Raw genomic sequence first — 57671 nt, forward strand, 5'->3', positions numbered from 1 at the left:
AATTTGAATTAATACTATTTAATTAATGACATTCTAACTACTTGTTTTTACATGTACCTGCGCTGGATGGTACGCCAGGATACCAAAGGTGTTGACTTAGGTATTTGGAAAACCATTTCACCTTCATTATTGTCGTGTCCGCTCGATGTACATTCCGGTAATGTAGCCCGTAAATTAGGGATACTAACCCGAAAACAAAATGATGGAAAGGCCTTAACAGAACTCGATCTTAAACTCCGAAAAATGGACCCTCAAGATCCGGTAAAATATGACTTTGCTCTTTTCGGATTGGGCGTTTTTGAGGGATTTTAATCCCCAGGGAGTGACCTTTCATTAGTTTTATTGCGTTTTTTTTCGTAATTTCACTCTATAAAGCAATATTTATGGAGCATTTTATAGGTTATATAAAACACTACGCCATCCCATTATTTGTATTTACAAGTTTAGCTTTAGCACTTGCATTAATACTCAAAAGAATTCATTATCAATACACTCTTCCTTACCGGCATCACATTGTACGAAAGTCCGAAATTTTCCTTACAGAAATCACACTCTCAAAACCGGAGGAAAGCATTCTGAAATACAAAATTGCCAAATTCAGATCTGAAATTCCCATCCATAAAACCTGGTGTAAAGAAATGCTTATCGACGATATGATTCGGATGAAAAGCAATTTAAAAGGTAAAACCGCCAAAAACATTCTTATTATATACAAACAACTGGGTTTAAACCATTATTCAGCAAGTTTACTTCGGGATTTTAGAAAATATAAAAAATGTGATGGCATTTATCATTTTCAAGCCTTGGGATATAAACCCGGAATTGCTCTAATCAAAAAATATTTGTTTCATCCCAATAAAATTATCCGGTCAAACGCCAATATTGCTTACCTGATTTTAACCAAAGGAGACTGGCAGGCCGTTAATAAAATTCCGGTAAAAGTATCCATCAGTACCACCATAAAAATAATGGATGTATTGCATTCGCAAAACATACCAATTCCACCTGATATCGAACTTTGGATAGAATCTGATAATCCTACTACTCTGAAATTAGCCGTAATGACTATGGTTTTTTACAATTACAGAAACAGATCACAGGATATTATCAAATTGCTCAAACACGAAAATAAAAACCTTAGAACCGATGTGATTATTGCCATTCGCGACTTGTACCTGTATGAGGCCGAAGAGGATTTATTACTGCAATTTAAGCAAGAGAGTATCGAACTTCAATTGGAAATTCTGAATGCCCTTGCCATTGTAGGCTCAGAAAAAACAATCTCATTTTTAAACCATCAAATTCCGAGAGAAGAAATCAAAGATCTTAAATTAAAAATGGTAGCTGCTTTAAACGGTCTCGATTCTGTATGTATAGATGTATTGGGAAGACAGGATTCCGATACGCAAAAAATGATTAATCACATTAGAGAATTACAACTATGATAACTGATTTTCTACATTATATTATTCACTGTTACAATCTCTTTGTGATCCATTTTTCAATCGGGTATATTCTGTTCTACATCTTCCTGTCTGTCCTTTCTTACTGGGCGATCGTAAAACATTTAAAATATCAAAAATACCTGGAAGAAGAGGTTTTAATTCGTTCGAACCATATACTGGGCGTTTCCATTGTGGCTCCCGCTTTTAATGAGGGGGTAAATATCGTTTACAATGTTAAATCCCTACTCTCTCTTACCTATCCGAAATACGAAATCATTATTGTCAATGATGGAAGTTCTGACGATACACTGGAAAAACTAATTGTCGAATTTGATCTGGTTAAAATTGACTTTTATTATCAGGAGAAAATAGCTACGCAGCCCGTTCGGGGGCATTATAAATCAAAGAATCCTGTTTATTCGAAATTACTGATTGTCGACAAAATAAACGGAAAAAGCAAAGCTGATGCCGCAAATGCCGGGATAAACTCGTCGCAATATCCCCTTTTTTTATGCACTGATGTAGATTGTATTTTAAAAAGAGATACTATTTTGAAACTGGCCAAACCCTTTATGGAAAATGAAACTCGTGTCATTGCTTGTGGAGCCGGAATCAGGATTTCAAACTCCTGCGATATCAAGGAAGGCTTTTTGTTTAAAGTTCATTATCCTAAAGAATGGTATCCGCGTTTTCAGGAATTAGAATACGTACGCTCTTTTTTATTTGGAAGAATGGCATGGAGTCAGCTAAACGGTCTGCTTTTGGTTTCCGGAGGTCTCGGTATGTTTGATAAAGACATTGTGATTAAAGCGGGTGGATACTGGCATCAGTCCTTAGGTGAAGATATGGAACTGGTGACGCGCATGCGAAAATACATGCACGATACTAAAGAAAAATACTTAATCAAATACATTCCCGAATCACTCTGTTGGACAGAAGTTCCCAGTACGCGAAAAATATTCTTAAGACAACGTATTCGATGGGCTCGTGGACTGGTTCAAACCTTGTATTTACATCGAAAAATGTTTTTAAATCCAAAATACGGACGAACAGCCTTTCTGGTATTACCTTTCTTTTTCAGTTTTGAGTTTTTAGTTCCTATTATAGAATTTTTTGGTATACTGACTCTAATTTTCAGTTTTATATTTGGAATGATCGACTACCAGTATTTACTGATTATAAGCTTATTAGTCTATCTATTCTATCTCTCCATAACCATAATATCCATATTGATAGATGAAATACTATATAAAAGTTATGCCAATTATAAAGAATTAATGGTTCTTATCGGGATGGCCGCACTTGAGCCGTTTGTGTACCATCCGATAACGATTTACGCCTCACTGAAAGGCTATTGGTTCTTCTTTCGAAGAAAAGAACAAAACTGGGGTGTAATGGTCCGTAAAGGATATGAAAGTCCAACTAAAAAATAAGCTGATCATGAAACATAACAGAACTATAGCTCTAATAAGACTGCTTTTTTGTTTATTTCTATTGACTTGCCAAACTACAAAAGGTCAAAGAAAAATAGACACTGACAGCCTTTTGACTGTTGTGCTTCATGACATGAAAAATGCCCGTCCGGACTACAAAGCAAATATTCAGAGAGCTCAGTTAGGAAAAAAACTGGCTCCGGACTACCTGGATTTCTATTTGGTATTGGGGCGAAATTATGACCTGACAAAAGCAAAAGACAGTGCCCGATTTTACTATAACTATGTCATTGATAAAAACCCGGCCTATGAGGATGCCTATCTCTATCTGATCAACATGAATTTAGAGGCGAAAAATTACGATGAAGCTCTGGTCTTAACCAATAAAGCAATTGACCAGTTTCCCGACAACAAAACCTTCAGGCTAAAAAGAATTGCAATTTATTCTCTGCAGAATGACACTAAAAATGAAGAAAAAAATCTCAAATCGATAAGAACAAAATACCCCAATGATGCCGACATCGAACAGCGTCTTTTTGCCTTGTACTCCAGAACTAATATGGATCGGGCGGGTGTTTATTACAACTTCACCACAATTGATCGCGACGGTGTTGGCCCGTGGCATCTGGCAAGTGCCGATTATACGCATCAACGTACCTGGGGAAGTTTAATTGGAAGAGTTAGCCATGCTGAAAGACGATCTTCCAGTCAGGTCATGGCCAGCGGACTTCAATTTGAAGTCGAATCTTACCTCTCGGGAAAGAAGAACAACTATTCCTATATTGATGTCGCCTACAGCAGTGACATCGCTTTTCCTGAATGGAGATTAGGGTATTCCTATTTCTACAATTTCGCCAAAGGCTGGGAGGCAGATTTAGGCTTCCGCTACATCGAAATGCAGGACAACAGCAATTTAAAAACTTTAAATGTAGGATTAGGAAAATACTTCGGGGCATACTGGGTCAATTTAAGATCTTACATTCAAAAAGACGCACCGTCCTTTACCCTTACCTCCCGCTACTATTACGGAACTAAGTTTGATTATCTTACCCTAATTGCAGGTTATGGAACTTCACCGGACGATCAGACCAGAGCAGCGGAATATGAAAACAGAGCTTCTTTAAGTTCGTACAGACTGAGTGCCGGCTTTTATAAATTAATCAGAACCCATTATATTTTTGGAATATTAATCACCAACAACCAACAGGAATACACCCCTAAAAAGTTTCAAAACGAACTTGATTTTGCTTTTTTACTGCAATATAAATTTTAAATCGTATGAAAAAAAAGCGTCTTCAATATTTGCAAATATTTATTCTCACCCTGCTTAGTTTTAAGATGATGGCACAATCTGAAATTACAATATCCGATAAAACCAAAATTATTGCTACCGCTGAAAGTACTCAGGCTGCGGCAGGAATACTAAAATTATATCTGGAGAAATCCGTGTCGAAACCATTTGAAATTACTACAAAAAGTCAAAAAGAGAGTGATGCTTCCGAAATCATACTGGAAATTTCCAATGATAAAAAACTCAAAGCAAATGAATTCAATGTCAAAAGCGATTCAAAATCAATTTATATAACGGCTCCAAATCAGAAATACCTGCGCTATGCCGTTTATACTTTACTCGAAATCTGGGAATTTAGGAAATTTACCGCAACAGAAACTTATATACCAAAAGTAACTCAGTTTACTTTTGCAAAAAACACAAGTAAAATCTATCAGCCCTCTTTTGATTACAGAGCTTTGTTTTTCCCTGATTGTTATGACGAAGATTTCAGGGACTGGCACAAACTCGACTGGCACATTGACGATTTTGGTCTTTGGGGACATTCTTTTAGCATGCTTGTTCCGCCAAAAGAATATTTTAAAACTAATCCTAAACTTTTTGCTTTGTACGAAGGAGAACGAAATACAGAATCTTTGTGCATGACCAATGACACTGTTGTGAATCTGGTAGAGGAAAAAATGACTGAAATTATCGCAAAAACACCCCATGCGCAATTCTATTCTGTCAGCCAGAATGATGATGTCGTGTATTGCGAATGTACGCAATGCAAAGCCATGAACACTAAATATGGTGGTCCGCAAGGTTCGTTTTATTATTTTCTGAATAAAATCGCCGCTCACTTTCCTAAAACCAAAATTACAACCCTAGCCTATCTTCATACCTTCAAACCTCCTGTAAATCTGAAAATAGCTCCAAACATTTATACGATCTTATGCCCTATTGAACTGGATCGCGGCAAACCCATTACCAATCAGAACAATCCATCATTTGTCAAAAACCTTGAGAACTGGAGCACAACTTTACCACAACTATTTTTATGGGATTACACCGTTCAATTCTCTAATTTCATGTCTCCCTTTCCTAACTTTGAATCTTTTCAAAACAACTATAAACTCTTTCAAAAAAACAAAGTAAAGGGATTATTTGTACAGGGATATGCTGATGTTCCGGGAGATCTTTCGGAATTGCGACAATATCTCCTGGCAAAATTAATGTGGAATACTGATATTGACATTAAAGCTGTTACTGCTGATTTCCTCAGAGGTTTTTATGGAAAAGCAGCGCCCTATGTCGCAAAATATCTTGACCTCATAGAAGCCAATCAAAGCAAAAGTAAAGCTTATTTAGATATTTATTCTGGTCCTGTACAGACGCGAAATACGTTCTTGACGCCTGAAGCTATGGATCAATACGATCATTTTCTGGAACAGGCCAATAATACCGTCGAAAATGATTCCATTTTAAGCTCACGCGTTCATAAATTACGACTGGCTTTAGAATTTGTATATTTTGAGCAGGCCAAATTTTATGGAAAAAACCAACACGGAATGTTTGTTGTAAATAACCAAGGCAAAAAAGAAGTAAAACCGGGTTTAACTGAAAGAGTTCTAAAATTCTCAAAATCCTGCAATCAGTTTGGAGTTTATGAATTGAGCGAAGACGGAATTTCTCCTGATAATTATTATAAAGAATGGATTGAAATTGGCAAAAACACCACTACTCATTTAGGCGAGGACCTGAAAGTTACCTTTATAATACCTCCATCTGATGAGTTTAAAGGCAAAGGAAGGTATGGTTTGGTTGATGGAAACAGAGGGTACAAAAACTTTAATATCAACTGGATTGGATGGTATGATGCGAATCCGGAAATTGAAATCGAAACCAAAAATCTTGATTTCAACATCGTAAAATTAAATTTCCTAAACGATCAGAGACATTGGATTTTTACACCAAAAAAAATAAAAATCTATGGTTTTAAGAATCAGAAATGGGAACTTATTAAAGAGCAAATTTGCAACAATTTAACAGAAGACTACGAAATTACAACACAATCATGGGAAGTCGAAAATCAAAGATTCAGTAGTTTTACCAAGATCAAAATCGTAGTAGAAAACCAGAAGGAATTGCCCGTCTGGAGAAAGCGAAAAAACAAAAAAGCAATGATAATGCTGGACGAAATAGAGTTGTATAAAAAATAATAGTCGAAATGGATACTACCGATAAAAAAATTATGATCATCGATAATGATGATATGACTGTTGAGATTTTAAAATTCATTCTAAAAAAAGAAGGCTTCAAAGTAAGTATCGCAAAAGATGGTATCAATGCCATGGAGCGGCTTCCTGTTATTATGCCGGATTTGGTGATTACCACGATTACCGTACCTCTTAAATCCGGTCTGGAAATTATCAATGAAATCAAGCAAAATTACAATGATATCCGTGTTATTGCACTTTCTTCACTGGGAGAAGAAGAAAACACTGTTGAAGAAGCTTTTGAATTGGGTGTAGACGATTTTATTGCTAAACCCTTTAATCCAAATGAACTTTTACTGCGAATAAAACGATTTTTATAGCTTTTTAAACTGCATTTTTAAGAAATTCGAAGCCCACAAACTGTCGTAATTTCTAAGAAACAACGATTTTCAGCTATTTATAGCTATATTTGCACAAAATTTAATGCAAATGAGCACTTTCGAAAAATTCAATCTCCCAAAATCAGTACAAAAAGCCATCGACGAACTAGGTTTTGTTACTCCTACCCCAATTCAGGAAAAATCTTTTTCAGTGATTATGTCTGGCCGTGACATGATGGGAATTGCACAAACCGGTACCGGTAAAACATTTGCTTACTTATTACCCCTTCTAAAATTATACAAATTCACCAATACCAATACGCCTAAAATTGTAATTCTGGTTCCAACCCGTGAATTAGTCGTTCAGGTAGTAGAAGAAGTAGAGAAACTAACCAAATACATGTCGGTTAAAACACTGGGGATTTTTGGTGGAGTAAACATCAATACACAGAAAAAAGCAGTGTATGAAGGTGTAGACATTTTAGTTGGAACACCTGGTAGAACAATGGATTTAGCATTGGATGCCGTAGTACGTTTTGATGAAACTCAGAAATTAGTTATTGATGAGTTTGATGAAATGCTAAATTTAGGTTTCCGTACGCAATTGACTGCTCTTTTGGCGATGATGAAAACCAAACGTCAAAACATTCTATTCTCAGCAACCATGACCGATGAAGTTGATGCTGTACTGAATGACTTTTTTGACTTTCCGGAAGAGGTAACACTTGCCGCTTCGGGAACACCTTTGGAAAAAATTACACAGATTACTTATAATGTTCCGAATTTCAATACCAAAGTAAATTTGCTAAAACATTTACTGGAAACCAATGAAAGCATGGAACGTGTTTTGGTTTTTGTGAACAATAAAAAGATTTCGGATATGCTTCATACCCGAATCGAAGAGGATTTTGAAGGTCAGTTTGGAGTAATACACTCTAATAAATCTCAAAATTACCGTTTGAGTACTATGGCAGAATTTCAGGAAGGTAATCTTCGCGGATTAATCACCACCGATATTATGGCCAGAGGTTTAGACATTTCGAACATCTCCCACGTTATTAACTTTGAACTTCCTGAATTCCCTGAACTGTACATGCACAGAATTGGTCGTACAGGACGTGCAGATGCTACCGGGACTGCTATTAGTTTTATCACGCCACGTGAAGAAGAATTCAAAATTGAAGTCGAAGTATTGATGAATCAGGAACTGGAAATTGCCCATTTCCCTGAAGAAGTTGAAATTTCAACCAAATTAATCGAACCTGAAAAAGACAAGCAGCCTATTAAGTTTTTAATGAAAAAACCAAAACTCGAGGGTGACGGTGCGTTTCACGAAAAATCGAAAAAGAACAAAAAAGTCAATCTTGGAGGTCCGTCGAAAACCAAAAAGAAAACCCACGGATCTGTCAATCGAAACATGCTGAAAACGAGAGATAAGAAAAGAAAGGATAAGGATAAATAGATACTAAGGTTCTGAGGTTCTGAGGTTCTAAGATACTAAGGATTAAACAAAAAGCTTAAAATATTGAATTAAGAATAACTTAGTTCTCTATTTTGAGCTTTTTTATTGTTCGAAACTCATAGTCTTAGCTGCTTAGCACCTTAGAACCTTAGACTCTCAAAAAATTATATCCTCGTAAAAACCAACCCCACCGGAGAGCACAACCCGATTCTCTTGCCTGTATCGGTTAATTTTCCAGTTGTTTTATCTCTTTTAAAAATAATAATATCATTCGTATATTGATGTCCTACTAAAAGAAAATTACCCGTGGGATCAATCGCAAAATCTCTTGGGCCTTTTCCCAGAGTACTCACCTGCTCCACCAATTCAATCCCACCATTTTTCTGAATCTTATAAACGGAAACAGCATTCGCATCGACACGATCTGAAACATACAAAAATGCTCCGTCAGGTGAAATTTTGATGGCTGCCGCTCCGGTTCCTCCTGTAAATCCTTTTGGCAAAATACTGGTCTCGCCAATAACTTTCAGACTTCCGTTTGGGTCAAAACTAAAAGTCGTCAGTGTACCGTCTAATTCCTGAACCAGATACACAAATTTACCGTCTTTACTAAAAGTCAAATGCCTTGGTCCGCTTCCCGGTTTTACATCTGCAGACCCTTTTAGCGTTAAGATTTCGTTTTTAGAATTCGGATTGTATTTATACACAAAAACTTTATCCAGACCTAAGTCATTAGACAAAACAAATTTTTTATCAGGTGAAAAGGCCACCATATGTACGTGTGCTTTCTCCTGACGTGCTGCATTAATTCCTTTTCCTGCATGCTGAACTAACTGCTGTGCTTCAGAAATACTTCCATCGGCATTCTTCTTAAAAACGGCAATATTTCCTCCTGAATAATTCGCGACAAGCACATTTTTATCATCATTAATCAAATGACAAGGATCGGCACCCAACGCATCATTTTTATTTAGAAAAGTTAATTTTCCAGATCCTGCGTCATAACCAAAAGCACTAACAGCACTGTGAGTCCCGTTTTCATTTACGGCATACACAAACTTATTGTCTGCTGAAACCGACAAATAACTTGGGCTTACTACATTTTCTGAGGAACTTTTCAATTTGAAATCACCGGAATCGGCATTAAAATCATAAACATAAATTCCGTTACTCTGACAGGTATTCGTGTAAGTTCCTACCAGTAAATTAAATTTGTTCTGAGCCTGTAAACCTGCGCAGGACAAAGCAGAAAAAAGCAGTATGTATAATCTTTTCATAATCCTTGAATTGTTTTAGATACGCTAAAATAGCGAATAATATCTTCTCTAATCCTATTTTTTTGTTACAAATGGAATCCCAAAAGTTACATTTTTCAAACGATGCAAATCGTTTCTTCAACAAAAAAGGATCTAAATTCATCAAAAAAAATAGCTAACGGCGTTTACTCATAATCTGCTTTATAACTGATAAGGTTTGAGTAAAAATTTGTATTTTTGACCAGTGTCTTCGCGAAAAATAAAACGTAGTGAAGTAAATCGAAGCCCGAATGCATTTTAAACATCCCGAAATTCTATACTTTCTGTTCTTGTTAATTGTTCCAATTCTGGTTCACTTATTTCAATTACGACGTTTTAAAACCTCTTTTTTTACTAATGTCCGTTTCCTAAAAGAAATTTCTGTCCAGACACGCAAGAGTTCGAAAATCAAAAAACGATTGTTATTAGCCACCCGCTTACTGTTGTTGACTTGTATTATTCTGGCTTTTGCCCAGCCTTTTTTTGAGGCTAAAGACAGTAAAAATGCTGCCAATGAAATGTATATCGTTCTCGATAATTCGTTTAGCATGCAGGCGAAAGGAAAAAAAGGAGAACTGCTAAAACGTGCTGTACAGGAACTTCTCGAAAACACGCCTGAAACTTCCTCTTTTTCGCTGTTGACTAACACTGAAAACTATTGGAATACCGACATTAAATCATCAAAAAGTGCACTACAAAACCTAAAATACAGCGCTACACCTTTTGAACTTCCATCGATAATAGCAAAGATCAAAGCGCACAAATCAGCTCATAAAAAAGATATTGTCATTATTACCGATGCGGTAGGTCTTGCCGAAAAGGACATAAAAAACCTTGACACCGAAGAGAAACCTTATTTTATTATTCCGGAAGCGGAACAGAAAAACAATATTGCCATTGACAGTGTTTTTATCAATCAGACTCTGGAGAATTTCTATGAGATAAGCGTTAATCTGTCTGCTTACGGCGAAGATTTCAAACCCGTTTCAATGGCCTTGTACAATCAAAATAAACTGATTGCCAAAACCATTATCCATTTTGATGCAAAGAAAAAGAAAATAGACTTTACCATTCCAAAAGAAGCTTTTCATGGTTATGTTGTTATTGAAGACAATGGATTGACGTACGACAACAAGCTTTATTTCAGTATCCTGAAAACAAAGAAAACAAACATCATCAGTATTGGTGAACCCGAAAAAAGTAATTTCTTATCCCGAATTTATACATCGGCAGAATTCAACTACAACAACTATTCGATCGGCAACCTGGATTACAACAGTTTAGACAAACAAAACACCATTATTCTAAACGAACTGACAGAAGTTCCTCAGGCATTACAAACTACCTTAAAAGCATTTGTCGCTAAAGGTGGTAATTTAGTGGTGATCCCTTCCGAAAAAACATCCCTTTCTAATTTGAATTCTTTCTTGGGTAATTTTGGAAAAATTCAGTTTACCACTCTTGAAAACAAAGCGAAGTTAATCACCAAAATCAATTTTGATCATCCACTATTCTCCGGTGTGTTTGAGAACAAAATCACGAACTTTCAATATCCAAAAACAAACAGTTCTTTTGGTATTTCAAGTCCATACCCAGCCGTTTTATCCTACGAGGACCAAAGCGTATTTGTAACAGCCATTCAAAATCCGGTTTCGGGAATTACTGTCTTTACGGCACCTATTAATGCCACAAATTCAAACTTTCAGCAATCTCCTTTGATTGTCCCTTTATTTTATAAAATGGGGCAGAACAATCAAAAAACCGGGGTTAACGCTTTGATTATAGGCAGTAATCAGCCTTATTTTGTAGATGTATTATTAACAAAAGACGCCATTTTGGAAGTAAAAGGAAATGATGATTCCTTTATTCCCATTCAGCAAATACTAAATAACAAAGTTAAACTCACCTTTAATGATTTCCCTGAAACGGCAGGAAATTATAGTGTTTTTGACCGAAAAGAATGGATCGAAAACCTAAGTTTCAATTACAAAAGAAGCGAAAGTGACCTGAGTCAGGTAAACACCAATGTGGTTTCTGATTTTAAAACAGCGGATACTATTTCAACCATTTTTAACACCTTACAAACGGAACGAACAGACAGCCAAATTTGGAAATGGTTTGTTATCTTTGCACTGTTATTTTTAGCATTAGAAATAGCAATAATAAAATTTGTAAAGTAGTTTTTTTTTTTAGCTTGTTTGTCATTTCGACGTAAGGAGAAATCACACTCGCTGAGAACGCACTGCACGGAATATTGAAATGTGATTTCTCCTTACGTCGAAATGACAAACGAGAATCTGAAAAATAATAAATAAATTTCTCTACATATGAAAATAATCATCAGAAGCGCCAAAATAATCGATTCAGAGAGTCCGTTTCACAACCAGACCGTTGATCTTTTAATTGCAGATGGTTTAATTGAAAAAATAGGAACTTCACTTCCTGAAATTGATAATGCAAAAGAGGTAAAATTTGATCATTTACATCTTTCTCAAGGTTGGTTTGACAGTAGCGTTTCTTTTGGAGAGCCGGGCTACGAAGACAGAGAAACAATCACCAACGGATTGAATGTTGCCGCAAAAAGTGGTTTTACAGCCGTTGCTCTTCAACCCAACTCCTTCCCTATTATTGACAACCAATCACAGGTAAATTTTGTAAAAAATAAGGCAAACGGTTTTGCTACTGAACTTTTGCCAATTGGAGCTTTAACTAAAGCCAGCGAAGGAAAAGATATGGCAGAGCTTTACGATATGAAAAATGCCGGAGCCGTTGCTTTTGGAGACTACAACAAAAGTATCGACAACGCTAATCTTCTAAAAATTGCTTTACAATATGTACAGGATTTTGATGGATTAGTAATTACTTATGCACAAGATCCTAATTTAAAAGGAAACGGTGTTGCAAATGAAGGAATCGTTTCAACAAGATTAGGACTTAAAGGAATCCCTGCTTTGGCAGAAGAACTACAAGTTGCAAGAAACTTATTTCTACTAGAATATACCGGTGGAAAGTTACACATCCCGACCGTCTCTACTGCAAAAACTGTCGCATTGATTCAAGAGGCCAAAGCAAAAGGCTTGAAAGTTACTTGCAGTGTTGCTGTACATCATCTGGTACTAACCGATGAAAAACTGGAAGAATTTGACACCCGTTTTAAAGTAACTCCACCACTACGAAGCGAAACAGACAGAAAAGCTCTTTTAAACGCAGTTTTAGACGGAACTATTGATATGATTACTTCCGATCATAATCCAATTGATATTGAATTCAAAAAAATGGAATTCGACACTGCCAAAAATGGAACAATTGGTCTGGAAAGTGCTTTTGGTGCTTTATTAACAGTTCTGCCTTTAGAAACCATAATTGAAAAATTAACGTTGGGTAAAACGGTTTTCGGAATTGAAAAAAGTATCATAGCGGAAGGCTCAAAAGCGAACTTCACTTTCTTTACTCCGGAAGGAAAATCAACTTTTACCAAAGAAAACATTCTCTCCAAATCTAAAAACTCTGCTTTTTTAGGAGCAGAAATCAAAGGAGCTGTGTACGGAATATTCAATCAAAATCAACTTGTTACCTCTAAATAATTACAATGAACAATTCAATTGAAAAAGGAAAACCAATCGCTATCACCAGTTATATTTTGATTATTGGGGTACTAATCGCAATGTCTATGAACTCAGAAGACAAAAACAGCTTTGCTTCTTTTCACATTCGCCAGGCATTAGGATTGTCTTTAACCTTTATTTCATTCGGAGCCATCATCAGCAATTTTGACAGCTTCTTTATTACTTTCCCAATGTGGATCTGTATTTCGATTTTATGGACTTACGGCATTTTTACCGCCATTCAGGGACAAACAAAACCAATTCCGCTAGTGGGAGCGCTTTTCCAAAAATGGTTTCAAAAAATAGGGTAAATTTTAAATTACAATTAAAAAAAATTCCAAATTTTAAATTCCAATAACCCTGGTTTTAAGATTTTAATCGCATTTTTTTATCAAGCCTAAAGCTTGTCAGGCTGAGCGAAGTCGAAGCTTGTCAAGCTGAGCGAAGATTAAAGCTTGTCCGGCTGAGCGAAGTCGAAGCCCCCCCAGCTTTATCTTAATACATCTTACATTTCACATCTTATATTTCACAATTCACATCACATCTTACAACTAAAAAAAATGAATCTATCTCTAGAATATAAAATACAAAAACCAAAAGTTATCTTAGACAAAAATCCTGTTTTAATTTTATTACACGGATACGGCAGCAACGAAGCCGATTTATTCTCATTTGCAACCGAACTCCCTGATAACTATTATATTATTTCAGCCAGAGCACCTTATGATCTACAATATGGTGCTTATGCCTGGTATGCGATTAACTTTGATGCAGATCAGAATAAATTTTCTGACAACGAACAGGCAAAAACTTCCCGTGATGTAATTGCAGGCTTTATTGATGAATTAACGACTAACTACCCTATTGATGCTAATAATGTAACTTTGATTGGTTTCAGTCAGGGGTCCATTCTGAGTTATTCCGTTGCACTTTCATATCCTGAAAAAGTACAGCGTGTAGTGGCTATGAGTGGTTATTTTAATGAAGATATCATCAAAGAAGGTTATGATAAAAATGACTTTAAAAACCTAAAATTCTTTGCCTCACACGGAACTGTCGATCAGGTAATTCCAATCGAGTGGGCCAGAAAAACGCCTGCAATTTTAGAACATTTGAATATTCCAATTACCTATAAAGAATACCCGGTTGGACATGGCGTAGCTCCTCAGAATTTCTTTGATTTAAACAATTGGCTGTTGATATAATTAACTTTTTCAATTACAGCACCGAATCTTAAATCTTTTTCCATTAAAAAAAAAACAATATAATTCTTACAATAAGAATCAATTTGCAAAAAAACATTTGCATTTTTAGAGTCTAGATTTTATAATTTAAATCATCAAAAACAAAAAATAAGCAAAAGTTTCCTTTCATGGAAACTTTTGCTTATTTTTGTAAATGGAAAAATGAAATGGAAAAACTTTTTGAAGTTCAGTTTCTTGAAGATGCTTATTTATTTTTAAAAAACATGGAACCAAAACATTCTGAAAAGATTATTTACAATATACATAAAGCACAAATCAAAAACGATCCGGAGCTTCTTAAAAAACTAACAGATGATATTTGGGAACTCCGAACACTCTATCAAGGAAATCAATATCGATTGCTCGCTTTTTGGGATAAAACCAATATAAAAAGCACCTTAGTAATAGCAACACATGGTTTTATAAAAAAACAAAGTAAAGTTGCTTCCAAAGAAATACTAAAAGCAAAAAAAATACAATTGAATTATTTTAAAGAGAAAGATTAATCTACTTTATACAGTAATGAAAACATATACATTAGAAGTCGTAACAGATGAATTAGTTGGAAAAATAGGCACACCAAACAGAGACAAGTTCGAATATAACTTGCAACTTGATTTAATTGCCAATGCTATCAGACAAACCCGAAAAGAACGCAATCTGACTCAGGAAGATTTGGGCAAGCTCATAGGGGTTCAAAAAGCGCAAATTTCAAAATTAGAAAATAACACTGGAAATGTAACGATAGAAACGCTAATTAAAATTTTCACAGCCTTAAAAGCTAAAGTTACATTTGAAATAACACTGTAACATTAGTAATTGGCTAACAAAAAGTAGTCTTTCGAGATGAAATTCAATCTCAATCCTCAAAAATGATCAAAATTTAAAAAACTAATCTTATGAGTTTAAAAAAATTAGACAACCCGGCGCTACTTTTAATTGATATTCAGAAAGGATTTAATGATATTGCTTACTGGGGAGGAGAACGAAATAATCTAGCTGCTGAACAAAGTGCTGCTGAACTTTTAGAAATCTGGAGAAACAAAAAAATGCCCATTTTCCATGTACAGCATTGTTCTTCTAATCCAAACTCTATTCTGAATGAAACCCATCCGGGAAATGAATTTCAGGATATTGTAAAACCACAAGAAGGCGAAACAATCATCAGGAAGAATGTCAATAGCGCTTTTATCGGAACTAATTTAAAGGAATTACTTGACGATGCTAAAATCAAAACTGTTGTTATCGCTGGTTTAACAACAGATCACTGCGTTTCTACAACCACTAGAATGGCGGGAAACTTTGGCTATAACGTTTACCTCATTTCTGATGCTACCGCAACTTTCAATAAAAAAGGTATCAACGGAGAGGAATTCTCTGCCGAAATCATTCACCAAACCGCTCTTGCCAGTTTAAATGAAGAATTTGCACAGGTAGTAACTACTGAATTTATCAAAAGGATTGTCTAGTTTTCAGTCTCAGTATTCAGTCTTACTTTAAAACTGAGACTGAATACTGAGACTGAATACTGAGACTGAGACTGAATACTGAGACTGCGACTGAACACTAAACTATTCTCCCGTATAAATAATTTTCCCGTCTTTCTTTAAAACATAACCTTTCCAGGGAATTAACTGCAGATCACCTTTAATCCAAGGCTTTCCTTCTGATTTTCTCTCTAAAAGAATTGGTTCTTTTTGAGTGTCCAGAAAAAGTTCCGCTTGGTTTCCGTCAAAGATAACATAAGCTACGGTAGAATACGTTTTCCCATCTTCGGCATGAGCTAGTTTTGTACCGACTTCAAAAAGACGAACACATTCTTTCTTAAGAGCCGACCAGGTGTAACCCGCAGAAGGTTTACATCCATGAGCATCTGAATCTCCTCCAACAACAGCTGGTTTAACTTCTTCTTTCTTTTCAGAAGTTTTATTTTCTTCAGCAACTTTCTTCCCGCAAGAAAATGAAAGTCCCGCAACAATAGCAAGTAAAAACACCTTTTTCATAAGTCGAATATTTAGTTAAACCCGTTTAGAAATAAGAAAAGAGCTTCTTACTTTTGATACAGCCAGGTTTGGTTTACTTCAAAAGTAATACTTTCGTCGTCATTAACAAAGTACTTCAACAACACTTCACCCCACATTTCACCATTGCTGTAATCTGCAATAATCCATCTGTGATTTAAAATTTTCACCTTATTGATGATAAATTTGTTCGGACCAATTTTGTCTTGTCCTGTATAAGGATTCCCATTTGGATTTGCATTTAAGTCCAATAATTTCTCTGTTACCAGTGGGATTAGTTTTTCATATAAAATAACTTTTCCTCCTGTTGCACTATTATCAAAATAATTCTGTGCATTTTCATTGTGTTCTAAAGAAAAATAATCTGCTTCCGCCAATTTTGTTGATACCAAATTGATACTGTCTCTCAGCTTTTTGGTCGTTTTTACATATCTGTCCTGCTCAAATTTCACTTCGCTGCTGTAAAACATATAGGTAAAAACATTCATTAATATCGCAAGGATAAAAAGGTAAAGCATTAAGGATTTTTTCATTTTTGTAATATAATTAAATTGTAATTTCTAAATTATCATAAGCCAGAAAAACATTTTCGGGCAATTGTTTTTGCACTTCTTCATGAAAGCCTAAAACGTGACTAATATGCGTTAAATAAGCAACTTCAGGTTTCACTAAATCGATAAAATCCAATGCTTCCTGTAGATTAAAGTGAGTATCATGCGGTTCTAGACGCAAAGCATTTACAACCAGTACCTTTAAATTTTTAAGTTTTTCAACCTCTGCTGTATCAATCGTTTTAACATCCGTCAAGTAAGCGAAGTCATCGATGCGATATCCAAAAACCTGCAAGTCACCGTGCATTACATTAATTGGAATTGCTGTTTTATCGCCAATGGTAAAAGGCACGTCATTCACTACCTCAATCGTTTTAACGCTGGGTGCTCCTGGGTACTTGTTTACTGTTTCAAAAACATAATCGAAACGACGTTTTAAATTGTCGATTACACGCTGATGCGCATACACAGGAATCTCGCCCTGTCTGAAATTATAGGGACGAATATCATCTAAACCGGCCGTATGATCAGCATGTTCGTGTGTAAATAAGATAGCATCGAGTTTTCGGCAGCCACAGGAAAGCATCTGTTGCCTGAAATCAGGACCACAATCGATCACATACGAGTGATCGTCCCATGTAATCCAAATGGAAACACGAAGTCTTTTATCCTTAGCATCAGTGCTTTTACAAACAGGATGATCCACTCCGATTATCGGAATGCCTTGAGAAGTACCAGTACCTAAAAAATATACCTTCAATTGAACTTAATTTTTTTACAAAAATAGGATTATTTCTCTTTCATTAGAAGGCTAATTTACTAACTTTGTAACAAATCTATTTAAAATAAAATGGGTACAGAAATAAAACTCAAAGGTGACAGGGTCATCGAACAGATTCCTTCTATAAAAGACAAAGCATTACGCATTAATTTAAACGAGAATATTTACGGGACATTTGCTGAAATAGGCGCCGGACAAGAAACGGTAAGGCATTTTTTCAGATCCGGAGGTTCATCGGGAACAATTGCAAAAGCGATGTCTGCCTATGACAAAGATTTTAGTGATGCCGTTTATGGAGCTGAAAACGATGGACGTTATGTAACTGAGGAACGGTTAAAAAAAATGCTTACCCATGAAGGGCAAATCATCGAAGAACGATTAAGCAGAGAAAAACATCCAACAAAGCTTTTCTTTAGTTATGCCAACACTGTTGCTACCATAGATTTCGCTAAACAATTTAAAGGTCATGGCTGGGTAGGAATCCGCTATCAAATTGAACCGGATGAAGCATACAACGAAATTATTCTACACATTCGTTTTAAAGAAACTGATGCCAGACTACAACAGGAAACACTTGGAATTTTAGGAGTTAACCTAATTTATGGTGCTTTTTACAAATACAACGATCCAAAACGATTACTTCGTTATTTATACGATCACTTAGACAAAGACCAACTGGAAATCGACACCATTAACTTCTCAGGGCCTCGTTTTGCTCATGTTGACAATCGTTTAATGAGTTTGCAGCTGGTTAAAAACGGAATGACTGATGCCGTAATGTTCAATCCGGAAGGTAAAAACATATTACCAGCAGCTATTTTATACAAAAAAAATCTTCTTGCTTTAAGAGGAAGTTTCCGTCCGGTTACAAAAGTAAACATGGACATGTATGAGAAGTCGCTTAAGATGTTTTTGGAAGAAAACAAAGTAGAAAAAGACAATACACTGGTTATTTTCGAAATTACACTTTCTAACTTACGTTCTGATGGCGAAATTGACGAGCGTGACTTTATGGACAGAGCCGAATTACTTTGCTCTCTGGGGCAAACTGTAATGATTTCAAATTTCCAGGAGTATTATAAAGTAGTAGAATATTTTGCTAATTACACCAAAGCCCGTATGGGACTAGCCATGGGAGTTAACAATTTAGTCGATATTTTTGACGAGAAATACTACCGTCATTTAAGTGGTGGAATCTTAGAAGCCTTTGGAAAACTATTCTACAGAGATATGAAAGTTTTCTTATATCCAATGTTGGATGAAAATGGCGTTTTAATGAACTCAAACAACTTAAAAGTACACCCAAGAATGAAAGAATTGTATAAATTCTTTAAATTCAACGGAAAAGTAATTGATATCGCAGATTATGATCCGCATAACTTAGAAGTTTTCTCTCGTGAGGTACTAAAAATGATCAATCAGGGAAAAACAGGATGGGAACATATGCTTCCAACCGGTATTGCCGAAATCATCAAAGAACACCATCTTTTCGGATACCATCCGCAGAAAGAACTGGAGCAGAATACCTAAAAAAAAGTCCCCAACAAGAAATTTTCTTTTTGGGGACTTTTTTTAGTTTGCAGTCGCAGTTTACAGTCGCAGTTATTACACTGTATACTAAAACTTGAAAAGTGAGACTGAGACTGAGACTGAAAACTGAGACTCTTTTTTACTTCAAAATCTGTGCAGTGTGTTCTTTCGTTTTCACTTTTTCGATTACCTCGTCAATAATTCCGTTTTCGTCTATTACAAAAGTGGTTCTGTGGATTCCGTCATACTCTTTCCCCATAAACTTCTTAGGCCCCCAAACCCCAAACGCATTAATTACAGATTTATCTTCGTCTGCCAATAACGGAAAAGGAAACTCGTACTTATCTTTAAATTTTAACTGTGCTTTCTGACTGTCAGCACTAACACCCAGGAGTTCGTAATTATTCGCTTTAAAACGCTCAAAATTATCTCTTAAATCACAAGCCTCAGCTGTACATCCGGGAGTACTTGCCTTTGGATAAAAGAAAACGACCAATTTCTTTCCGACGTAATCTGCCAGTTTATGTGTTTTCCCATCCTGATCTACTCCTGAGAAATTTGGTGCTTTATCGCCTTTTTGTAATGTTACCATTTATTTAGATTATTAGATTGTTGGACTTCTTAGATTATTCGATTATTCGATTATTAGACTATTCGATTGTTCGATTGCAACTTAAAAATAATTCATTCCCCACAATCAACCATTCACCTATCACATTTTACAATGTACATTTTACAATTCACAATTAAAATAATACTATTTTTACGGGATTAAATTTACGGAAATGAATAAAGAAGCTCGAGTAACATTTGTTATAAATACGTTAAAAGAACTCTACCCCACTATACCTGTACCATTAGACCATAAAGACCCTTACACCTTATTAATTGCAGTTTTACTTTCGGCACAATGCACTGATGTTCGTGTAAACCAAATTACCCCTATACTTTTCGCAAAAGCAGATAATCCGTATGACATGATTAAAATGTCGGTTGAAGAAATTAAAGAAATCATTCGCCCTTGCGGTTTATCTCCAATGAAATCTAAAGGAATTCATGGATTATCACATATTTTGATTGACAAACACAATGGTGAAGTTCCACAAGATTTTGAAGCTTTGGAAGCTTTGCCGGCAGTTGGACATAAAACAGCAAGTGTAGTGATGTCACAGGCTTTTGGTGTTCCTGCCTTTCCAGTTGACACACACATCCACCGATTAATGTACCGATGGAATCTTTCAAACGGAAAAAATGTAGTACAGACGGAAAAAGATGCTAAAAGATTATTTCCTAAAGAATTATGGAATGACCTGCACCTACAGATTATCTGGTATGGACGTGAATATTCCCCAGCAAGAGGATGGGATTTAGAAAAAGATATTATTACCCGAACTGTTGGTAAAAAATCGATATTAGAAGAAGCTGCTAAAAAGAAAGTTTAGCAGCTTCCCTATTATTTTTACATGCTTCCTTTAAGAGCATTGTATTCTTTTGTCATATTCAACGATCTGTAAATACCTAAGAGCGATTTTACAGCATTTTCATTTTTAGGCTCAATCACCAGTGCTTTTTTAAGATACGGAATGGCACTTTTTACCACTTCGTCTTTCTGAGCATCTAATTTATCAAATTGTTTCATTTCATTGGCACTGGTCCCCAATGATGACATCTGATCCTGAATTTCTTTTCTAAACTGCACTTTAACATAAGCCAGATTTAAGCAACAGGTTAAACAATCCTGATTGATTTTTAATCCATCTTCATAATATTTCTCCGCATTGCGAAAATCATTTCTCTCAAGATAAGAAAAGCCTAAAGAAACCAGAATCTCTTCTTTCTTAGAAGGCGGATTAAAATTTCTTGGTTTTTCATATAAACCTTCATTAATACTAGATTCTCTTGCACTCATCGAAATAAATACTTCTTCCTGTTTTGTTTTTTTATTTGTAGCATAAAAAACCATCCCTTTTCCGGAATAGTTTATTTTTTTCAGCTCCTCAAAATACTTTATGGCAGCGTTATAATCCTTACCTGCCAAAGAAGAAGAGGCCGCATTAAACAAGTTTAAAGTATCTTTTTTATCAAACAAATATACTTCGTAACTCTTATCGGCACTTTCCTTAAATTTTCCAATTTTATAATCATTATAAGCACCATCAACCAATTTAAACTTCATTTCTTTCAACGCAGAACTCGCTTTAAAAGCATACTTATAATTTCGGGATTCGTTTTCATACAATAACACATCCTGATAGGCTGCTGATGCCAATGCAAAATTACTTGCAGCATCGACATTTTTTGTTGCGAGATCCTTATAAACATTACCTTTTGTAAAAAAATAATCCGTCTTTACCTCGTCCGGTGCATTTAATATTTGATATTCTATTTTTTTTAAAACGGCTAATGCTTCCTGGTTTTTCCCTTTAGCATAATAAGATTGTGCCTCTTTTAATTCTTCTTTTTGAGCAAACACTCCAATACTTATCATTAGGAATAATGATACTATTTTTAGATTCTTTTTCATTTTCGGTTTGGTTTAGTTGTTTAATAGATTTTAGGGTAATCCAATGAGACACTATCAAAAACATCCAAACGAAGGCAGTAAAGATTAATACTACATCCGCTTAGACACCTGACAACAACTCATCATTCTTGCTATTCTTTACAAAATACCAGCAGAAACAACAAACGAAACAAAGTGTGGGTAGTTTTTCTTCATCAATTTTTTGGTTTTTGGTTAGACTTATAAAAGAATCCTCTTAAATGAACTTTTCTATATATTGAAAGTTTTTTAATACACAAATCATCTATATAGAGCAAATTCATTGAATAAAAATCCGCTTTTTAACTATAATAAAGCTAAATATAAAATAAATAAATGAAATTCAAACAAAACACAGAAATTTAACAAAATACCCGACCAAAATCTGAAGGCTTCTTTTTACATCAATCAAAAGACACAAGCCAAAATACAAAGCTTTACAACCTGAATATCTGACCCTTACTGTAAGTTAGGTTTTGTAAAAAATTACTGATTTCAAACTCAAAAGAATTCCTCCCATTCTTTGCCACGGACCAACTGAACAAAAAAAAAACTCACTACCTGCCTTTACATGCAAATAGTGAGCTTTTAACCAGAACGACCATCTGGTTTTTTCTTTCGAAACAAACATCCGACAAATGTAGTGGGCTGTTTAATTAGCTATAATTTCAAAACTCTTATCTTCAATTTTCACAACTTTCAAGGCTTGTGAATAACTAAGTAAAAAAGAAATAACTTCTTTTTTTGGTTTTAAATCTTTAGAAGCTAATGCCTTTTTAGAGTAAATTTTCGCCATACCATCAAAACGTTTTATACTAGTATAACGAAGCAATACCTAAATTAGTATTAATTGGTTAAAATAATTTGATGTTTATCAATTATTTTTCTCAAATTCATCAAAGCATACCGCATTCTTCCTAATGCTGTATTGATACTCACATCTGTAAGCTCTGAAATTTCCTTAAAACTCATATCCTGATACATACGCATCACCAACACCTCTTTCTGATCTTCCGGCAACTCTTCGATGATTCTTTTTAAATCAACCTCGACCTGATCAAAAATCATTTTATTCTCAATAGTCAAAGAATCATCAGACATGACAGAGAATATCGAAAACTCTTCTGTTTCTCTGTACATTGGCATTTTTTTGGTTTTACGAAAGTGATCCACAATCAGATTATGGGAAATACGCATCACCCAAGGCAGAAATTTACCTTCTTCATTATAGGAACCACTTTTTAAGGTTTTGATTAACTCAATGAAAGTGTCTTGAAAAATATCATTTGAAATATCTCTATCCGCAATCTTTGAATATATAAATCCATATATCTTAGACTCGTGCCTTTTAATTAATGTTGCAAGGGCATTTTCGTTGCCTTCAACATAATTTTTTACCAATAGAGCGTCAGGAATATGCACATCAGCCATAATACTACTTTTTTAGTTTCTATTTAAAATTTGGAGTAATTTTATAAAAAGTAGTTTTATTTTATAGGCGTGGCTTTTGGGTTATGGACTAGTGTTAATATTTTGATCAAATTTAACAAATTAATATTTTAAAAAGCAAACAAAAAGGCGAATAATTAACAATAAATTGTTAATTATTGCAGGACACACTTCGTTTTTGTTCTATCTCAGGCAAAAACACCCCTAATCCAATACTCTTTTAACTCAAATAACAACACCTAAAAACCTAACAAACAAGTAATTACATATATTTCACATGTTTTTTTTTTATTAATTTAGAAAGAAAATTCTATCGCTAATTTTTTCTCAAATTGCCTTTATTATTTCTCTCACATCGATCTGATCAGTTTTGAATTCTAAATCTTTTGATTTTGTACATCTGAATTCTGTTAGAATTTGGAACAATCTGATTGACAAAATTGCAATCAAAATTGATTACTTTTGTAGAAATTGACTTTTTTTATGCAAATTGATCTTTCGACACTCGACCCAAAACATAATATTATCATTAAAGGCGCACAGGTACATAATTTAAAAAATGTAGATGTAGCAATACCCCGAAATAAACTAGTTGTTATTACAGGCCTTTCAGGATCAGGTAAGTCGAGTCTTGCATTCGATACCTTGTATGCCGAAGGGCAGCGTCGTTATGTCGAAAGCTTATCTTCGTATGCGCGTCAGTTTTTGGGGCGTCTGGACAAGCCAAAAGTAGAATACATTAAAGGTATTGCGCCTGCCATTGCAATTGAGCAAAAGGTTAACACCACCAATGCGCGTTCTACTGTGGGGACTTCAACAGAGATTTACGATTATATGAAATTGCTTTATGCCCGAATTGGTCGTACCTATTCACCTGTTTCAGGTCAGGAAGTAAAGAAAAATACGGTAACAGATGTGATTGCCGATGTAAAAACTTTAGAATTGGACAGTAAATGGCTCCTCCTTGCCCCTATTCATCTTGAAGAAGGCAGACAATTGGAAGACAAACTGAAAGTACTGCTTCAGCAAGGTTTTGCTCGTATTTTAGTTCATAATGAAATGGTTCGTCTGGATGATTTTACATCTTCAGACATTCATCAGTTAGACAATAAAGATATACTGCTCATTATTGACCGAATTGTGGTTAAAGAGGAAGAAGAATTCTACAATCGCCTCGCCGATGCAGTACAGACCGCTTTTTTTGAAGGAAAAGGCATTTGTTTTTTACAAGAACTGAACTCCGATAAAAAATTCTCTTACTCGAATAATTTTGAGCTTGACGGAATTACTTTTTTAGAGCCTAACGTTCATTTATTCAGTTTCAACAACCCCTACGGAGCCTGTCCGGTTTGTGAAGGCTACGGAAATATTATTGGCATCGATGCTGATTTGGTGATTCCAAATACTTCTCTGTCCGTTTTCGAAAGCGCCATTTACCCCTGGAGAGGTGAAAGTATGAGCTGGTACAAAGACGAACTGGTCAAACATGCTTATAAATTTGATTTTCCTATTCACAAACCTTTCTTCGAACTTTCAGAAGAACAGAAAGATCTAATCTGGAAAGGAAACCAATATTTTCAAGGTCTAAATGATTTTTTTAAAGAACTTGAAGAGAAAAACTATAAAATCCAAAACCGCGTAATGTTGTCCCGCTACCGTGGAAAAACAAAATGCCATGCCTGCCGTGGCAAACGCCTGCGCGAAGAAGCATCTTATGTAAAAATAAACGGTAAAACAGTCTCAGATTTAGTCGATTTGCCCATCAAACATTTAGTAACTTTTTTCAAGAACATTGATCTAAATGTTTACGAACAGCAAATTGCAAAACGATTAATGGTCGAAATCAACAATCGTTTGTCTTTTTTAACTGAAGTTGGTTTAGATTACCTGACTTTAAATCGAAATTCGGCAACACTTTCAGGCGGTGAGTCGCAACGTATCAATCTTGCTACTTCTTTGGGAAGCAGCCTAGTTGGATCAATGTACATTCTGGATGAACCCAGTATTGGTCTGCACCCAAAAGATTCTGAAAGGTTAATTAAAGTTCTATTGTCACTTCGTGATCTGGGCAATACGGTAATCGTAGTTGAGCACGACGAAGATATTATGAAAGCCGCCGATATGATTATTGATATTGGTCCCGAAGCGGGTACATTTGGTGGAAAACTGGTCGCTCAGGGTACATATAAAGAAATCTTGAAATCAGATTCACTAACCGCCCAATATCTGAACGGTGATTTAGAAATTTCTGTTCCGAAAAGAAGACGTAAATTCAAAAACCATATTGACATTGTAGGAGCAAGAGAGAACAACTTAAAGAATATTAATGTCACTTTTCCATTAGACGTTTTAACGGTCATTACCGGAGTTTCCGGAAGCGGAAAAAGTACATTGATTAAAAAGATACTGTTCCCGGCCATGCAGAAAAAACTGGACAGTGCTGCGGAAAAAGCAGGTCAGTTTAGTGAACTAAAAGGTTCGTTTTCGCAAATCAAACATATCGAATATGTCGATCAGAACCCAATTGGAAGAAGTTCAAGATCCAATCCGGTAACTTATATCAAAGCCTACGATGATATTCGGGACTTGTATGCTAAAGAAAAACTCTCCAAAGTAAGAGGATATCAGGCCAAACACTTCTCTTTTAACGTCGATGGCGGCCGTTGCGAAACTTGCAAAGGAGAAGGCTCAATAAATGTCGAGATGGTCTTTATGGCCGATGTTTCACTACCGTGTGAAACCTGTGGAGGAAAACGTTTCAAAAAAGAAATTCTAGAGATTAATTTCGATGAAAAAAACATCAACGATATTCTTACGATGACCATTGATGATGCAATTGCTTTTTTCGACAAGAATAAACAATCCAAAATTACTCAGAAGTTACAGCCCTTGCAGGATGTAGGCTTAGGATATGTACAGTTAGGACAATCCTCTTCTACTCTTTCGGGCGGTGAAGCACAGCGTATTAAACTGGCTTCTTTTTTAGTCAAAGGAGCTACAAAAGATAAAGCCTTATTTGTTTTTGATGAGCCAACAACCGGCTTACATTTTCATGACATTAAAAAATTAATGACTTCCTTTGATGCCTTAATCGAAAAAGGACATTCTATAATTGTCATTGAACACAATCTTGACCTCATAAAATGTGCCGACTGGATTATTGATTTGGGACCGGAAGGTGGCGAAAATGGCGGTCATCTACTAGCCGCAGGAACTCCCGAAGATATTGTAAAAGTAAAAGAATCGGTTACTGGAGTGTACTTGAAAGACAAACTTTAACCTTAACAAAAATTTCAATATAAAAAATCCAAACCTCAATATTACAATTGAGATTTGGATTTTTTATTTCATATCTAAGCTGTTATGCCACTAAACATTTTTCTTCAAAAGGAAAACCATCTTCGTCAATGGCAACTAATATTTTCTTTTGCTTGGTGGCTTCTATAGTCAGATAAAGCCATGCAAACGACCACAATCCGAGGGTAAGGCAAAAAATCGTAAAGTTTAAACTGTGATTTACTACTTTTCCGCCTTTACTCAAAACCGCGAATAGCAATTCATCGTTCCTTTCTTCGAGTATAAACCCACTATTAACTTTACTTGATATCATACTAGAAAATACTTGTAAGCTTTGTTCTTGACTGAGTTGGCCGTTCTTCATAATAATTCCTTAAAAATTAATCCAAATACTACTACAATTACCTCACTATTATAAATTCCTAAAAAACATTCTAATTAAAATAAACACTATAACATGTACTTTTATTGTCAGCTTTTCATAAGATATTTTTACCCTATAACAAAAAGTGTTGCCATATTCTTAGCTAAAGTTAATTTTTATAAAATAAACCACAAAACAAAAGACTGTTAAAATTTCAAGATTACCTACAGAAATTCAAAGCTTTACCCTTTATTCTTAACATTAAAAGGAGGTGCTTGATAGTCATTGTTCAGATAATTTGCAGGAATTGTCGTCGCATTACCATCGCGAAGTGCTCCGTAATGTGGAGACATAATTTCTATTCCGGCAGCATTAAACGAATCCTGAATGTTTTGATGCAAAGACGAATAAATCCTGGGCTGTTTCGTAGGTTCTTTAGTGTAAACGTTGATCTGATACGAAACATAAAAATCATCCAGACTCGTTTGCAAAACAAAAGGACTTGGTGTCTGCTCTACCATTTCCGTTTTTAGAGCAGCTTCAATCAATGCTTTATAAATGTCTTTATACGGCACATCATACCCAATCGTAACGGTAGTATGAATCAATAAACCATTATTGGCATGTTTTGTATTGGCTGAATAATTAGTCGAAGTACTTGATAAAACAGTTGCATTAGGAATCGTAATATCTTCAAATTTAGGTGTTCTGACACGGGTTACCAAAGCCGTTTTTTCAATAACCTCTCCGCTAACATCACCAATTTTTATAAAATCACCAATCTTAAACGGACGCATATAGGTAATTACCAAACCCGCCACCATATTAGCAATCGCATTAGAAGAACCCAAAGAAAACAAAACCCCTACAAATACCGAAACACCTTTAAATATTGGAGAATCTGACCCTGGCAAATACGGAAATATAACCACCAGCATGAAAGCAAGCATCAGAAAACGAATGATGTTAAAAGTAGGCATTGCCCAATCGCTGTAAAAACCATCAATTTTAATATTCTCCTTTTTTATCTCATCAAAAAAGAACTTGATCACTCTTATGGAATATTTAAAAATGACAATGATAACCACTATAGTGACTAAACTTGGCAGAAACCCCACAAATCCCATTACCGCAAGTTTTGCAGGCGAAAGAATCCAACGCAGCAAAGTAGTTGTATAAGCTTCGGTAGCAGGAAAAATACTGAACAATAATGGTAATGAAAGATATACTATTAAAATAAGTGTTATTACTTTAATAGCACTATACAATCGCATGAGTAAAAACTGCTGCTTTTGAGGTGAGAGAATATTAATATTATTATACTTGAATCCTTTAAAGTGTCGGTCGCTATTTTTTAGGATGTACAGCTTTACCCTGCTGAATACTTTACCAACAAAGTACAAAACAAATCCAATAATTAAAACCAGTAATGCTGTATACCCCAATCTTTTTGGAAGCATGGAGTAATTGTCATTCTGATACAGAATCGCTCGTTTGATCAGGTGTAAATTTCGCTTTGCGATGAAATCTGCTGTTTGATTCTCCGCTTTTGCATCTGCATCTAAAACAGACATGATGACAAAATCATTCTTATAAACAATGTCCTGAGAAATATCTGAAGGTACAACCGAAATCGAATCAGCTATAAAGAATGAATCCTCGTATAATTTTCTGATCTTTTCTGCAATTGCATTTGCTCTGTTTTCGGGCGAAAAAGAACCTACTTTATTGTAGACATAAAAAAGTGTGTCTTTAAACGGTTTTACGGGATATCCTTTTGATTTTACTTCTTTAACAGTCGTTTTCGATGTTTGAGAACTGTCCTTCTGAGCAAAAGCCAGAGAAGAAAACAAAGTCATAAAAAGTGCTAAAAAACAAACTATTTTATTTTTCATATACTGTCAGCAATAAGTTAGTTATCTTTTCTAACAAATATAGAGACAAAACAGTTTCAAATTAAAATTACTTTTACTCCCTTTTTAGAAATCTACTAAATTTTAATTCCTATCTTTTTTAATATAGTATCGATTACTTTATTGATATCAGGAGAAATCGCAAATTTATAATTTAAATAAACATATAAAATGGTTACTAAAATTGACTTTAAAGCAATACTAACCAATTGATAAAAAGGGAATTCCCAAAAGTAAAACAATAAAAACAATGCAAATGTAATTAACATCGAATATATTGTCTGAATAGTAAAAGGATACAAATGAAGCCTTTTCACCACAAAAAGCAGTTTTGCCAAACTATATAAGGTAATGGATAATAAAGTAGCAAAAGCAGATCCGAAAATTCCAAAAATTGGAATAAAAATCATGTTTAAAATTACGGTCAACGCAACCAGCATTAATCCTAAATACAACACCATACGGTAATATTTAGTATTAAAAATGATCGCATTATTGTTTCCTAAAATTAAATCAAAGTATTTAGACAAGCCAATCATAAATACAACTGCAATTCCACCACTATATTCTTTTGGAACCAACTCGTATAACTGACCGATATTTACAAATATGCAAAGCATTACAAAGCCACCCACAATCTGTAGGTTAATTGACGTTTTTTTGTAAAGTTGATTCAACTCATCATGTTTGTTATCATGCATTAATTTTGCTGTAATTGGATATACAATCTGATGCATAGCGCGGCTTGGAACCGAAATAACCAGTGCAATATAGGTAGCAACAGAATAGAAAGCGATATTTTCTATCTGCATATATTGATTTAATATCATTTTATCCCCATCCAAAAGCAAATTAGCAACACTTCCGGATAAAATAATATAAAAAGTATATACCAGTATATCTTTTGTATTTGCAGGTATTGTAAACTGAAAAGTTGGCTTCTGAATACTAAATGCATATAACATGGTTATCAGGAATGCCAAAAAATATAAAATTGCCGTCGCATACACAAAACCTTCAACGCTAAGCCAATTATAATAAACACCTATTAATAGAAATAATGAAAATAATCGCAGCCCCACTTCCTTTACAAAATTTCCAAAAACGGAATGCATATTTACCCGCAACCAGGCATAAAAAATCTCAAAATAGGCCATGCACAATCCAATAAAAGGTATTAACCATATATAGCTTCTAACAATCGCATTCTTTTTTGACAAAAAAAACAGAATCTCATCATAAAAAACAAGACCTATCAGTAAAAGCGGGATTATTAATAACAAAGGAAATAAAACCGTAAAGGATAGAAAACGGGATTTTTCTTCCTCAGTTTGATATTGCGAATAAAATTTAACCAAAGTATTTTGCATCCCAATCGCAAATAAAGGCATAATCACATTGGCGCAAGAAGTCACATAATTAGTTAAGCCATAAAAGGTTGCACCCAAAAAAACCGGATACAAATAAAGTGTATTGATGGCTCCAATACCGAAACCTATATAAGTGATAATTGTATTCTTGAAAGACTGATTTAAAACAATACCCATTTTTAGATTTCTGATTTTAGATTTTAGATTGCAGATTAGCTTAGTTAATCAACTGTGCTAATTGCTTGGTTAGATTCTTTCTGGAATATTGTTGTAAACCAACACCATTGGCCTGTAGTTTCCCTTCTAAAAACTGATTATAAAAGCCCAAAATTACACTTTTTAACTTCGCTTTTTCAGAATAATCAAAAAATACTCCCGTATTGGTTTCTTTTATAATATCGGCAAAATCAGAACCCTGAGGTCCGATGGCTATTATTGGTCGATTGGACACCATATATTCGAATAACTTACCCGGAATTATACTTTTGGTATCTTCGGAATTAATTTCGATTAAAAGCAAAACCTGTGATTTCTTTTGGTGTGCTATCGCTTCATGATGCGAAACGTATCCTAAAAGATTCAAATAATTTTTCAAATCAAATTCAGTGATAGCATCCAATACTTCCTGACTTACTGCTCCAATTAATTTGATTTCTAAATGTGATTTAAACTCAGGAACTTCCTGAAGCAGTTCTACGAGACATTCCCATAAAAATCGAGGATTTCGATCGGATAAAAAAGATCCGATATGTGCCAACGTAAATTTTGTATCTAATGTTTGTTTCTCTACATTTTCGATGTCATAACCATTGGTAATCACTGAAATTGGCTTGTTGGTAATGGCCTCAAACTCTACTTTTGTTGTTTTACTTGTGACAATAATGGTATCGGCACTGTTGAGTACTTTATGTTCGAGGTTTTTATGCTTTTTGGCGGCATAACCCGACAAACGCAAAGCTTTATGATATCCAATTGTAGTCCATGGATCACGAAAATCAGCAAACCATTTTACATTTAATTTTTCTTTTAATTCCAGACCTATTAAATGTAGACTATGTGGCGGCCCCGAAGTAACAATCGTATCAATATCATTCTCCTTGATGTATTTCTCAAGATAAGCCACTGACGGTTTTACCCAAAAAACACGGGCATCCGGAATAAACAAATTACCACGAACCCAAAGAAAAGTTTTGTCTAAAAAGGTTTGTTTCTTCTTATGTGGAAAAATTCCCGAACTAATTTTCTTTGTTTTATTCTTTGAAAAAACAGAAGCCAGCTGATAGGGCTCCCAAATTCTGTTTTTAAGGACTACTACTTTATCGGAAATCTCATTAACCAGACCTTCATCAACAATTGGATAGGTTGGGTTTTCAGGAACATAAACTATCGGCTTTATGCCAAATTCGGGTAAATACTTTACAAATTTTAACCAACGCTGTACACCTGGTCCTCCAGCTGGTGGAAAATAATAGGTAATAATTAAGAGTTTTTTTTGTTCCAATTTATGCTATGCTATGAAGTAAGTTTATACAACTAAATATTTTTTCCTTTTTCGTCATTCAATTTTCCAAGCTCCTCAATATCTAAAATATCTTTCGGTCTGTTAGCGGCTTTTTTAGCAACAATTAAATTATCATAGTCAATAAAATAAACCGGGGTTTCACCTATCATTACAACTGTAGCATCTTCTAATAAAGAAGTAAAAGATTTATCCTCTAAGCCTTTAACAGCTGTCATAATATCTAATCGCAAACCAAAATTTAATGTAAAATCACTCCATCCAGGAATAAACTGCATAGTTTCAATGGTCTCAAAATCTCCGAGATTAATTGATTTTAGTGCTTTCCTTAAATTAATTCGATTTTCAACAGTATCTTCTAAATAAATATCAATATCTCCAGTATTCCTATTATATCCGTAGATATTTACAGCAAAGCCACCAATAGTTATATATTTAACTTTGTTTTCAAAAAAACTACGCCAAATAGCTATTATTTGCTCATTCATTACTTTTTAGATCGAATTATTCTAGCTGTCTTTATCGTATAGGAAACTTCAATAATAGCCATTAGTCTTTCCAATCTTTCCAGATAAGAAAGCTTCTTGATTTCTGCTATTCTTTTAGCTTCTAACTCTTGTGGAGTACCAAACCTTAACACGCTATCCTTCATTGTTTACTTTCTTTCTAATACACAGCAAAGATACAAAAATGATATTTCAACAATATTTTAAAACGATTTTAAGCTTTCGCCTTTTTCCTTTCAAAATAGAGCCCGCCAATCAAAAGCAGTAACATTCCAATGCAACTTGCCAATGTAATTACACTTCCTGTTTTAACAACCTGTGGTTCAAATTTAAATTCGATAGTATGTTCGCCACCCGGAATTTCCATAGCTCTTAAAACATAATCTACAGGGAAATGATCCGTAAGTTTACCATCAATATAGGCATTCCAACCATTCTTATAATAGATCTCAGAAAAAACAGCCAAACCATCTTTTCCGTTATTTGATTTGTACTTAATGTAGTTAGGCTTGTACTGTACTACCTGAATGGTTCCTGTAGTATCCCACTGTTTTTTCATTCGGGCATTTCTAAATTTACCTTCATGCTCACGAACGTTGAAAACCGCTACCGTTTTAGTATCGATATGATCCAATGCTTTCATTACATCATCCGGTTTATTTACCAGTTTAACAGTGCTTACAAACCATGCATTTCCGTTAGCATTCGGATTTACTGTTGGAAACTCTTTTCCTTCTTTATCCGTTTGTATGATATATTTTACGTTTAACATGTCTAAAACTTCGACATTGTTTTTTGCAATCTGATAGTCAAAAAGCTGCTGTATTCTTCTTGGTTTTGCGGCATGATATCCGCCTAAAGAGTGGTGAAAATAAGAAGCACGTGCACTTGACATGTTTCCGCTTACTTCAAAAACTCTGTAATGAGTCGTATCTTTTAAAATCTGAGCATCAGAAGGTGTTTCCTGAAATGGCGCAGCAATTTGTACCGGGCTCACAAAATCTTTGGCTGATACATATTTTTTATCTACAAAAAATAAATCAAAAATCATTAAAAGACCAACGATAATCAAGGTCGTATTCTGAGCCAGTTTATTTTTGATGAACAACCAAAGGATTCCAAAAGTAATCACGATAAAAAAGCCGGATCGCAATAAATCAGCAGAATACAAACTCTTTCTGTCTTCTTTTAAAGCATCTACAAAAGCAGGCCCGTAACTTTCTAAGAAATAATTATCACTGCTGCCCGTAAAATGAAACATGCTTTTAGCCAATACTAAAATCAAAATAACACCTAATCCGAAAACACCAGTCTGTACCAGGGCTTTCTGTTGCAATTTAGGCTCTTCTTTAGCTTTGAAAAAGGATTGTAATCCCATAACAGCCAAAACAGGAAAACACAATTCAAGAATAACCTGAATCGAAGACACTGCTCTAAACTTATCATACATTGGAACGTAATCGATAAAGAAGTCTGTAAGTAACGCGAAGTTTTTCCCCCAGGAAAGTATTAGCGATACTAATGCTCCTGTGAAAAACACATATTTTATTTTTCGATCATCAATAAATAAAGCTAAAACTGCTAAAAAGAAAACCACAACTCCAATATAAGCCGGAGCTGCCACTATAGGCTGATCTCCCCAATACGTCGGCATTCCCGACACAAAATCCTGTGCCTGTTCTGACGGTACTCCCTGCTCAATCATAAAGGAATACATACGGCTGTCTGTTCCTACATTTTCATGGTTTGAACCACCAAAAAGTCTTGGAGCGATTAAATTAAAACTTTCAGCAATTCCGTAACTGTATTCTGTAATATATTCACGACTTAGTGCATTTTCATTGGTCTTTTTAGAACCATCGGGATTAAAAGTTAATTCGCTGTTACTACGGGTACTAAATTTAGCATATTCACTGGTTGCCAACAAATTAGTAGCATTGGCTCCGATAGCAAAAATTCCGGCTACGGACAAAACACCGATAGCAGTTAAAAGCGATTTATATTCTTTTTCTTTGATAAAATTAAAAGCAAAATAAGCTGAAAGGATCAATAAGAAAATCAGTAAGTAATACGTCATTTGAAAGTGATTGGCATTCACTTCTAATGCAACCGCAAACATGGTAAGCAGACCTCCCCAAATGTACTTTTTTTGAAAAACGAGTATGAATCCGGCGATAACAAGCGGCATGTAGGCAATAGCATGAGCTTTTGCATTATGTCCAACACCAAGAATGATAATCAGGTAAGTAGAAAAACCAAAGGCAATTGCCCCGATAAATGCTTTTAAAGGATCGGTTTTTAAAACCAATAAGAGTCCATAAAAGCCTAAGAAATATAAAAATAAATAATCGGCAGGACGAGGAAGAAAACGTAAAGCATCGTCTAATTTACCCACAAAATCATTAGGATAATTAGCTCCCAGCTGATAAGTTGGCATACCCCCAAACGCAGAATTTGTCCAATAAGGTTCAGAATGTTCTGTAGCTCTAAAATCGTTTTGCTCTTTAGCCATTCCGGTATATTGAGCAATATCCGATTGGAAAATTTGTTTTCCTTGTAAAACCGGGTAAAAATAAATTAAAGAAACGAGGATAAAGCCCAGAATAACAAGGGCATGCGGATAGAACTTATTTACTATTTTCAATTTAGGCTGGTTTGGGTTAAATGATGAATCCTATAAATTAGGTCACAAATTTAATCTATTTCTTCGTAATCAACATAATCGCCAACCTTTTTGGTTTCACGAGGATTTTTTGCATTGGCGGTATTGATAATAATTTCATCGTTATTATTACGTGTTTTTTGCCATGTATTATCCTGACTATATTGTTGTTGTCTTTGAAAATTCTCTCCAGCTTTTTCTACTGCTTTTTTTACCAATACCGGCAAAAAGATTCGTGCTAAAAATTTAAAAATATAATAAAACGCAACGATCCACATTATCGTTTTAATCAGATTTACAAAAGATGCTTCTTGCATGATCATATAATTTTTTTTCAAAATTAATAAATCCATCGTTTAAAATTAAAATATCAATCTTAAATAAATAATAAAATATAGTACATTTGAAATGCGTTATTACTTTTTAATCCAAAAACACGTTTATGTTAAAAAATAAAAACTTTGTTACTGCAGCTCTTTGTTTATTACCTCAATTATTTTTTGCGCAGTACACTGATGTCATCAATTCAAACCGTCCTGGTGAAACGATGTCAGCCTATGCCGTTGGAAAATCAGTTATACAGGCAGAACTTGGTGTATATGGCATCAAAGAAAAACACAATCTGCTGGATTATGACGCCAATGGTTTTGGTACAGACCTGACCATTCGTTATGGTGCTTTTTTAGAAAAACTGGAACTTATTGCGGACATACAGTACCAAATGGAAAATTTTGATACGCCCTACACAAGTTATAAAAAAAACAATTTCAGACAAACGGTTTTAGGAGCCAAATATCTGATTTATGACCCCTATAAAAATTACAAAAAAGAAGCCAATATTTACAGCTATAAAGCCAATCGCAGCTTTAACTGGCACGAGTTAATTCCTGCCGTTTCGTTATTTGCCGGTGCTAATTTTGTGGGTAAAGACAATCCTTATTCTTTCTCTCCACAATCGAGTATTTCTCCAAAAGTCATGTTAATCACTCAAAATCTATTTGGCGGTGGAAAATGGGTTTTCGTAACCAATATTATTGCCGATTATATTTCAACAGACTACCCGAGCTACGGCTATGTGCTTACTCTTACACGCGGATTTAATGACAAATGGTCCGGCTTTATCGAAAATCAGGGTTATAAAAGTGACTTTTACAGCGATGCCATTGTTCGTGGCGGAGCAGCTTACCTAATTAACCCTAACCTTCAGGTGGATGCATCTGTAAGTACCAATTTCAAAAATACGCCTTCTATATTGTATGGAGGAGTTGGGGTTTCCTGGCGCTATGACGGACGTTATAAAGAAAATCAACTGCAAACTAAACGTGAAGACAGAGCCAAAAAGAATAAAGACAACAAAATGGAGCAAAGAGAAATCGATTACCAGGCAAAAGAACGAAAACGTAAATCGAAATATGAATAACCAAAACAGTAAGAAAAAAATTACTTTATATCTTTAAATAATGTAGGAAAATAATTATATTTGAAAAATTATACGCCAATTTTTCAAATATGAGACATTATCTGCCAATCAACTCAGATAGATCAAAGTTACTATCTGCCCTATTTTTATTACAATACCTTATTTTTTTTTCTTCATGTGAAAATGAAAAACATGACTCATTACACAAAACTCAACTAACAGAAAATGAAATCGAAGTAAAAGATGGAAGACTTTATTTTCAGTCTAAAGAATCTTTTACACAGTACTACAATAAATATGTTAGTTTACCTGAAGAAGAATTAAGTAACTTATTAACCCCTTTCTACAAAAAGGGGTTTCTGTCACTAAAACCAATTGTTACAGAAAAAAACGAAGACAAATTATTTAACCTTTACAAGGAAAAATTAAATTTGCAAGTCCCCCGAGGTACAACATCAAAAAGTACATTCGCTTATTCTTCCGTTGAATCCTCCATAAATGACGATCCTTTTGAATCAGTCGACGAACTGATTGGAGACGAAACTTTTGCTGCCTATTTAAATATAAATGGAGAAATACAAATAGGCGAATCAATATACAAATACACTGACGTAGGCTTGTTTATTACCGATAAAAAAGCTTACACTACCCTCAAAAATTTTCTGGAGTCAAAAAATATTTCTGAAAATCCATTTAGTAAAACTGATCTGACAGTTAAAGAAAATTTGGTTCCGTCACTACCGGAGGTCTTTCCAACACCAATTGGAAACAATAATCAAATTGTTTATTACAGACCAGCGAATAGTAAGTTAACAGCTTCAAAATCAAAACCTAATTCTGCTAAACCAGGAATCTATAACTCAAGTGACCCCAACTACAATTCTTTTTTCAACTCACTAAACAGCTGCAATCCTGATCATGGACTATTTGCCAACTTATTTGGAGATAACAATGTATGTATCGATCAGTATGAAAAAAAAAGACGTGTAAAAACAAAAGCTTTTAATTACAACTATTTACTTGTATTTCATTTAGGTGTCAAATGTGTACATCAGTTTAAAGGATGGACTGGTTTTTGGCGTGTAGAAGCAACTGACGAAATAAAGCTTCTAGTAGAAGCGGCTCAATTTGAATACAATCGAGATGCGCTTTTGGGCAACAATATCATAAACAACCAAACCAAAGAACGGGCCTATTTCATGAATAACAAAAGAGCTTTTTTCACAGGACCCAATAATATAAATATCTATAATGAGTGGGGACAACCTCTGATATCTTATGTCAATCTAACTAGTCTGCCTAAAGTTTTTCAGGACGATTTAACCTTTGAGTTCTTTGGAACGGGATTAAGCAGTTTAGATAATCTTATTCAAAATGGAATTGATAGTAATTTAAACGCGACTAAACTTAACGAATGGTTTTATGGCGGACTTTATACTACAACAAAATCACAGCTACAAACTGCATTTGGAAACACTACAGTGCCACCAACGAACAGGACATTTGCTGCAAAATTCCCTCAAAATGGAAATATTATTGTACAAAAATCGGTTTCATCGCAAGGCTATGACATTGGAGTAAGAGAAAAAACATTTGACTATGGAATTAGACTTTGTTTTAACAGTGGAGATAGCTCCAGCTGGTCTATACGACCGGAGATAGGATGTGATATTCTGGTAAAACCATCTAATTTTAGAGTTAAAATAATAGGTGCCGCACGTAAAGGAAATGAGTGGCATGGCAGTAAATTTAACGTTGATATTGACTGAATATGAAGAAAGAAATAATAATCATAGTAATCATTTTACTGAGCAATTTCATTTTTGGGCAAGAACAAAAGAAAAAATTGCAATACATCAACATGTCCTCCTTCTCTCAGGCTAAAAACACAGAATCCTATTTTAATAAATATACTAAAAACAACTCTAGAGAAAGTAATGGTGGAAGCCTTGAGATAAATACAATTCAGGGCGTAAAGTTTTTCGAAGTTTTCTCAATTTCAGTCGGTATTAGCGTAGATTGGAACATTGATAAAACTTTCTTATCGACTCCATTAATAATAGATCTTAGAATCTTCTCCAGCAAAAATAACAAACCTGGATTTTTTACGTATATCCAAACGGGTCAAAATATAAAATGGTCAGATTCCTTTGCCGGAAATGGTGTAACTGCAAAATTAGGAGCCGGCTACATTTTTACAGAAAATAATAAAGCATCATTTTATTTCGATCTCTTCAAAAAATCAAAACAAATTAAAACTTCTGAATTTCAAAACAATGGCTACTATACTCTCACTGGTTTTGGTATCTCGTTGGGAATAATATTTAAATAATCATGACGAAAATAAAGTACACTTTACTAACACTGCTTATTAGCTGCATGCCTGTAGCGTCGCAAAATACAAGAGTAGAAAAAGACATTTACAACCTACAAACCGGCTTTTTGGGAATATGGTTCAATCACGAACATCGACTACTCAATCAAATAAGTTTACGAACCGAAATTGGTTTTGACATGGGTTTTCGCGGATGCTCTGACTGTACTACTACATATGCAATAGCTCCTGTAATTAATCTGGAGCCAAGGTGGTATTACAATATCAATAAACGGACTGCTAAAAATCAACAAACTAATAATAGTGCCAATTTTATAACTCTACAAATCCACTGTTATCCTAACTGGTTTGTTATTTCAAATCATGACAATGTCTTTGTTTCCAATCAAATTGCGCTAATTCCTAAATGGGGAATAAGACGAAATATTGGAAATACTAATTTCAATTATGAAGCAGGCATTGGAATTGGGCGTAAATTTTATCTAGATGAAAATTTTTCGGATACTACTGCCGACCTCCACCTCCGAATCGGCTACACTTTCAAATGACGCATCAAATCCATTAATTCGGGCTTTTTTTACACAATTCTTTTTTGTTATTTCAAAGATAGCTATATTCGTTTCTTAAATCGTAGCACCTAATTTAAAGCAACATTCTTAACAAAGAAAATCTTAATGATTACAATTAAAGAAGCCATAACCAAAAAGGAATTAACTGACTATATCAAATTTCCGTTTTCAATCTACAAAGACAATGCATACTGGGTTCCCCCTATTGTGGCAGATGAATTAGAGTCATTTGACAAAACTAAAAACCCTGCTTTTGACAATGCCGAAGCTTATTTTTATCTGGCTTACAGAAACAATGAAATAGTAGGGCGAATTACAGCTATCATCAACTGGTCTGAGGTAAATGACCAACATAAAAGAAAAGTTCGCTTTGGATGGTTTGATACAATAGACGACATCGAAGTCACAAAGGCCTTGCTGGATAAAGTTTACGAATTGGGAAAAAAACACAATCTGGAGCACGTTGAAGGCCCGATGGGATTCTCGAATCTGGACAAAGTTGGTGTTCTTACAGATGGTTATGATCAAATGGGAACTATGATTACATGGTACAACCATCCCTATTATGTGACACATTTTGAGCAGTTAGGTTTTCAGGTTGAAAAAGAGTACCTCGAAAGCATCTTCCCTTTTTCAAATGTGAAACCTGAATTTTTCCTTAAAGCACAAGAACTCATCAAAAAAAGGTATGGCTTACGCTCATTGACTTTTACCAAAACAAAAGACATCATGCCTCATGTCGACAAAATGTTTGATTTGTTTAATGATTCATACGCCAAATTAGCTTCGTTTGTAGCGATTTCGGATGTTCAGAAAGAATACTTCAAAAAGAAATACATCAGCTTTATCAATCCGGAATACATCAAGTTTGTGGTTGACAAAGACGATAATTTAGTTGCCTTTAGCATTGTAATGCCTAGCTTTTCTGAAGCTTTACAGAAAGCAAAAGGAAAATTATTCCCGTTTGGATTTATTCATTTACTAAGAGCCCGTAAAAAGAGTAAAGATGTTGTTTTTTACCTGATTGGGGTACACCCCGAGTATCAAAACAAAGGAGTTACCGCTATTATTTTTGATGAATATTACAAAACATTTTCAGAAAAAGGAATTCAAAACTGTATCAGAACACCTGAATTAGCTGATAACACAGCCATTCATTTACTTTGGAAAAATTTCGACCCAAAAGTACACTGCCAGAGAAAAACGTATTTAAAATACTTGTAAGTAGTTTTCAGTATCAGTCGCAGTTAACAATTTTACCCATAAAAAAATCCATTCGTTACACGAATGGATTTTTTTATATAATTCCTATATCAGGAATTTATTTCTTTAAAGTTTTACGAAACGTCAACAGTGGTACGTTCAGCGATTTCTTTATAAGTTCCGTTTACTAATTTCTCTCGAATGGCTTCAAAAGCAGTTAAGGTTTCATCAATATCAGCTAAGGTATGAGAAGCTGTTGGAATCATTCTCAACAAAATAATCCCTTTTGGAATTACCGGATAAACCACAATAGAAAGGAAAATACCATAATTCTCTCTTAAATCGTTTACCATTACCATCGCTTCAGGAATACTTCCTTCCAAATAAACCGGAGTAATACAAGTATTCGTATCTCCAATATTAAATCCTTTTTCTCTTAAACCGTTTTGCAACGCGTTTACGTTCTCCCAAAGTTTATCTTTAATTTCAGAGGAATTACGCAACAACTCCAAACGTTTCAATGAACCAATAGTTTGAATCATTGGTAATGCTTTAGCAAACATTTGTGAACGTAAGTTATATTTTAAGTAATCAATTACAGTTTTATCAGCCGCTACGAAAGCTCCTATATTAGCCATCGATTTTGCAAAAGTAGAGAAGTAAACATCAATTTCATCCTGAACTCCCTGCTCCTCACCTGCTCCGGCTCCTGTTTTTCCAAGTGTACCAAAACCATGTGCATCATCCACTAACAAACGGAAATTGTATTTTTGTTTCATGGCAACAATTTCTTTCAATTTTCCTTGCTGTCCACGCATTCCAAAAACACCTTCGGTAATAAATAAAATACCTCCACCCGTTTCCTGAGCCATTTTTGTAGCACGCTGAAGATTTTTCTCCATGCTTTCAAGATCGTTGTGTTTGTAAGTAAAACGTTTTCCCATGTGTAAACGAACACCGTCAATAATACAAGCGTGCGAATCTACATCGTATACAATAATATCATTTTTAGTAACCAAAGCATCAATGATTGACACCATTCCCTGATATCCGAAGTTTAATAAATAAGCCGATTCTTTCATTACAAAAGAAGCCAATTCATTTTCTAATTGCTCATGATAAGTAGTGTGTCCGGACATCATACGAGCTCCCATAGGATATGCCGCTCCATATTGAGCTGCTGCATCAGTATCTGCCTTACGAACTTCAGGATGATTAGCCAAGCCTAAATAATCATTTAAACTCCAGTTTAGAATATTTTTTCCGTGAAATGTCATTCTAGGACCCAACTCTCCTTCTAACTTTGGGAAAACATAATAACCTTCTGCCTGAGAAGCCCATTTTCCTAATGGTCCTTTATTGTCCTGAATTCTTTCGAATAAATCTTTTACCATAATATATTGTGTAGTAATATTTTTATTTTATACAGGGTGCAAAAATAAATATTTATTCTGTGCAATCATAATAATTTAAAAATGATTCTGACCAAAATTGTTCTTTGATAAATTTTCGCCGCAAAACCACCAATTAAACACTACTTTTCTTAACAAAAAACAATACACCTCCAAAAAACTGCAATTTATACCGGTTATAAATATAACCAAAAAGACCTCAATCATTTTATTTTTATTAATTTTAAAGGGCATTTAAAAAAATGAATTACAAATACTAAAACCAAAATAATGGCTTTAAGCACTTCAAAAGATCTAAAACTCGCTGTTCTTATTGATGCCGACAATGTACCTTACAGCAATGTAAAAGGAATGATGGTAGAAATTGCGAAGTTTGGGACTCCTACCACTAAACGCATTTATGCCGATTGGACAAAACCAAACTCAAACGGCTGGAAGGGCGTTTTACTGGAACACGCCATTACCCCCATTCAGCAATACAGCTATACCGTTGGAAAAAACTCTTCTGATTCTGCTCTTATAATCGATGCAATGGATTTACTTTACTCCGGAAAACTAGACGGTTTTTGTATTGTTTCCAGCGACAGCGATTTTACACGCCTCGCCATTCGATTGAGGGAATCCGGTATGAAAGTAATTGGTATTGGCGAAAAGAAAACTCCAAATTCTTTTATTGTGGCCTGTGACAGATTTATATACATTGAAGTTCTGGACGGCGCTATTCAGAAGAAGAAACCCAAAGTTGCAACTACAACCGACACTAAAAAACCGGCCGAAAAACCGGCTGAAAAAGCACTGCATAAAATTGACAAACAAACCATCGAACTTATTGAAGCCACCATTGAAGATATCGAAGACGATGATGGGTGGGCATTTTTAGGAGATGTTGGAAATCTTATTGTGAAGAAGAAACCTGAATTTGACCCAAGAAACTATGGTTTTTCAAAACTTACTCCTATGCTAAAATCATTGACCGATATTCTTGAAATCGACGAAAGAGAATCTGACAAAAAAGGAATTAAGCACGTTTATGTACGCCTGCGATTCAATTGATTATAAATTATTACTCTTTAAATACTTGCAAACATGAGAAAAAAATTCTTCATCTATGGATTCTTATTGTTTCTAATTGTTTTAGCCATTTATCTTTACACGAAACGAGGTTTTTTACTGGTGATTATTCTGCCTATATTATTAGTGGTAGGTATTTACAACGCTACTCAAAAAAAACACGCTATTTTAAGGAACTTTCCGGTTTTGGGCTATTTCAGGTATTTATTTGAAATGATTGCACCCGAAATCCAGCAGTATTTCATTGAACGATCAACGGATGGAAAACCATTTTCCAGAAACCAGCGCTCTATGGTTTATCAAAGAGCTAAAAACATCGATTCAAACACGCCTTTCGGAACGCAGCAAAATCTGAATCATGACAGTTACGAAGGAATAAAACATTCTATCTTTCCCGCAAAAGTTAACGAGGAATTACCTCGTGTACTGGTGGGCGGAAAAGACTGCAAACAACCTTATCTGGCGTCACTATTTAATGTTTCAGCGATGAGTTTCGGTTCGCTAAGTGAAAATGCCGTTCGTGCCATAAATATTGGTGCTCAAAAAGGAAATTTCTATCAGAATACCGGAGAAGGCGGTTTAACCGAATTTCATCTTGCCGGAGGCGGCGACATTACATGGCAGATAGGCACCGGGTATTTTGGCTGTCGGGATACTGAAGGTAACTTTAGTCCTGAAAAATTTTCAGAAAAGGCGAATCTTCCCAATGTAAAAATGATCGAAATCAAACTTTCCCAAGGTGCAAAACCTGGTCATGGCGGAGTGCTTCCAGCGAGAAAAAACACGGAGCAAATTGCTAAAATCAGAGGGGTTCAGCCTCACACAATGATCCTGTCTCCTCCCGGACACCACGCTTTTTCAGACAGCAAAGGTCTTATTCATTTTATTGCACAATTGCGTGAGTTATCCAATGGAAAACCTATTGGTTTTAAATTGTGTATTGGAAATACAGCCGAATTTGAAGCCATCTGTCACGAAATGATCGCAGAAAATATTTTTCCCGATTTTATCACAGTAGACGGTGCTGAAGGAGGCACAGGAGCTGCTCCACTGGAATTTGCCGATGGTGTAGGAATGCCGTTTGAGCCTGCCCTGATATTTGTAAACAAAACATTAATTGGTTTAAATATCCGTGATAAGATTCGCATTATTGGAAGTGGGAAAATCATCTCGGGATACTCTATTTTACATGCGGTGGCTCTGGGGGCAGATATGTGCAACAGCGCACGTGGGTTTATGTTTTCTTTAGGCTGTATTCAGGCATTGCGTTGTCACAATAACGAATGCCCGACCGGAGTAGCCACTCAAAACAAAATGCTGATGAAAGGTTTGGTTGTAACCGATAAATCTGATCGTGTGTACCATTTTCACAAAAACACCCTACATTCGGCTAACGAACTTTTAGCGGCAGCAGGTAAAAAAAGTTTTAGCGAAGTCGATATTAATATTTTCATGCGTGGTGATGAATTTGGCAATTTATCTGACAACTATTTCCCGGACAACTTAACAAACGTAACAAAACATTAAAAAAATACCTATAAAACAGAAGTTAATACATAGCTTTTTTATTACATTTGTTTAGATCTTATCTTATTTAACCACTAAGATAAATCGTTAATCTTTTAACCTAACTAAACAAATTAATCAATGCAATTAACACCCAAAGGCTATCGCATAGAAATGCTTGATCACCATCAAAAAGAAAATCTTGCAAATGATTTTATTCACGGATTTAAAAATGTTTCAGAATACATCAATGGCGTTTGCTACGAAACCGTTGCATACGTTCAGTATTTACTACATCCCACAAAAATTTCACTCCGCGAAATGGAAACCATTACAGGTAAACACTGGGTGGAGAAATTCACTACACAGAGAGAGTGGACAGGTGAAACAATTCCTGCAGGAACTGCTATTGGCTTTTATCGTATCAATTCAAGCGGTTTCTTTCATTTTGCATTAGGAGCCGGAGGAACTCAAATTCGTGCCGTTAACGGATTAACACTTGGATCAAGCTGGACATTTGAAGTAAATCTTCCATCTGTTCTTGGCCCAAGAAACGAGGATGGTACCTACAACTATGACAATAGCAAAATCAGAGTATATCTAATGTACCTCTAAAAATAAAAGCTTTTAAAGAAATAAAAGCCCTATCCACTATTGTTATTATTTTAACAAGATCGGAAGGGCTTCTTTATTTATAACCTCTTTTGCCAAAACTGTATTGTCATCAGCCAAAAAGTAAGTATCAAACCTTACGCCTTCTTCGATCAATTCCTGAGGAATTTTGTTCTCTTTTATCATTTTTTTCAACAAAATTGGAAATGACGAAACAGCTGCCGATTTATTAGATTCATTTTCTTTTAGATTGGTTTCAAACCTCAATTCAATTTTACCCTCTTCAAGATAACCTCTAGCCGTAGTAAGCGTTATGTTTTCTTCATGAAAACTCTTGGCTGTACTCTTATTATAGGTAACTACATATTCCTGGAGTTTTTGCTTGGTATTTTTACAACTAACCAATGACATTACTAAGGCCGCAGCAAATAAGGCTGGTATTATTTTCTTCATCCTGTTTTTTATTTTTTTTTACAATTCATTAAGCTCTAAAAGCATCTCAAGATAATAATAATCTCTCTAATTTCTAAAACTGGAAGAAAAACAGCCATATTCAAACTCTTCAATTGTCCTAAACGCTTACTATTTCACCTCCTTATTCCTATCTTTGTTCCACTCAAAATACCATCTCAAAATTGAAAAAGCCAAGAATCTACTACCTATTTGCATTTCTTTGTGTGATTTGCTGTGGAATTCTCTCCAGAAAAATTGCAATCATTCCACTCTATTTTGGAGATGCGCTGTATGCCGTCATGATGTATGTATTAGTCAGAATCTTCTTTTTCAACCAAAAAAACTTCGTGACTGCGATAATTTCACTGGCCATTTGCTACGGAATAGAATTTTTTCAGCTTTATCAGGCAGATTGGATTATTATGCTTAGGAAAACTCTTTTTGGCAGATATGTTCTGGGACAAGGCTTTTTATGGAGTGACCTTCTTGCCTACACATTAGGAATTGTAACTGCTTTTATCATCGAAAAAATTATTTTAAATTATACTACCTATGAAAATCGTATTCGCATCAAACAACAAAAATAAAATCCAGGAGATTCAAAGTATTCTTCCTGAAAGCATAAAAATAGTAAGTCTTGAAGAAATTGGCTGTTTTGAAGACATAGAAGAAACAGCAGACACCATTGAAGGAAATGCCATTTTGAAAGCCAATTACGTAACTGAAAAATACGGATACGATTGTTTTGCTGACGATTCAGGCTTAGAAGTGACTGCTTTAAATGGTGAACCAGGAGTATATTCAGCCCGATATGCAGGCAAGCAACGCAATGACGATGACAATATGAATAAACTTTTAGAGGCCTTAAAAGACCAATCGGATCGCAGCGCCCAGTTCAAGACCGTTATCACTTTAAACTTAAAAGGAGAACAGCATCTGTTTACCGGAATTGTAAAAGGAAGTATCGCTTTGAAAAAAACAGGAAATGAAGGCTTTGGGTACGATCCAATTTTTCAACCTGAAAATTATACCAAAACATTTGCTGAATTACCACGAGAAGTAAAAAATACCATAGGTCATCGTGGAAAAGCAACTCAGCAACTAATTGATTTTCTGAATTCAACCAAATAATTGTTTAAAATACAACATTTTAGAGTACAAAATTGATATTTCGTGACGTTTTTTTTTGAAGAATTATTCTATTTCTGGTAAAAATGATTTTACACTAAACATAACTTTTTGATAATCAAATCATAACAAATACATAATTCTTAAAAGAGCATTAGTTTATCTGAATAATTAACAGTAATTTTGCACCCTATTTTAAATACACATATGAATAAATTTGAACAATTAGGATTGAATGAATCGTTACTGAAGGCGATTTTAGATCTAGGATTTGAAAATCCGTCAGAGGTACAGGAAAAGGCGATTCCCCTATTATTGGAAAAAGACACAGATATGGTTGCGTTGGCTCAGACAGGGACAGGGAAAACGGCAGCTTTCGGTTTTCCGCTAATTCAAAAGATTGATGCTGACAATAGAAACACACAAGCATTAGTTTTATCGCCAACACGAGAACTTTGTTTACAGATTACCAACGAACTTAAAAACTACGCAAAATACGAGAAAGGTATTAATGTTGTAGCAGTTTACGGCGGGGCTAGTATTACAGAGCAAGCAAGAGAAATAAAAAGAGGAGCACAAATTATTGTGGCTACTCCGGGAAGAATGCAAGACATGATTAACAGAGGATTGGTTAACATTAAAAACATAGATTACTGTGTGCTTGATGAGGCTGACGAAATGTTAAACATGGGATTTTATGACGATATCTGCTCTATTTTATCAGATACTCCAGACGAAAAAAGTACATGGTTGTTCTCTGCAACAATGCCACAAGAGGTTGCCAGAATTGCAAAACAATTCATGAGCGAACCATTAGAAATTACAGTTGGAACTAAAAATTCAGGTTCTGCAACAGTTTCTCACGAATTTTACTTAGTAAATGCACGTGACCGTTACGAAGCTTTAAAACGTTTAGCCGATGCTAACCCGGACATTTTTTCTGTGGTTTTCTGTCGTACTAAAAGAGATACTCAGGCTGTAGCCGAAAAATTAATTGAAGATGGATATAGCGCTGCTGCGTTGCACGGGGATTTATCTCAGGCACAACGTGACGGTGTAATGAAATCGTTCCGTGGAAGACAAATTCAGATGCTTGTTGCTACTGACGTTGCTGCACGTGGAATTGATGTTGATAACGTAACACACGTTGTGAACTACCAATTACCTGATGAAATCGAAACGTACAACCACCGTTCAGGTCGTACCGGTAGAGCTGGAAAATTAGGAACTTCTATTGTAATTGTTACAAAAAGTGAGTTGCGTAAAATTTCTTCTATCGAGAGAATCATCAAACAAAAATTCGAAGAGAAATCTATTCCATCCGGAATCGAAATCTGCGAAATTCAATTATTACACTTAGCAAACAAAATTAAAGATACTGAAGTTGATCACGAAATTGACAACTATTTACCAGCAATCAATAATGTTCTTGAAGGTTTATCTAAAGAAGAATTGATTAAGAAAATGGTATCGGTAGAATTTAACCGTTTCATCGCTTATTACAAAAAGAACAGAGACATTTCAACTCAATCAGGTGAAAGACGCGAAAGAAACGACTCTGAACCAAGAGAATTCAACAACAACGGAGCTGTTCGTTATTTTGTAAACATCGGTTCAAGAGACAACTTCGATTGGATGACCCTTAAAGATTACCTGAAAGAAACATTAGACCTAGGTCGTGATGATGTTTTCAAAGTTGATGTAAAAGAAGGTTTCTCTTTCTTTAACACTGATCCTGAGCATACTGATAAAGTAATGGAAGTATTAAACAACGTACAATTAGAAGGACGTCGTATTAATGTTGAAATTTCTAAAAATGACGGTGGCGGAAGACGTGATCATAACGGACGCAGTGGTGGTGGACGTAGTTCTGGACCAAGACGCGAAGGTTCTGGAGGTTTTGGCCCAAGACGTGAAGGTTCTGGAGGCGGTGGCTTTAGAAGTGACAGAAACTCTGCTCCAAGAGAAGGTGGTTTCAGAAGCGACAGAAATTCATCTGGCCCAAGAAGAGAAGGTGGTTTCAGAAGCTCAGCTCCAAGAAGCGAAGGAAGTTCAGACAGAGCTCCAAGACGCTCTGAAAGCTTTGGTGATTCTTCAAGACCAAGAAGACCAAGAAGAGATTAATACTTTAATATCTTAAAATACAAAATCCCAAATTCCGGACATCATTGGAATTTGGGATTTTTTATATTAAATCCTGCCTCTCTACAGATGAGTTTTACCCCCCTTAACCATGTAATTTAATCTTCCCTATCCCTTTTTATTTAAATACCAAAAGTCACACCGTTGCCTTTGTTAATTTTCTTATAATTATATTCGAAGACTACAAAATATTTAATCGTGATTTACTACTTTTAGAACTTTAAATCAGGATATGAAATATTTCGCAGTTTTCTTTTTCACACTATTATCAGCCATCGGTTTTGCGCAGGACACTGAGTCTGCCGTTCCACAAAGAGTTTCAGGCTACATTATCAACGATAATAGCAAACAACCTCTTTCTAATGTAAATATCATCAACACAAACAAAGTACGTGGTGCAAAATCTGATGCTAAAGGGTATTTTGAAATTGATGTTCAGCTTAACGACACTATTCACTTCTCGATTTTAGGTTTTCAGTCTTTAAGAGTCCGAGTAACCAATGACTGGATTAAAAATAAAGTAACCCGAATTCAGCTTACCGAAAAAGCAATTGCCCTGGAAGAAGTAATTATTGCTCCTTTTAATTTAACCGGTTACCTTGAAGTCGATTCAAAATTAATTCCAACCAAAGAAAATTACCGTTATAGCATTTCCGGTCTTACACAGGGATATGAAGCTGGTGAATATTCTCCAAATGCCTTCGGCAAAGTATTAGGTTCTATCTTCAACCCCGCCGACATGCTCTACAATTTTTTTGGTAAAAATGCGAAAGAGCTCAAGAAGCTGAAAGAAATGCGAAAGGACGATACCGTTCGTACGCTGCTAGAATCAAAATTTGATCGTGAAACCGTCTCTGTACTTTTAGGAATCAGCAAAGACGAAATCCCCGAAATTCTACAACGCTGTAACTATTCAGATTCCTTTATACAAACAGCAAATGATTTACAGATTATGGATGCTATTAGCGGATGTTACGAACAATATAAAGTATTAAAAAGGAATTAAAAAATTACTCTTAGCTTAAAATATACCAAATCCTCAATTTTAAAAATTGGGGATTTTTTTTATTCTATAATCGGGTCAAATAACTTTGCCAACCGTAGTTTCTTCAAATAATTGAAGGTTTTCATTGTTTTTTTGAGTAAATTGGACATTCTACTACTATTAAGGATCCCGTTTACATCAAATAATACCGTGAATACCATGACAGATATTACCCAGAAAATTTTAAATTTTATCGATCTTCAGAAAGGAGAAGAAAATAAAAAATCGGTAATCGAAAACATAACCGGCGCGGTTTCTTTTAGAGGATCCAACATCTGGATTCTTGCCTGCGCCATTATTATTGCCTCTGTGGGACTAAATGTCAACTCTACAGCGGTTATCATTGGCGCCATGCTTATTTCGCCTTTAATGGGGCCTATTGTTGGTGCCGGTTTTGGTTTGGGAATGTATGATTTTGAACTTCTGAAAAAGTCAATGAAAAATCTGCTGATTGCAACAGTTGTAAGCTTAACCACTTCGGCTATTTATTTCTATATTAGTCCATTTAAAGAAGCACAATCCGAATTACTAGCCAGAACTTCTCCAAATATCTATGACATTCTTATCGCCTTTTTTGGTGGTTTAGTAGGTGTAATTGCCGTAACCAGAGTAGAAAAAGGAAATCCCATTCCGGGTGTAGCAATTGCGACAGCCCTTATGCCGCCACTTTGTACAGCCGGTTACGGACTGGCACTTGGAAATTATGCGTACTTTTTTGGTGCCCTTTACCTCTACACCATCAACTGCGTATTCATTTGCATTGCCACTTTTGTGATTGTAAAGTTCTTAAATTATCCCGTTACAAAACAACTGGATCTACAACAGCAAAAGAGAGTAAAATATGGCATTACACTACTCATTTCACTATTAATTGTACCTAGCATCTATTTTGCTTATCAATTGTATGTTCAAAAAAGCTACACTTCCAGAACCGAGTTTTTTATACAAAAGGAATTCCTCGATAAGGACTATCCTATTATTTATAAAAAAATCAAATACAGCACAGCTCCTAAAAGAATTGAGCTGGCTTTTTTAGCCAAAAAATTCACCGATAATGAAATCATCGATCTTAATAAAAAATTAGCCGAATATGATCTTCCAAACACTAAATTGATTATCAGACAAGACACTGTCAATCTAAGAAAAGACATCATGAATCAAATTAACAGCAATCAAAGTGTGGTCGATCAGAAAGACATCTTGATCAATAGTCTTCGAAATCAATTGGCACAATACCAATTCAACACTACACAGATTAACAACGAAGCAAAAATACTTTTCCCCGCTGTTACGTCTTTAAAAATTGGCAATTACAATTTTGAAGAAGAACCCAATAAATCGAAAATAATCCCTGTAGTTCTTTTTCAAAGCAAGAAAAAAATGGACTCAGATACCAAACAGAAAATGAAATTGTGGCTAAAAGAAAGACTTACCAAAGACTCTGTTGAAGTATATCAGCAAAACAACTAATAAATAATAAAAATAGTTCTTACTTTTATCAATGTATCAATCAAATAACTAAAACAGAAAATTATGTCAAAAGGTCAGGATGCTAAGAAAACAGCAAAAAAAGAACCGCTAAAAACGGCTAAAGAAAAGAAAGAAGAAAAAAGGGAAAAGAAAAATTCGCCTAAGCGAGATTAATTTTTAGTCGCAGTTTGCAGTCACAGTTTACAGTCTCAGTTTACAGTCTCAGTTTGCAGTCTCAGTTTACAGTCTCAGCTTACAGTCTCAGTTTGCAGTCTCAGTTTGCAGTCTCAGTTTGCAGTTCTTTAAAACTGAATACTGAGACTGTGACTGAATAACTATAACTTACTATTTAGCCGGAATATTCGAAAGGATTTCCAATACAAATTTCCAGTATTTCTGAGCCGATGAAATACTCGCTCTCTCATCAGGAGAATGCGCCCCGTGAATAGTCGGGCCAAAAGAAATCATATCCATATCCGGATAGTTTGTTCCTAAAATTCCGCACTCCAAACCTGCATGACAAGCTACTACTTTAGGTTTCTCGTTATTTTGTTTCTCATAAATTCCAACCAAAGTATCTAAGATTTCAGAATTTACGTTTGGCGTCCAACCTGGGTAAGAACCCGAAAGTTCCACTTCACAACCTACCAATTCAAAAGCAGAACGCAAAGCATTAGCCAAGTCAAATTTTGAAGTCTCAACAGAAGAACGTGTTAAACATCCAATGGTTATTTCACCATCTTTTACAATTACTCTCGCAATATTATTTGATGTTTCTACCAAATCGTCCATATCGGCACTCATTCTGTATACTCCGTTATGAGCCGCATAAATAGAACGAATAATACCTTCCTGAACCCCTAAATCCATTACTTTCTCCGGTAAGTCGCATTTTACGATTTCAATAGATAAGTTAGGTTCAGTCGTTTTGTATTCTGTCTTAATATCATTGATGATTTCCTGCATATCAAAAATATACGCCTCATCAAACATTTCAGAAATAATTACTTTGGCAACACTTTCTCTCGGAATTGCATTTCTTAAACTTCCTCCATTAATCTCCGCTACCTGCAATCCAAAATTTTCAAAAGCATCAAACAGCAAACGGTTCATAATCTTATTTGCATTCCCTAATCCTTTATTAATATCCATACCTGAATGACCTCCATTAAGCCCTTTTACGGTAATGATATGCCCTACTGATCCTTCCGGAACTTCTTCTTCATTATAAGTTCTTGTAGCAGTTACATCAACCCCTCCAGCACAGCCGATATCAATCTCATCATCTTCTTCTGTATCTAAATTCAAAAGAATCTGTCCTTGTAAAATACCTCCTTTAAGATTTAAAGCTCCGGTCATTCCGGTTTCCTCATCAATTGTAAACAAAGCTTCTATTGCCGGATGCGGAATATCTTTGCTTTCTAAAATTGCCATAATTGTCGCTACTCCCAATCCGTTATCCGCACCAAGTGTTGTACCACGCGCACGAACCCAGTCACCATCAACATACATATCGATTCCCTGAGTATCGAAATCAAAAACAGTATCTGCATTTTTTTGGTGCACCATATCCAAATGCCCCTGCATTACAATTGCTTTGCGATTTTCCATTCCCGGAGTTGCCGGTTTTCTGATGATTACATTTCGAATTTCGTCTTCAAAAGTTTCTAAACCTAAGCTGTTTCCAAAGTCTTTCATAAATTCAATTACACGCTCTTCTTTTTTTGACGGACGTGGAACGGCATTTAAATCGGCAAACTTATTCCATAGCGCCTTTGGTTCCAGATTTCTTATTTCCTGACTCATTATATTTTTGTTTGTAGTTTAACAATTAAGTGCCCCAAAGTTACAAAGTTTAAATGCTTTTTTCGTCACAAATTTCACGAATTAGCATTAATCTGATGGCTAAAAAACAAATTCCGCAAAACGTCTCTTTTTTAGTTCTAATATTGTATTTATATTTACGTAATTCAAAACTAAAATTGTGAAATCGAAATACATCTTGCCCCTATTTCTTGTTGTTCAGATTATCCTTTTAAAAATTCTCCCCTTCTTTCCTGATTTTGTAGAAGGGCTCTACAGCAATAACTTATACGTTAGAATCTCACATTTTTCCAGAATGCTTTTAGGCAAAATTTCATTCTCCGTAGGCGATTGTATTTATGCTATTTTAATTTTATCAGCGATAAGCTGGTTTTGGAAGATTAGAAAAACATGGAAAACAAATTGGAAAGATTATGTTTTAACGATGCTGGGTAAAATTTCAATTTTTTACTTTTTTTTCCATCTCCTTTGGGCTTTCAATTATTATCGCGAACCTCTATTCGAAAAAATGGAAATCACAAAAGAATATAGTGACGCCGACTTATTAGTTTTTACAAAGAAATTAATCTCAAAAACAAACGAAATTCAACTTCTTATAACTAAAAACGACAGCGCTAAAATTGTCTTCCCATACACTCAAAATGAAGCTTTTAGAATGAACTTAAACGGATATGAAAATCTGGCAAAAGAATACCACTATTTCAGCTATGAGATTCCCAGCGTTAAAAAATCGCTCTTTAGCCTGCCATTAACTTATATGGGGTTTGGAGGTTATCTTAATCCGTTCACTAATGAAGCTCAGGTCAATGATTTACTACCTCTGTATAATTTTCCCGTAACGACCTGTCATGAAATGGCACATCAAATGGGATTTGCCAGCGAAAGTGAGTGCAATTTTATTGGGGTTCTGGCTTCGGTTAAAAATGATAATTTGTATTATAAATATTCCGGCTACAGCTTTGCTCTGCGCTATTGTTTAGGAATCTGGCAGGTTAAAAATGAAACTATTTTTAAACAATTAAAAAAACAAATCCATCCGGGAATTCTAAAAAATTATCAGGAAAGCCAGGATTTTTGGAAACAATATGATACTTTTATTGATAAGGGTTTTCACGTTTTCTATGATAATTTTTTAAAAATGAATCATCAGAAAGACGGCTTAGAGAGTTATAGTAAATTTGTAGATTTGATGGTGAATTACTACAAAACCAGAGCATTGTAACGTTTTACCATGAATTATATCAAAGTTTGCAGCCACTGTTTACCGGAATTAAAAAACCTTTTTTCAGCTGCCCTTAATTCCAGACAACCCTAACCCCAGATTTAAGACAAGGATCCATTTAAATCTTTATAATCTGTGGCAACCAAAAAAAAATAAACAGTACCTTGTAACAAAATAGATTGCAACACTACTAATACATTTATGAGCGAAAATCTAGAACAGTCATTTGTTGCGCAATTGCAGGCAAATCAGAATATAATCCACAAAATATGTAGATTATATACTGCCGGCGAAGATGCTCACAAAGATTTGTTTCAGGAAATCACCATTCAGCTCTGGAAAGCGTATCCAAAATTTAGAGGCGACAGCAAATTTTCGACCTGGACGTATCGAGTTGCCTTAAACACCGCTATTACCTTATACCGAAAAACTAAACGAACCGTATCAACCGTAGAATATGAAAGTCATCAGCATTTTATAAAAGATGTTGATTACAATTATGAAGAAGAAGAACAGATTAAATTGATGTACAAAGCGGTTTACCAGCTTAATGACATCGAAAAAGCATTAGTTTTTATGTATTTAGAAGACAAAGATTATCAAGAAATAGCAGAAACCTTAGGAATCAGCGAAGTGAATGCTCGTGTGAAAATGAACAGAATTAAAGGGAAACTTAAAAAAATACTAAATCCTTAAAAATTATTATGAAAGAACTGGATTTATTAAAAAAAGACTGGAAAAAGAACTCGGATTCTTTTGAACAAATATCGGAAAAGGAAATCTACAAAATGATTCACAAAAAGTCGTCTTCAATCGTGAAGTGGATTTTAATTATCAGCATTTTGGAAGTATTGTTTTGGACTTTGTCAAATTACTTTTCAAATGTGGACGCCGATTTAAAAAAGATGAATCATCCTGAGATTATCTTATTTATGGACATTTTAATGTATTTTAATTATGTCGTGATTTTTGTTTTTATTTACTTCTTCTATAAAAACTACAAAACCATAACTACTACTGTTTCTACCAAACTACTAATGAGCAGCATACTAAAAACCCGAAAAACGGTTCAATATTATGTTTGGTACAATTTAGGCATGCTTGTCGTTTCGTCTATCCTCAGCTTTTTCATCGGGTACGTTTACAATCCGGATATGGCAATTATTAGAGAAAAATTAGCCTTAAATGGAAAAGCAATGCTGTTCTCAATCGGCGCATTGGTACTGCTTGTACTGGTTCTTTTCGGAATCTTCTGGGGGATTTACAGATTGCTTTACGGAACGCTGCTGCGCAGGTTATATGCAAATTATAAGGAGTTGAAGAAAATTGATTTCTGATAGGAGGTGCTAAAAAACTAAGGCTCTAAGAAACCAAGTTACTAAGTTTATTTTGAAACTTGAAACTTGAAACTTTGAACCCTGAAACAAAAAAAAAGCAATCTAAAATCTAAAATCAGAAATCTAAAATATCTAGTAATCCCATCTTCTCATTTTATTAAGTTCTTCCTGTACTTTGATTTCTTCGGTTGGAATAACTTTTAAAAATGAAGGATGTTGTTCAATAGCATACTCTACTTTTTCAACAATTTCTTCGATGGTATCGTTCTCATAATCAATCTCAAGAGGTTCCTTGATGATGAAAGACTGTAAAATTCCTTTCTTTTTCAGTCTTAGTCCTTTTTTATCAAAAGAACGACGGAAACCATCAATAACAATTGGAATTACTACAGGTTTGTGCTGTTTTATAATATGTGCCGTACCTTTACGAACTGGTTTAAATGACTTCGTGGTGCCTTGCGGAAATGTAATTACCCAGCCATCTTCGAGTGCAATTCTGATATTTTCGGTGTCATTTGGGTTAACATCACGTTTTTCGGTAACGTCAACACCTTTTGCACGCCAGGTTCTTTCTACTGTAATTGCTCCAACGTAAGCCAAAATTCTTGGCAATAATCCGGCCTGCATGGTTTCTTTGGCAGCAACATAATAAATATTCATTTTTGGCTGCCACAAATATCCGATATTCTTAATAGTATCCTGACGTCCGCTTAAACTTGCGTTAAACACATGAAACATCGCTACAACATCAGCGAAATAGGTTTGGTGATTCGATATAAACAAAACATTTGTATCCGGAAGCGTTTTAATTATTTCCGATCCTTCGATCTGCAATTCGTTAAAACCTCTATATCTTCGGTGAGTCATGGCTCCCAAAATACGGATCAACCATTTCTTGATGAATAATATATGTCCGAAAGGATTTCGTTTAAACAATCCCATAGCTGTCAATTGTATTATTTTATTAGGACGCAAACTTACAAAAATTATTCTTTTACCGATCCTCCAAAACAATTTCTAAAATAAACCGGTAGCACTATGAATATCAAATTGTTAATTTTTATTCTTTATATTTTTTTGTCAAAAGTCGCTTTTAAAACATCTCTCAGTTCACTCAATATCATGGCAGTTGCTCCCCAAACGATATGATTTTGTATGTTAAATGCGGGAACTAAAGCGTTATTTGCGTAAGAAGTTGATAATGTGACTTCAATAACAATTTCATCATTCAAAAAAACAGAGAGCGGTAATTCTATAATACTCGCTACTTCTCTGATATCCGGATAAAATAAAAGCTCTTCTTTGGAAATACCTAAAAAAGGATGCACCAGGAAGTTGCTTGGCGGAATATACATAGGTGTAAATTGTTTGATTAGCTCTATTCTTTCAGGTGCAACGCCTACTTCTTCATGTGTTTCGCGCAAAGCAGTCTCTTCATAATTTGCATCAGTCGTTTCATATTTTCCTCCGGGAAAAGCAATTTGAGACGAATGAACTCCATTATATGCATTTCGGACAATCAATACGAGATGTGTTTTATTGTTTTTTGGATAAAACAACATCATGACCGCTGCAATACGCGGATTTTTATCTTTCAAATCAAGATTCTTCAAGGCTTCGAGGCGTTCTTTTGGAGCCATTTTAATATGAGCCAATTCCGCCGGCAATACTGCCGGAATTAAATCAGGAACATATTGTAAAAAGTCTTGAAAATCCATAAGCAAAGTTTATTTTTGTACTTTTAAATAAAATATAAATATAGTCTAGAAAACGCGGTTCTACAAGTTTTCTAAAATCAAGTCTTAAAAATGTACAGTAAAGAAGAATCACAAAAGATAAAAAGAGAATTCTGGGTGGCATTCGCCGAAAAATATCCTCGTAAATGGGTACTTTACGATACCAAAATTAAAGATTTTTCCTTTAAATTTTATGTAGATAATAAAAAAGCACAGGTTCTAATTGATATCGAACAAAGAAGCGATGAAAAACGAAATGCTTACTTTGAAAAAATTGAAGCATTAAAAAATATACTGGAGGAAGAATTCATTAAAGATTTGGTTTTCG

General features: G+C 34.9%; 54 protein-coding genes and 1 pseudogene (1 of these 55 running past the window's edge). 34 read left to right on the top strand and 21 right to left on the bottom strand.

The window, feature by feature from the left end; translation table 11 throughout:
• Positions 1-51: 51 nt before the first annotated feature.
• The 7 genes and pseudogenes from JO950_RS05890 to JO950_RS05920 all read left to right on the top strand — a co-directional run.
• Positions 52-312, top strand: a pseudogene (locus JO950_RS05890) (DUF2400 family protein); the annotation flags it as partial.
• A gap of 71 nt (positions 313-383) precedes the next feature.
• Positions 384-1445 carry a HEAT repeat domain-containing protein gene (locus JO950_RS05895; protein WP_202701801.1) on the top strand — a complete coding sequence of 354 codons (1062 nt, stop codon included), beginning with the start codon at positions 384-386 and terminating at the stop codon, positions 1443-1445.
• A 44-nt stretch (positions 1446-1489) separates the two neighbouring features.
• On the top strand, positions 1490-2878 hold the full coding sequence (locus JO950_RS05900; protein ID WP_237732293.1) for a glycosyltransferase family 2 protein: 1389 nt from the start codon (positions 1490-1492) through the stop codon (positions 2876-2878).
• Positions 2879-2885: 7 nt separating this feature from the next.
• Positions 2886-4151 carry a YaiO family outer membrane beta-barrel protein gene (locus JO950_RS05905; RefSeq protein WP_202701803.1) on the top strand — a complete coding sequence of 422 codons (1266 nt, stop codon included), beginning with the start codon at positions 2886-2888 and terminating at the stop codon, positions 4149-4151.
• A gap of 5 nt (positions 4152-4156) precedes the next feature.
• The gene (locus JO950_RS05910) at positions 4157-6370 is read left to right on the top strand and encodes a DUF4838 domain-containing protein (RefSeq protein WP_237732294.1); all 2214 of its coding nucleotides are present in this window, start codon (positions 4157-4159) and stop codon (positions 6368-6370) included.
• An 8-nt stretch (positions 6371-6378) separates the two neighbouring features.
• The gene (locus JO950_RS05915; RefSeq protein ID WP_202701804.1) at positions 6379-6747 is read left to right on the top strand and encodes a response regulator transcription factor; all 369 of its coding nucleotides are present in this window, start codon (positions 6379-6381) and stop codon (positions 6745-6747) included.
• Positions 6748-6856: 109 nt separating this feature from the next.
• Positions 6857-8209: a DEAD/DEAH box helicase gene (locus JO950_RS05920; RefSeq protein WP_202701805.1), complete on the top strand. Its 1353-nt coding sequence runs from the start codon at positions 6857-6859 to the stop codon at positions 8207-8209.
• 164 nt (positions 8210-8373) lie between these two features.
• Here the strand turns inward: JO950_RS05920 and JO950_RS05925 are convergent, their stop codons facing one another.
• Positions 8374-9486: a lactonase family protein gene (locus tag JO950_RS05925; RefSeq protein ID WP_202701806.1), complete on the bottom strand. Its 1113-nt coding sequence runs from the start codon at positions 9484-9486 to the stop codon at positions 8374-8376.
• A 269-nt stretch (positions 9487-9755) separates the two neighbouring features.
• On the opposite strand from JO950_RS05925, the gene JO950_RS05930 reads away from it, so the two are divergent.
• From JO950_RS05930 to JO950_RS05960, 7 genes are all read left to right on the top strand, one after another.
• Positions 9756-11684, top strand: coding sequence for a BatA domain-containing protein (locus tag JO950_RS05930; protein WP_202701807.1), 1929 nt, complete (start codon positions 9756-9758; stop codon positions 11682-11684).
• Positions 11685-11831: 147 nt separating this feature from the next.
• The gene (locus JO950_RS05935; protein WP_202701808.1) at positions 11832-13088 is read left to right on the top strand and encodes a dihydroorotase family protein; all 1257 of its coding nucleotides are present in this window, start codon (positions 11832-11834) and stop codon (positions 13086-13088) included.
• A 5-nt stretch (positions 13089-13093) separates the two neighbouring features.
• On the top strand, positions 13094-13420 hold the full coding sequence (locus JO950_RS05940; RefSeq protein ID WP_202701809.1) for a hypothetical protein: 327 nt from the start codon (positions 13094-13096) through the stop codon (positions 13418-13420).
• A gap of 249 nt (positions 13421-13669) precedes the next feature.
• Positions 13670-14314, top strand: coding sequence for an alpha/beta hydrolase (locus tag JO950_RS05945; protein WP_202701810.1), 645 nt, complete (start codon positions 13670-13672; stop codon positions 14312-14314).
• Positions 14315-14481: 167 nt separating this feature from the next.
• The gene (locus tag JO950_RS05950) at positions 14482-14859 is read left to right on the top strand and encodes a type II toxin-antitoxin system RelE/ParE family toxin (protein WP_237732295.1); all 378 of its coding nucleotides are present in this window, start codon (positions 14482-14484) and stop codon (positions 14857-14859) included.
• Between the two features lie 16 nt (positions 14860-14875).
• Positions 14876-15163, top strand: coding sequence for a helix-turn-helix domain-containing protein (locus JO950_RS05955; protein ID WP_202701811.1), 288 nt, complete (start codon positions 14876-14878; stop codon positions 15161-15163).
• Positions 15164-15252: 89 nt separating this feature from the next.
• Entirely contained in the window at positions 15253-15822 is a 570-nt protein-coding gene (locus JO950_RS05960) for a cysteine hydrolase family protein (RefSeq protein WP_202701812.1), read from the top strand.
• A 102-nt stretch (positions 15823-15924) separates the two neighbouring features.
• On the opposite strand, the gene JO950_RS05965 is transcribed toward JO950_RS05960, so the two are convergent.
• The 3 genes from JO950_RS05965 to JO950_RS05975 are packed head-to-tail and all read right to left on the bottom strand — an operon-like array spanning position 15925 to position 17685.
• The gene (locus JO950_RS05965; protein ID WP_202701813.1) at positions 15925-16356 is read right to left on the bottom strand and encodes a hypothetical protein; all 432 of its coding nucleotides are present in this window, start codon (positions 16354-16356) and stop codon (positions 15925-15927) included.
• Between the two features lie 47 nt (positions 16357-16403).
• Positions 16404-16907, bottom strand: coding sequence for a hypothetical protein (locus tag JO950_RS05970; RefSeq protein WP_035747178.1), 504 nt, complete (start codon positions 16905-16907; stop codon positions 16404-16406).
• A gap of 13 nt (positions 16908-16920) precedes the next feature.
• Complete coding sequence (locus JO950_RS05975; protein ID WP_202701814.1) at positions 16921-17685, bottom strand: MBL fold metallo-hydrolase; 765 nt, start codon at positions 17683-17685, stop codon at positions 16921-16923.
• Positions 17686-17775: 90 nt separating this feature from the next.
• On the opposite strand from JO950_RS05975, the gene JO950_RS05980 reads away from it, so the two are divergent.
• On the top strand, positions 17776-19236 hold the full coding sequence (locus JO950_RS05980) for a TonB-dependent receptor (protein ID WP_017498819.1): 1461 nt from the start codon (positions 17776-17778) through the stop codon (positions 19234-19236).
• Positions 19237-19375: 139 nt separating this feature from the next.
• On the opposite strand, the gene bcp is transcribed toward JO950_RS05980, so the two are convergent.
• Positions 19376-19828: a thioredoxin-dependent thiol peroxidase gene (bcp, locus tag JO950_RS05985; protein ID WP_202701815.1), complete on the bottom strand. Its 453-nt coding sequence runs from the start codon at positions 19826-19828 to the stop codon at positions 19376-19378.
• 193 nt (positions 19829-20021) lie between these two features.
• On the opposite strand from bcp, the gene nth reads away from it, so the two are divergent.
• Positions 20022-20678 (top strand): endonuclease III, encoded by a 657-nt coding sequence (gene nth / locus JO950_RS05990; RefSeq protein ID WP_017498748.1) that lies wholly within the window; start codon positions 20022-20024, stop codon positions 20676-20678.
• Positions 20679-20695: 17 nt separating this feature from the next.
• Here nth and JO950_RS05995 read toward each other — a convergent pair whose 3' ends face one another.
• From JO950_RS05995 to JO950_RS06005, 3 genes are all read right to left on the bottom strand, one after another.
• Positions 20696-21760, bottom strand: a complete 1065-nt coding sequence (locus tag JO950_RS05995; RefSeq protein ID WP_202701816.1) for a tetratricopeptide repeat protein — start codon at positions 21758-21760, stop codon at positions 20696-20698.
• Between the two features lie 670 nt (positions 21761-22430).
• Entirely contained in the window at positions 22431-22574 is a 144-nt protein-coding gene (locus JO950_RS06000) for a hypothetical protein (protein ID WP_017498746.1), read from the bottom strand.
• Between the two features lie 50 nt (positions 22575-22624).
• A complete protein-coding gene (locus JO950_RS06005; RefSeq protein ID WP_202701817.1) occupies positions 22625-23209 on the bottom strand; it encodes an RNA polymerase sigma factor in 585 nt (194 codons plus the stop codon).
• Between the two features lie 501 nt (positions 23210-23710).
• Between JO950_RS06005 and uvrA the strand changes: the two genes are divergently transcribed.
• Complete coding sequence (uvrA, locus tag JO950_RS06010; protein ID WP_202701818.1) at positions 23711-26506, top strand: excinuclease ABC subunit UvrA; 2796 nt, start codon at positions 23711-23713, stop codon at positions 26504-26506.
• Between the two features lie 82 nt (positions 26507-26588).
• On the opposite strand, the gene JO950_RS06015 is transcribed toward uvrA, so the two are convergent.
• The 8 genes from JO950_RS06015 to JO950_RS06050 form a co-directional block, all read right to left on the bottom strand.
• Positions 26589-26837 carry a hypothetical protein gene (locus tag JO950_RS06015; RefSeq protein ID WP_230000439.1) on the bottom strand — a complete coding sequence of 83 codons (249 nt, stop codon included), beginning with the start codon at positions 26835-26837 and terminating at the stop codon, positions 26589-26591.
• A gap of 293 nt (positions 26838-27130) precedes the next feature.
• On the bottom strand, positions 27131-28783 hold the full coding sequence (locus tag JO950_RS06020; protein ID WP_202701820.1) for a mechanosensitive ion channel family protein: 1653 nt from the start codon (positions 28781-28783) through the stop codon (positions 27131-27133).
• Positions 28784-28878: 95 nt separating this feature from the next.
• Positions 28879-30348: a lipopolysaccharide biosynthesis protein gene (locus JO950_RS06025; protein ID WP_202701821.1), complete on the bottom strand. Its 1470-nt coding sequence runs from the start codon at positions 30346-30348 to the stop codon at positions 28879-28881.
• A gap of 40 nt (positions 30349-30388) precedes the next feature.
• Entirely contained in the window at positions 30389-31672 is a 1284-nt protein-coding gene (locus JO950_RS06030) for a glycosyltransferase family 4 protein (RefSeq protein WP_202701822.1), read from the bottom strand.
• 32 nt (positions 31673-31704) lie between these two features.
• Entirely contained in the window at positions 31705-32178 is a 474-nt protein-coding gene (locus JO950_RS06035) for a nucleotidyltransferase (protein WP_202701823.1), read from the bottom strand.
• Positions 32178-32342, bottom strand: a complete 165-nt coding sequence (locus JO950_RS06040) for a hypothetical protein (protein WP_202701824.1) — start codon at positions 32340-32342, stop codon at positions 32178-32180. The genes JO950_RS06035 and JO950_RS06040 overlap by 1 nt, the downstream gene beginning before the upstream one ends.
• 68 nt (positions 32343-32410) lie before the next feature.
• Positions 32411-34840, bottom strand: coding sequence for a YfhO family protein (locus JO950_RS06045; protein WP_202701825.1), 2430 nt, complete (start codon positions 34838-34840; stop codon positions 32411-32413).
• A gap of 50 nt (positions 34841-34890) precedes the next feature.
• Positions 34891-35211, bottom strand: coding sequence for a DUF4834 family protein (locus JO950_RS06050; RefSeq protein ID WP_230000435.1), 321 nt, complete (start codon positions 35209-35211; stop codon positions 34891-34893).
• An 89-nt stretch (positions 35212-35300) separates the two neighbouring features.
• Between JO950_RS06050 and JO950_RS06055 the strand changes: the two genes are divergently transcribed.
• The 5 genes from JO950_RS06055 (at position 35301) to JO950_RS06075 (ending at position 40406) form a co-directional block, all read left to right on the top strand.
• A complete protein-coding gene (locus tag JO950_RS06055; protein WP_202701826.1) occupies positions 35301-36278 on the top strand; it encodes a transporter in 978 nt (325 codons plus the stop codon).
• Positions 36279-36367: 89 nt separating this feature from the next.
• Positions 36368-38047 carry a hypothetical protein gene (locus JO950_RS06060; RefSeq protein ID WP_202701827.1) on the top strand — a complete coding sequence of 560 codons (1680 nt, stop codon included), beginning with the start codon at positions 36368-36370 and terminating at the stop codon, positions 38045-38047.
• Positions 38048-38049: 2 nt separating this feature from the next.
• Positions 38050-38610 carry a hypothetical protein gene (locus tag JO950_RS06065; RefSeq protein ID WP_202701828.1) on the top strand — a complete coding sequence of 187 codons (561 nt, stop codon included), beginning with the start codon at positions 38050-38052 and terminating at the stop codon, positions 38608-38610.
• 2 nt (positions 38611-38612) lie between these two features.
• A complete protein-coding gene (locus tag JO950_RS06070) occupies positions 38613-39161 on the top strand; it encodes a hypothetical protein (protein WP_202701829.1) in 549 nt (182 codons plus the stop codon).
• A gap of 126 nt (positions 39162-39287) precedes the next feature.
• A complete protein-coding gene (locus tag JO950_RS06075) occupies positions 39288-40406 on the top strand; it encodes a GTP cyclohydrolase (protein ID WP_202701830.1) in 1119 nt (372 codons plus the stop codon).
• A 113-nt stretch (positions 40407-40519) separates the two neighbouring features.
• Here JO950_RS06075 and JO950_RS06080 read toward each other — a convergent pair whose 3' ends face one another.
• On the bottom strand, positions 40520-41779 hold the full coding sequence (locus JO950_RS06080; RefSeq protein ID WP_070906804.1) for an aminotransferase class I/II-fold pyridoxal phosphate-dependent enzyme: 1260 nt from the start codon (positions 41777-41779) through the stop codon (positions 40520-40522).
• 288 nt (positions 41780-42067) lie between these two features.
• Between JO950_RS06080 and JO950_RS06085 the strand changes: the two genes are divergently transcribed.
• From JO950_RS06085 to JO950_RS06095, 3 genes are all read left to right on the top strand, one after another.
• Positions 42068-42850, top strand: coding sequence for an NYN domain-containing protein (locus JO950_RS06085; protein ID WP_202701831.1), 783 nt, complete (start codon positions 42068-42070; stop codon positions 42848-42850).
• Positions 42851-42883: 33 nt separating this feature from the next.
• Positions 42884-44395: an FMN-binding glutamate synthase family protein gene (locus tag JO950_RS06090; protein WP_202701832.1), complete on the top strand. Its 1512-nt coding sequence runs from the start codon at positions 42884-42886 to the stop codon at positions 44393-44395.
• A 120-nt stretch (positions 44396-44515) separates the two neighbouring features.
• A complete protein-coding gene (locus tag JO950_RS06095; RefSeq protein WP_202701833.1) occupies positions 44516-44989 on the top strand; it encodes a hypothetical protein in 474 nt (157 codons plus the stop codon).
• A gap of 45 nt (positions 44990-45034) precedes the next feature.
• Here the strand turns inward: JO950_RS06095 and JO950_RS06100 are convergent, their stop codons facing one another.
• Entirely contained in the window at positions 45035-45439 is a 405-nt protein-coding gene (locus JO950_RS06100; protein ID WP_202701834.1) for a hypothetical protein, read from the bottom strand.
• A 182-nt stretch (positions 45440-45621) separates the two neighbouring features.
• On the opposite strand from JO950_RS06100, the gene JO950_RS06105 reads away from it, so the two are divergent.
• The 5 genes from JO950_RS06105 to JO950_RS06125 all read left to right on the top strand — a co-directional run bounded on the left by JO950_RS06105 (position 45622) and on the right by JO950_RS06125 (position 51224).
• Positions 45622-46026: a DUF2809 domain-containing protein gene (locus tag JO950_RS06105; RefSeq protein ID WP_237732296.1), complete on the top strand. Its 405-nt coding sequence runs from the start codon at positions 45622-45624 to the stop codon at positions 46024-46026.
• Complete coding sequence (locus JO950_RS06110; RefSeq protein ID WP_202701835.1) at positions 45992-46570, top strand: non-canonical purine NTP diphosphatase; 579 nt, start codon at positions 45992-45994, stop codon at positions 46568-46570. The genes JO950_RS06105 and JO950_RS06110 overlap by 35 nt, the downstream gene beginning before the upstream one ends.
• A gap of 204 nt (positions 46571-46774) precedes the next feature.
• On the top strand, positions 46775-48691 hold the full coding sequence (locus tag JO950_RS06115; protein ID WP_202701836.1) for a DEAD/DEAH box helicase: 1917 nt from the start codon (positions 46775-46777) through the stop codon (positions 48689-48691).
• A 250-nt stretch (positions 48692-48941) separates the two neighbouring features.
• Positions 48942-49715: a carboxypeptidase-like regulatory domain-containing protein gene (locus tag JO950_RS06120; RefSeq protein WP_202701837.1), complete on the top strand. Its 774-nt coding sequence runs from the start codon at positions 48942-48944 to the stop codon at positions 49713-49715.
• Between the two features lie 198 nt (positions 49716-49913).
• The gene (locus JO950_RS06125; protein ID WP_202701838.1) at positions 49914-51224 is read left to right on the top strand and encodes a DUF389 domain-containing protein; all 1311 of its coding nucleotides are present in this window, start codon (positions 49914-49916) and stop codon (positions 51222-51224) included.
• Between the two features lie 345 nt (positions 51225-51569).
• Here JO950_RS06125 and JO950_RS06130 read toward each other — a convergent pair whose 3' ends face one another.
• Positions 51570-53030, bottom strand: a complete 1461-nt coding sequence (locus JO950_RS06130; RefSeq protein WP_202701839.1) for an aminoacyl-histidine dipeptidase — start codon at positions 53028-53030, stop codon at positions 51570-51572.
• 178 nt (positions 53031-53208) lie between these two features.
• Here JO950_RS06130 and JO950_RS06135 point away from each other — a divergent pair, with 178 nt between their 5' ends.
• From JO950_RS06135 to JO950_RS06145, 3 genes are all read left to right on the top strand, one after another.
• On the top strand, positions 53209-54270 hold the full coding sequence (locus JO950_RS06135; RefSeq protein ID WP_202701840.1) for a DUF3810 domain-containing protein: 1062 nt from the start codon (positions 53209-53211) through the stop codon (positions 54268-54270).
• A gap of 201 nt (positions 54271-54471) precedes the next feature.
• Entirely contained in the window at positions 54472-54966 is a 495-nt protein-coding gene (locus JO950_RS06140; protein ID WP_089481356.1) for an RNA polymerase sigma factor, read from the top strand.
• An 8-nt stretch (positions 54967-54974) separates the two neighbouring features.
• Positions 54975-55607 (top strand): hypothetical protein, encoded by a 633-nt coding sequence (locus tag JO950_RS06145; RefSeq protein WP_202701841.1) that lies wholly within the window; start codon positions 54975-54977, stop codon positions 55605-55607.
• Positions 55608-55739: 132 nt separating this feature from the next.
• Here the strand turns inward: JO950_RS06145 and JO950_RS06150 are convergent, their stop codons facing one another.
• Positions 55740-56549: a 1-acyl-sn-glycerol-3-phosphate acyltransferase gene (locus JO950_RS06150; RefSeq protein WP_202701842.1), complete on the bottom strand. Its 810-nt coding sequence runs from the start codon at positions 56547-56549 to the stop codon at positions 55740-55742.
• Positions 56550-56674: 125 nt separating this feature from the next.
• Positions 56675-57325, bottom strand: coding sequence for a CoA pyrophosphatase (locus JO950_RS06155; protein WP_202701843.1), 651 nt, complete (start codon positions 57323-57325; stop codon positions 56675-56677).
• Between the two features lie 90 nt (positions 57326-57415).
• Here JO950_RS06155 and JO950_RS06160 point away from each other — a divergent pair, with 90 nt between their 5' ends.
• A protein-coding gene (locus JO950_RS06160; RefSeq protein WP_202701844.1) for a DUF4268 domain-containing protein crosses the window boundary here: on the top strand, positions 57416-57671 show its 5' portion. It continues 182 nt past the right edge of the window; the window shows 256 of its 438 coding nt (coding positions 1-256); the start codon lies at positions 57416-57418; the stop codon falls past the right edge of the window.

Source organism: Flavobacterium sp. UGB4466, from assembly GCF_903469665.1.
Lineage (GTDB): Bacteria > Bacteroidota > Bacteroidia > Flavobacteriales > Flavobacteriaceae > Flavobacterium > Flavobacterium lipolyticum.

Bases quoted from the DNA above. Each gene is read 5' to 3' on its own strand.
- JO950_RS05895 (WP_202701801.1), top strand. From the start codon at position 384: ATGGAGCATTTTATAGGTTATATAAAACACTACGCCATCCCATTATTT.
- JO950_RS05905 (WP_202701803.1), top strand. From the start codon at position 2,886: ATGAAACATAACAGAACTATAGCTCTAATAAGACTGCTTTTTTGTTTA.
- JO950_RS05910 (WP_237732294.1), top strand. From the start codon at position 4,157: ATGAAAAAAAAGCGTCTTCAATATTTGCAAATATTTATTCTCACCCTG.
- JO950_RS05915 (WP_202701804.1), top strand. From the start codon at position 6,379: ATGGATACTACCGATAAAAAAATTATGATCATCGATAATGATGATATG.
- JO950_RS05920 (WP_202701805.1), top strand. From the start codon at position 6,857: ATGAGCACTTTCGAAAAATTCAATCTCCCAAAATCAGTACAAAAAGCC.
- JO950_RS05925 (WP_202701806.1), bottom strand. From the start codon at position 9,486: ATGAAAAGATTATACATACTGCTTTTTTCTGCTTTGTCCTGCGCAGGT.
- JO950_RS05930 (WP_202701807.1), top strand. From the start codon at position 9,756: ATGCATTTTAAACATCCCGAAATTCTATACTTTCTGTTCTTGTTAATT.
- JO950_RS05935 (WP_202701808.1), top strand. From the start codon at position 11,832: ATGAAAATAATCATCAGAAGCGCCAAAATAATCGATTCAGAGAGTCCG.
- JO950_RS05940 (WP_202701809.1), top strand. From the start codon at position 13,094: ATGAACAATTCAATTGAAAAAGGAAAACCAATCGCTATCACCAGTTAT.
- JO950_RS05945 (WP_202701810.1), top strand. From the start codon at position 13,670: ATGAATCTATCTCTAGAATATAAAATACAAAAACCAAAAGTTATCTTA.
- JO950_RS05950 (WP_237732295.1), top strand. From the start codon at position 14,482: ATGGAAACTTTTGCTTATTTTTGTAAATGGAAAAATGAAATGGAAAAA.
- JO950_RS05955 (WP_202701811.1), top strand. From the start codon at position 14,876: ATGAAAACATATACATTAGAAGTCGTAACAGATGAATTAGTTGGAAAA.
- JO950_RS05960 (WP_202701812.1), top strand. From the start codon at position 15,253: ATGAGTTTAAAAAAATTAGACAACCCGGCGCTACTTTTAATTGATATT.
- JO950_RS05965 (WP_202701813.1), bottom strand. From the start codon at position 16,356: ATGAAAAAGGTGTTTTTACTTGCTATTGTTGCGGGACTTTCATTTTCT.
- JO950_RS05970 (WP_035747178.1), bottom strand. From the start codon at position 16,907: ATGAAAAAATCCTTAATGCTTTACCTTTTTATCCTTGCGATATTAATG.
- JO950_RS05980 (WP_017498819.1), top strand. From the start codon at position 17,776: ATGGGTACAGAAATAAAACTCAAAGGTGACAGGGTCATCGAACAGATT.
- bcp (WP_202701815.1), bottom strand. From the start codon at position 19,828: ATGGTAACATTACAAAAAGGCGATAAAGCACCAAATTTCTCAGGAGTA.
- nth (WP_017498748.1), top strand. From the start codon at position 20,022: ATGAATAAAGAAGCTCGAGTAACATTTGTTATAAATACGTTAAAAGAA.
- JO950_RS05995 (WP_202701816.1), bottom strand. From the start codon at position 21,760: ATGAAAAAGAATCTAAAAATAGTATCATTATTCCTAATGATAAGTATT.
- JO950_RS06000 (WP_017498746.1), bottom strand. From the start codon at position 22,574: ATGGCGAAAATTTACTCTAAAAAGGCATTAGCTTCTAAAGATTTAAAA.
- JO950_RS06005 (WP_202701817.1), bottom strand. From the start codon at position 23,209: ATGGCTGATGTGCATATTCCTGACGCTCTATTGGTAAAAAATTATGTT.
- uvrA (WP_202701818.1), top strand. From the start codon at position 23,711: ATGCAAATTGATCTTTCGACACTCGACCCAAAACATAATATTATCATT.
- JO950_RS06015 (WP_230000439.1), bottom strand. From the start codon at position 26,837: ATGATATCAAGTAAAGTTAATAGTGGGTTTATACTCGAAGAAAGGAAC.
- JO950_RS06020 (WP_202701820.1), bottom strand. From the start codon at position 28,783: ATGAAAAATAAAATAGTTTGTTTTTTAGCACTTTTTATGACTTTGTTT.
- JO950_RS06025 (WP_202701821.1), bottom strand. From the start codon at position 30,348: ATGGGTATTGTTTTAAATCAGTCTTTCAAGAATACAATTATCACTTAT.
- JO950_RS06035 (WP_202701823.1), bottom strand. From the start codon at position 32,178: ATGAATGAGCAAATAATAGCTATTTGGCGTAGTTTTTTTGAAAACAAA.
- JO950_RS06040 (WP_202701824.1), bottom strand. From the start codon at position 32,342: ATGAAGGATAGCGTGTTAAGGTTTGGTACTCCACAAGAGTTAGAAGCT.
- JO950_RS06050 (WP_230000435.1), bottom strand. From the start codon at position 35,211: ATGGATTTATTAATTTTGAAAAAAAATTATATGATCATGCAAGAAGCA.
- JO950_RS06055 (WP_202701826.1), top strand. From the start codon at position 35,301: ATGTTAAAAAATAAAAACTTTGTTACTGCAGCTCTTTGTTTATTACCT.
- JO950_RS06060 (WP_202701827.1), top strand. From the start codon at position 36,368: ATGAGACATTATCTGCCAATCAACTCAGATAGATCAAAGTTACTATCT.
- JO950_RS06065 (WP_202701828.1), top strand. From the start codon at position 38,050: ATGAAGAAAGAAATAATAATCATAGTAATCATTTTACTGAGCAATTTC.
- JO950_RS06070 (WP_202701829.1), top strand. From the start codon at position 38,613: ATGACGAAAATAAAGTACACTTTACTAACACTGCTTATTAGCTGCATG.
- JO950_RS06075 (WP_202701830.1), top strand. From the start codon at position 39,288: ATGATTACAATTAAAGAAGCCATAACCAAAAAGGAATTAACTGACTAT.
- JO950_RS06080 (WP_070906804.1), bottom strand. From the start codon at position 41,779: ATGGTAAAAGATTTATTCGAAAGAATTCAGGACAATAAAGGACCATTA.
- JO950_RS06085 (WP_202701831.1), top strand. From the start codon at position 42,068: ATGGCTTTAAGCACTTCAAAAGATCTAAAACTCGCTGTTCTTATTGAT.
- JO950_RS06090 (WP_202701832.1), top strand. From the start codon at position 42,884: ATGAGAAAAAAATTCTTCATCTATGGATTCTTATTGTTTCTAATTGTT.
- JO950_RS06095 (WP_202701833.1), top strand. From the start codon at position 44,516: ATGCAATTAACACCCAAAGGCTATCGCATAGAAATGCTTGATCACCAT.
- JO950_RS06100 (WP_202701834.1), bottom strand. From the start codon at position 45,439: ATGAAGAAAATAATACCAGCCTTATTTGCTGCGGCCTTAGTAATGTCA.
- JO950_RS06110 (WP_202701835.1), top strand. From the start codon at position 45,992: ATGAAAATCGTATTCGCATCAAACAACAAAAATAAAATCCAGGAGATT.
- JO950_RS06115 (WP_202701836.1), top strand. From the start codon at position 46,775: ATGAATAAATTTGAACAATTAGGATTGAATGAATCGTTACTGAAGGCG.
- JO950_RS06120 (WP_202701837.1), top strand. From the start codon at position 48,942: ATGAAATATTTCGCAGTTTTCTTTTTCACACTATTATCAGCCATCGGT.
- JO950_RS06125 (WP_202701838.1), top strand. From the start codon at position 49,914: ATGACAGATATTACCCAGAAAATTTTAAATTTTATCGATCTTCAGAAA.
- JO950_RS06130 (WP_202701839.1), bottom strand. From the start codon at position 53,030: ATGAGTCAGGAAATAAGAAATCTGGAACCAAAGGCGCTATGGAATAAG.
- JO950_RS06140 (WP_089481356.1), top strand. From the start codon at position 54,472: ATGAGCGAAAATCTAGAACAGTCATTTGTTGCGCAATTGCAGGCAAAT.
- JO950_RS06145 (WP_202701841.1), top strand. From the start codon at position 54,975: ATGAAAGAACTGGATTTATTAAAAAAAGACTGGAAAAAGAACTCGGAT.
- JO950_RS06150 (WP_202701842.1), bottom strand. From the start codon at position 56,549: ATGGGATTGTTTAAACGAAATCCTTTCGGACATATATTATTCATCAAG.
- JO950_RS06155 (WP_202701843.1), bottom strand. From the start codon at position 57,325: ATGGATTTTCAAGACTTTTTACAATATGTTCCTGATTTAATTCCGGCA.